This is a genomic window from Streptomyces sp. CA-179760, from assembly GCF_050937045.1.
In the GTDB taxonomy this organism is placed as follows: domain Bacteria; phylum Actinomycetota; class Actinomycetes; order Streptomycetales; family Streptomycetaceae; genus Streptomyces.
Genome location: NZ_JBNJLZ010000001.1, coordinates 8,992,495 through 9,049,167, shown reverse-complemented (window position 1 = coordinate 9,049,167; position 56,673 = coordinate 8,992,495). Strand labels below are relative to the sequence as shown.

The following is a 56,673-nucleotide window of genomic DNA, read 5'->3' as shown; positions in this document are numbered from 1 at the left end:
CCTGACGTACATGATGGGCGAGACCAGCGAGTACAACCCGGCGACCGTCCACGCCCGCAACCAGATCGCCGAGGGCGCCTTCGGGCGGCTCTTCTACGCCGAGGGCGACTACGTCCACGACATGGACCTGGGATTCTACGAGGCCTACCAGTACAGCGGCGGTGAGAACTGGAAGGCCACCGCCAGCTATCCCCGCTGCTGTACCCGACGCACGCGATCGGCGGGGTGCTGGGCGCCTGGCAGACGCACGCCGTGAGCGTGTCGGCGATCGGGGTCCTCGACGACCGGGGCGACGGCGTCTTCGACAAGGACGTCAGCCAGTTCGGCAACGACTTCTCCAACGCCACCGCGCTGTTCGAGGTCGCCGGCGGCGGCTCGTTCCGTACGAACGAGTTCCGGCGGGTCGGCTACCCCTCGCACATACGCGAGTCGCGCTTCCGCTTCTTCGGCACCGAGGCGAGCATGGAGCAGCTGGCCACGGTCGCCCTGTGGCAGGACAAGCAGGGAGTCACGGACATCAGCGAACTGCTGGAGCCCAAGCCCACCATGGCTCCCGACGACCCGTCGCTGCAGCACATCGCGCCGGAGCTGCGGGCCGCCTTCACCTCGGGGTCGGCGCCCGTGCACGACCGGGAGCGACTGCCGAGGGAGTTCGACAACCTGCACAACGGCCACGAGGGCAGCCACCACTTCCTGGTGGACGACTTCGTGACCGCGGTCAACGACCGCACGCTGCCGTCGGTGAACGCCTGGGTGGCGGCCCGCTACACCCTGCCGGGCATCGTCGCGCACGAGTCCGCGCGGCAGGGCGGGGCCAGGCTGGAGATCCCGGACTTCGGGGACGCGCCCCAGTAGGGGACGCCAGGGGCGAGCCGGGTGCCTGGGATCAGGTGCCCGGCTTGCGGCCGTAGACGAAGACGTCGTCGCCCTTCTTCAGCAGCGACCAGTACTTCTTGGCGTCGGTCTTCGTCATGTTGGTGCAGCCGTGCGAGCCCGGCGGGTTCCACATGCTGACGCCGACCGAGTGGAAGGCCTGGCCGCCGTCGAAGAACTGCGCGTAGGGCATCGGCACGTCGTAGATGGAGGAGACGTGGTCGATGTTGCGCCAGTAGATCTTCTTCAGGCCGGTGCGGGTCTCATACCCGTCGCGGCCGGTTCGGACCGGGACGGGGCCGTAGACGAGCTTCTTGCCGTCCTGGATCCAGCTCAGCTGGAGCGTCAGGTTCACACAGGCGATCCGGCCCTTGTTCACCGGGCACTTGCCGTCCTTGTTGGGGGTCTTCCCGACGGCCTTCTGCTTCTGCATCAGGTCCATCACGCCCCAGGTGACGGGTCCGGCGTAGCCGATGTTCGGGGAGATGCCGTGCTTGGTCTGGAAGGCGCGGATCGCCTTGCAGTCGGTGGCGGACTGTTTTCCGTCGACCGGGCGGCCGAGGAACTTCTCCACCTGCTTCTGGTTCGGGCCGGTCTGCGTGGTGCAGCTCGCGGCCTGCGCCGGGGTGGCGCCGAGCGCGAGTGTGAGCGGTGCCACCAGGCCGGTGATCCCGAGTGCGACGGCTCCCCGTCTGCGTACGTCCCCCATGGCTCGTCCTGCCCTTTCGCGGAGTTGTCTGCGGTGTTCTGCCAGCTAGACGGGCGAAGGGCGGCTTCGGTTGTGCGGGGGTTCAGCCTGCGACGAAACGGTGACATACCTCACCGCGCAGCCGGCCGGGCGCAAGGGCTGCCGCGAGAGGGCCGCTTTCAGGCCCGCTATGGGCGCAGGGCATCGTGAAAGGCCGTGTTGACGGCCGTGAGGCCGCCGTCGACGACCAGGGTGGTGCCGGTGATCCAGGAGGCGTCGGACGAGGCGAGGAAGGTGACGGCCGCCGCGATGTCCTCCGGTTCGCCGACCCGGCCCAGGGGTAGAGCCGGCGCAGCGCCTCCAGGTCCTCGTCGCGGCCCTCCCAGGCGGTGGTGCGGACGGTGCCCGGCACCACCAGGTTGACGCGGACACCGCGGGCGGCGGCGTGACCGGCGAGTGTGCGGGTCAGGGAGCCCAGGCCGGCCTTGGCGGCGCTGTAGGCGTGGTTGCCGAAGTCCTGCAGGCCGTTGACCGAGCCGATGGAGACGACGGCGCCGCGGCCCGAGGCGGCCAGGTGCGGCAGCGCGGCACGGCAGCAGCGGTACGCGCCGGACAGGGTGACGTCGAGGTCGCGCGCCCACGACTCGTCCGGTTCGTCCTCGAAGAGGGGCGCGTCGGGCGAGCAGTGGGCGGCGCTGTTGACCAGTACGTCGAGCGAGCCGAAGGTCTCGACGGCGTGGGCGACGGCGGCCTCGGCCGCCGCCCGGTCGGCCACGTCGCATCTGATCCCCTCGGCGGTGAGTCCCTCCTCCCGCAGGGCCCGCGCGGTCCGTGTGGCCGCGGCCGGGTCCTGGTCGGCCACCAGGACCCGTGCGCCCTCCCGCGCGATGCGGCGGGCGGTGGCGGCGCCGATGCCGCGTGCCCCGCCGGTGATGAGAACCCCGTACCCCTCGAAGCGCCTGGTGTCCGTCATGGGCAGACCGTACTGCCCCGGCCGGCCCTCGGGGCCGCGCGTGGCCGCGGTCCAGGTCTCCTGGGCTGGTGGCTCAGCGGTAGCCGCTCGTGTCGGCCGGCTTGCCCGCGTCCTGGACCTCGACGAGGTAGCGCCAGGCGTCCGGGCGGCTGCCGTCGAGGTCGGTGAAGCCGTACACCTGGGCGAGGCCGCCGCTGGAGAGGGACCGGCCGTTCCAGCGAGCCACGTCCGGGTCGGCGGCGAGCGCGGCCACGGCCCGGCCGACGTAGCGCGGGGTCTCCGAGATGGCGAAGTGGGGGACGCGCTCCAGGGCGTCGCGCCAGTTCTCCTCCTGTACGCCGAAGGTCTCCAGCATGAGCTCCGAGCGCAGCCAGCCGGGCGTGAGGGCGACGGCGGTGGCGCCGCGCGAACCGAGCTCGTGGCCGAGGGCGAAGGCCATGCGCAGGACGGACGTCTTGGCCAGGTCGTAGAAGAAGTTCACGCGGTAGTTGTCGCGGTTGTAGTCGGCGGTGCCGTCGGTGACCTCGACGACCAGGCCGCCGGGGTGGCGCAGCAGCAGGGGCAGGGCGTGGTGGCTGGTGATCGCGTGTGTCTCGACGGCGAGCCGGAGCAGGCGCAAACCGTTGTCCAGGTCGTGCTCCCAGACAGCGGCGTCCCAATCGAAGAGCTTCTCGCCGCCCCAGATGTCGTTGACGAGGATGTCGAGGCGGCCCTGCTCGCCGTCGATCCGCTCCACGAGGGTGCGGACCTGCGCCGGGTCGAGGTGGTCCGTGGGTACGGCGATGCCCTGTCCGCCCGCCTCGGTGACCAGATCGGCGGTGTCCTCGATGGTCTCCGGCCGGTCGTACTCCGAACGGCGGGTGCGCGTGCTGCGCCCGGTGACGTAGACGGTGGCGCCCGCCGCGCCGAGTTCCACCGCCATGCCCCGTCCGGCGCCCCGGGTCGCACCGGCGACCAGTGCGACCTTGCCCTTCAGCGGAGCTGACATGTCCGACCTCCCGTTGCCGTGAATGCGTGGTGCTTCGAGAGTGACGGGTAAGCCGGACATCTTCTGTCGTCTTTTCCTGCGGTGTGTCGTGGCGGCACGCGGTCAGTGGCCGCGGGTGATCCATTCCTCCAGGTTCGGGGCCTCCGCGCCGATGGTCGTGGAATCTCCGTGGCCGGTGAGGACCTTCGTCTCGGGCGGCAGTGTGAGCAGCCGGTCGCGGATCGAGTCGATGATCGTCGGGAAGTGCGAGAAGGACCGGCCGGTGGCGCCGGGGCCGCCCTGGAACAGCGTGTCGCCGGTGAAGACGGTGGCAAGGCCGGGGTCGTAGAGACACACCGCGCCGGGCGCGTGCCCCGGGGTGTGCAGGATCCGCAGGTCGGCGCCGCCTGCCTCGATCGTCTGGCCGTCGACCAGCCAGGCGTCGGGCTCCCGGTCCGGGTGGGTCTGCTTCCACAGCGGCAGATCGTCGTGGTGCAGCCAGATCGTGGCCCCGGTGCGCGCGGCGAGAGCGGGGGCGGCGTCGATGTGGTCGTTGTGGGCGTGCGTGCACACGATGGCCGTGAGCCTGCGGTCCCCGACGGCCCGGGCGATGGCGTCGGCGTCGTGGGCGGCGTCGATGACGATCGCCTCGTGGTCGTCGCCGACGATCCACACGTTGTTGTCGACGTCCCAGGTGCCGCCGTCGAGGCTGAACTGCCCGGAGGTGACGAGGTGTTCGACGCGCGTGGTCATCAGAGCACCACCACCGAGCGCAGCACGTCGCCGTGGTGCATCCGCTCGAACGCCTTCTCCACCTCGTCCAGCTGGATGGTCTCGGTGACGAACGCCCCGAGGTCCAGGCGCCCTTGCAGGTGCAGGTCGATCAGCATGGGGAAGTCGCGGGAGGGCAGGCAGTCGCCGTACCAGCTCGACTTGAGGGCTCCGCCGCGGCCGAAGACGTCGAGCAGCGGCAGTTCGAGCTTCATCTCCGGGGTGGGCACGCCGACGAGGACGACCGTGCCGGCGAGGTCGCGGGCGTAGAAGGCCTGCTGGTACGTCTCCGGGCGGCCGACCGCCTCGATGACGACATCGGCGCCGAATCCGCCGGTCAGCTCGCGGATGGCCTCGACCGGGTCGGTCTCGCGAGAGTTGACGGTGTGGGTGGCGCCCATCGCCTTGGCGGTCTCGAGCTTGCGGTCGTCGATGTCGACGGCGATGATCCGCGCCGCTCCGGCAAGCTGCGACCCGGCGACGGCCGCGTCACCGACGCCGCCGCAGCCGATGACGGCGACCGTGTCGCCCCGGCCCACGTTGCCGGTGTTGATCGCGGCACCGATGCCCGCCATGACGCCGCAGCCGAGCAGCCCGGCCACCTGCGGGGCGACCTCCGGGGCGACCTTGGTGCACTGCCCGGCCGCGACCAGCGTCTTCTCGGCGAAGGCGCCGATACCGAGGGCCGGGGAGAGCTCCTGGCCGGTCGAGGCGAGGGTCATCTTCTGCCCGGCGTTGTGGGTGTCGAAGCAGTACCAGGGCCGCCCGCGCAGACAGGCCCGGCACTTCCCGCACACCGCACGCCAGTTGAGGATCACGAAGTCGCCGGGCTGGACGTCGGTGACGCCGTCGCCGACCGCCTCGACCACGCCCGCGGCCTCATGGCCGAGCAGGAAGGGGAAGTCGTCGCTGATGCCGCCCTGCTTGTAATGCAGGTCGGTGTGGCACACCCCGCAGGCCTGGACGGCCACGACCGCCTCTCCGGGGCCGGGGTCGGGCACGACGATCGTCTCGATGCGCACCGGCTCGTCCTTGCCGGGTGCGATCACACCGCGTACTTCCTGCGCCATGGCGCTGACTCCTTCGTCGGCCGGGGTCGGTCTCTTCCGACCCTACGCGCGACTGATCGGTAAGGGGCGGGGATCGGCCACCTCAGACGCATGATCACGAGTTCTGCCCAGCGCGGAAAGGCGGGGCACTGTACGTGTTTCGCGCCGTAGCCTGAACGCTCCGCCCGACGCCGAAGGAGCGACGTGAGCCTCGCAGAGACCGACACCGCCGTGCCTCCCTGGCGGCTGCTCCTCGGATACGTTCGGCCGCATCGCTGGTCCCTGGCCGCCGGTGCCCTGCTCTCGCTGGTCACCGGGGCGACCGGACTCCTGCTTCCGCTGGTGGCCAAGGGCCTGATCGACGATCTGTCGCACGAGCGGGCCATCACCGGAGCGCTGCTGGCGATGTCGGCGCTGGTGATGACCAACGCGGTGGTGGGCGCGCTCGGTTCGTACGTGCTGCAGCGCACCGCCGAGTCGGTGGTCCTCGGCGCGCGGCGCGCCCTGTCGTCGTATCTGCTGCGGCTGCGGATCACTGCCGTGGACCGCAGCGAACCCGGGGACCTGATGGCCCGCATCACCTCCGACACCACGCTGCTGCGCCAGGTCACCACCAACTCGCTGGTCGGTCTGGGCACGGGCGGTCTCACCCTCGTCGCGACGATCGTGATGATGGGCCTGGTGGATGTCGTGCTGCTGGGCGTCACGCTGGCCGTGATCGCGGGGGCCGGGGTGATCCTCGGTGTGATCGTGCCGCGCATCAACAAGGCGAGCCGGCGGGCGCAGGACGCGGTGGGCGTCATGGGTGCCTCGCTGGAGCGGGTCCTCGGCGCCCTGCGCACCGTGAAGGCGTCCGGTGCCGAGCACCGGGAGGAGAGCACGCTGCACGAGGCGGCGCAGGAGTCGTGGCGGCAGAGCGTGCGCGCCGCCAAGTGGTCGGCGGCCGCGGGCAACACGGCGGGGCTTTCCATGCAGGTCGCCTTCATCACGGTGCTCGCGGTCGGCGGCGCGCGCGTCGCGACCGGCGCCGTCGACGTGGGCACGCTCGTCGCGTTCCTGCTGTACGTCTTCTATCTGATGTCGCCGATACAGCAGGTCGTCGGCGCCATCACGCAGTACCAGACGGGCGCCGCGGCCCTCACCCGCATGCAGGAGGCGCTGCGCCTGCCCGCCGAGCCCTCCGCCCGGTTCGCGCCGCTGCCCTCCCCCGGCGCCCAGCCCGCCGCCCTCGCCTTCGACGACGTCCGCTTCCGCTACGCCGACGACCTGCCGTACGTCCACCACGGCGTGACGTTCGCCGTGCCCGCGCAGGGCATGACGGCGTTCGTGGGCCCGTCCGGCGCCGGCAAGACCACCGTCTTCTCGCTGATCGAGCGGTTCTACGATCCCGGCTCCGGCACGATCACGCTGGACGGCCGGGACCTGGCCGACTGGGAGTTGCCCCAACTGCGCGCCTCGATCGGCTACGTGGAGCAGGACGCGCCGGTCCTGTCGGGCTCCCTGCGGGACAACCTGCTGCTGGGCAACCCGGAGGCGGACGAGGACGCGCTCAGGCGGGTGCTGAAGACGACCCGTCTCGACGGCCTGGTGTCCCGGCTGCCCGCTGGACTCGACACGCTCGTCGGCCACCGGGGCACCAAGCTGTCGGGCGGTGAGCGGCAGCGCGTCGCCATCGCCCGAGCCCTGCTGCGCCGCCCCCGGCTGCTGCTGCTCGACGAGGCCACCTCGCAGCTGGACGCGGTGAACGAGGCGGCGCTGCGCGACACCGTCGCGGACGTGGCCCGCACGACCACGGTCCTCGTCGTGGCGCACCGGCTGTCCACGGTGACGATGGCCGACCGGATCGTGGTGATGGACGCGGGCCGGGTCCGGGCCGTCGGCACCCACCGCGAACTCGTGACCTCCGACCCGCTCTACGCGGAGCTGGCGGCGACCCAGTTCCTGGCCGCGGCGGACTGAGTCACGGCGCGCGGACCCGCGTGAGGGCCAGTGTTGCGGCTGCGCTTGCCGAGCCCGTCGGGCGGGAGGACGCTCAGGAGAGAGGCTTCTCGCGGCCCGTTCCCCGTCGGGTCGCGGCCCCTCGAAGGAGGTCATCATGGGAACCGCGGCAGACTCCGCCTTCGACCGAGACACCCTGCGCCGGGGCGTGGAAGGACAGACCCCGGACATTCTGCTCTCCCTCTACGCCGACGACGCGGAGCTCCGCATCGTGGACCGCACGACCCAGCCCAGCCATCCCAAGGTCCTGCACGGCCGGGACGAGATCGGCCGGATGCTGGAGGACGTCTACAGCCGTGACATGACGCACAAGATGGAGCGGTGCGTCGTCCAGGGAGACGAGGCCGCCTACAGCGAGAGCTGCGAGTACGCGGACGGCGTGCGCGTCCTGTCCGAGTCCATGATCTCGCTGCGGGGCGGCAAGATCGCCGAACAGACCCTGATCCAGGCCTGGGACGAGTAGGAGAAGCAACACCGCTTAGGGTGGGGCCGGGCCGTGACTGGCGCTGAGGTGGAGCACCACCGGGGAGCGGCCCCGCGGAGTCGGATGCCGTGCGCCTGGGCGAAGCAGCATTCCAGCCCAGGAGTGGATCATGTCCCAGGCACGGCTCATCGACGGCACCTCGCTCGCCCGGCGGACAGTGGAACAGGCCGGCAAGCGCGCGGCCGATCTCACCGAGCGGACGGGCACTGCACCGTGTCTCGCCACAGTGCTCGTCGGCGAGGACCCCGCGTCCGTCACCTACGTCCGTATGAAGCAGAACCGTTGCCGCAAGGCCGGCATCACCTCGCGGCATGTGACGCTGCCCGCCGCCACGACCACCGGGGAGCTCGTCGGCACGCTCGAGGCGCTGTCCGCCGACCCCGGCGTGCACGGCATCCTCCTCCAGCACCCCGTCGGCGAGCACATCGACGAGCGGGCCGCGTTCGAGGCGATCGCGCCCGGGAAGGACGTCGACGGCGTCACCTTCGCCTCCTTCGCGACGATGAGCTTCGGCCTGCCGGGCTTCGTGTCCTGCACGCCCGGCGGGATCATGCGGCTGCTCGACAAGTACGGCATCGACCCGGCAGGCAAGCGGGCCGTGGTCGTGGGCCGCAGTGCGATCCTCGGCAAGCCGCTCGGCATGCTGCTGCTCGCCCGGGACGCGACGGTCACCTACTGCCACTCACGCACCCGGGACCTGTCCGCGGCCGTGCGCGAGGCGGACATCGTGGTGGCCGCGGTGGGACGGCCCCGGCTGATCCACGGCCAGGACATCAAGCGCGGAGCCGTCGTGATCGACGCCGGGTACAACGCCGGCAACGTCGGCGACGTCGACTTCGACTCCGCCGCGGAGCGGGCCTCGCTGATCACGCCGGTGCCGGGCGGGGTCGGCCCGATGACGATCGCCACGCTGCTGGAGCAGACGGTGGACGCCGCGGCCCGGCAGCTCGGTCTGCCCGGGGTGTGATCAGCGCATCCAGGCGCTGTACGACATGACGTCGCCCTTCTTGACGCCGTACTCCGGTTCGTCGGCGGTGAAGGTGCTCTCCAGGCCGAGGACGGCACCGGTGGCCGGGTCCGTGATCAGCATGTGGCGGACTCCGGAGCCGTCGTACACGTACGCCTGGCCCTGCCGGCCCAGCCGGTCGGTCACCCGGCCGACCGGCCGCAGGCCCTCGGCGTCGGCCAGGAGCCGGACGAGCGCCGCGGTCTCCCGGGCGCCGGGGGTCCAGTTGTCGAGCAGTACCTCGACGCCGTCCAGCAGTTGGGGCGTGGTCAACGGCCCGTCGTCGTACCGGGCCTCCGTCAGGTAGGCGCGCAGCCGTGCGGGGTCGCTCGGCGGAGGAGACTGGGGCGGTGCGTCACTCCAGCTCGGCGGGTAGGTCCGGTCGCTGATGACATGACCGTCGTCGACGAGGTGGGGCTCGCCGCCCGCGTCGGAGAGGACCGGGCGGCCCGGATGCCTCGGGTCGGTGGCCACGACGAGCTCGGTGTGACTGGCATCGGCCCGCCAGCGCACGATGCGTTCCTCGGGCAGGGTGATCGGGGGCTTGTCGTCCGACATGCCCAGGCTCCAGGACTGCACGTGCGTGCCCTTGCGCAGGCGGGGCGAGTCGTCTGCCGCGGCCTGCTGGGCACGTTCGGCCAGCCGGTCCAGGGGCACGGGGGTGGAGCCGGTCTGCACCACCAGCGGGCGGGGTGCGGCGACCGCCGGTGTGGTGTCCGGGCCGCTCAGCACGAGGGTGAGGGTCAGGGCGGCGACGACGGCCGTGGCCACGAGCCCCCAGGCCAGCCGGGGCCGGTCCGGGCCGGGCAGCAGCCGGTCCCGCAGACGGCGGGAGGGCCGCTCGCGCAGCAGACGTTCGAGCCGGCGCTCGGCGTCATGGTCCAGGGGGCCGTCGCCGAAGTGGGGGCCGTCGTGCGGCACCGGGTTGGCGCTGCGCAGCAGTTCGAGTTCGTCAGCCATGGCCGTGTTCCTTCGGGGCGGTCAAGCGGGCGGCGGTCAGGGGACACCGGGCACCGGCCTCGCCGGCCGGGGGAGCCTCGCTCACGGAAGACGCGTCAGTCATCGTCCCGCCCTCCCACGGCGTGCGCGTCGGCCTTGGTGCGCTCCGGGGCCATGCGGTCGATCTCGGTTCTCAGCCGGCGGCGGGCCCGGTGCAGCCGCATGGCGGCGGCCCGGCTGCCGCAGCCGAGGGCGACCGCGACCTCGTCGGTGCCGAGTTCCTCCCAGGCCGTCAGGCGCAGCACCTCCTGGTCGGCCGCGGAGAGGCGGGACAGCGCCTCGTGGACCCAGGCGCCGGGTGTGTCGGCGTCGGGGCCCACCGCGATGTGCCGCCCGTGCGCGGTGTCGTCGTTGCCGAGCCGGTCGACCAGCCGTCGGCGGCGTCCGTGGCCGCGTACCGCGTTGGCCAGGCAGTTGCGTGCCACGCCGTACAGCCAGGGCAGCGGGGAGGGCGGCAGGTCGGCCCTGCGCCGCCAGGCGACCGTGAACACCTCCGCCACCACTTCCTCCACGTCGCCGGTCCGCCCGTCCAGTCGCCGTGCGACATAGCGGCTGACCGCCCAGTAGTGCTCGCGGTAGGCAGCGCCGAAGATCTCGTCGTTGCTCATGTCCCGTTCGTGTCCGGCACTTTCTCGATCGTCACACCCGTTTTCGTGATGCTCGTCGCGTCAGTGCAGTGTGACGTCGGGGCGGGGCGCGGACACAGGCGGGGCATGAGGCACCTCAAGTGGCTGACGACCACAGATCACAAGACGATCGGCACGCTGTACCTGGCGACGTCGTTCGCGTTCTTCGTCATCGGTGGCGTGATGGCCCTGTTCATGCGCGCCGAGCTGGCCCGGCCGGGTCTGCAGATCATGTCGAACGAGCAGTTCAACCAGGCGTTCACGATGCACGGCACGATCATGCTGCTGATGTTCGCGACGCCGCTGTTCGCCGGCTTCGCGAACTGGATCATGCCGCTGCAGATCGGCGCGCCCGACGTGGCGTTCCCGCGGCTGAACATGTTCGCCTACTGGCTCTACCTGTTCGGCTCGCTCATCGCGGTCGGTGGCTTCCTCACCCCGCAGGGCGCGGCCGACTTCGGCTGGTTCGCCTACAGCCCGCTCTCGGACGCCGTCCGCAGCCCGGGCATCGGCGCCGACATGTGGATCATGGGCCTGGCCTTCTCCGGCTTCGGCACCATCCTCGGCTCGGTCAACTTCATCACCACGATCATCTGCATGCGCGCCCCGGGCATGACGATGTTCCGCATGCCGATCTTCGTGTGGAACGTGCTGCTGACCGGTGTGCTGGTCCTGCTCGCCTTCCCGGTCCTCGCGGCCGCGCTGTTCGCCCTGGAGGCGGACCGCAAGTTCGGTGCCCATGTCTTCGACGCTTCCAACGGCGGCGCGTTGCTGTGGCAACACCTCTTCTGGTTCTTCGGGCATCCAGAGGTGTACATCATCGCGTTGCCGTTCTTCGGCATCATCTCCGAGGTCATCCCGGTCTTCTCCCGTAAGCCGATGTTCGGTTACACGGGTCTGATCGGCGCGACCGTCGCGATCGCGGGTCTGTCCGTGACGGTGTGGGCGCACCACATGTACGTCACCGGCGGTGTGCTGCTGCCGTTCTTCTCCTTCATGACCTTCCTGATCGCGGTGCCGACCGGTGTGAAGTTCTTCAACTGGGTCGGCACCATGTGGCGCGGCAGTCTCTCGTTCGAGACGCCCATGCTGTGGGCGATGGGCTTCCTGATCACGTTCGTGTTCGGCGGGCTCACGGGTGTGCTGCTGGCCTCGCCGCCGATCGACTTCCACGTCTCCGACTCGTACTTCGTGGTGGCCCACTTCCACTACGTCATCTTCGGGACGGTCGTGTTCGCGATGTTCTCCGGCTTCCACTTCTGGTGGCCGAAGTTCACCGGCAAGATGCTGGACGAGCGCCTCGGCAAGATCACTTTCTGGACGCTGTTCATCGGCTTCCACGGCACGTTCCTGGTCCAGCACTGGCTGGGCGCCGAGGGCATGCAGCGGCGGATCCCCGACTATCTGGCGGTAGAGGGCCTGACGACGCTCAACACGGTGTCGAGCATCTCCTCGTTCCTGCTCGGCATGTCGATCCTGCCGTTCTTCTACAACGTGTGGAAGACGGCCAAGTACGGCGAGCGGGTCACGGCCGACGACCCGTGGGGCTACGGCCGCTCCCTGGAGTGGGCCACCTCCTGCCCGCCGCCCCGCCACAACTTCGCCGCCCTCCCCCGGATCCGCAGCGAGTCCCCTGCGTTCGACCTGCATCATGCGGACGTCGCCGCGGCGGAGAGGGAGCTGACGCTCCGATGACCGCGATGGAGGGCTTCCCCGCGGACATGCGGGCGTTCCATCACCAGGTCGAGGGCCATCTGCTCGCCGCCGCGGCGCAGGAGGAGGCCCGCACGGCCGCCGAGCGCTTCGCCGCCGGGCTGGACTGGCTGCCGGAGGCCCGACGTCGGGAGGTGGAGCGGCTGTTCGCACGGGAGCACCTGGCCCTCACCCGGGCCTCGTGGCAGCGGACGGCACACCGCGGGGAGGAACTGCGTGGCGAGTACGAGGCGGTGTACCGCGGGCTCCGCGCGCGGCTGCTGGCCGCCCTCCTGCTGGGAGTCGCGCTGGTGGTGGCCGTGAACCTCGTGGTGCTGGGATCGTCGGGGTAGCCCGCTCAGTCCCTCGCCGGAGGTCGCAGTACCTCGATGAGGCTGGCGTAGCTGTCCTGTCCATGGCCCGATACGGCGGCTTTCTCCATGGCGGTCTTCAGCAGTTCGGGCAGCGCGTTGTCGATGCCCCGGGCCGCCGCCGCGTGGATGAGATGGTCGATGGCCGCGATCTGTACGTCGACGGTGGCGTCGTCGCCCGGGTAGCGGCCCTCGTCCACCTGGGGCGCGTAGGTGGTGAGGAAGCCGGCCACGGCGGTCAGCCAACGGGTCGCGACGGGGGTGAAGTCGGCGGCGGGCGTCCCTTCGGCGCCGACCAGCGCGGTGCCGTGCAGCCAGCCGGTCATGGTGGACCACATCAGGCCGAGGAGCGCGGCGTCGTAGAGGGAGGCGAGGCCGGGGTCCGTGCCGAGGTACAGGGGGTCGCCGAGGGCCGCCAGCGTGGAGCGGTGGGTTTCGAAGACCTGTCGGGAGCCGCTGTACAGGAACATCATGGCGGGGTCGCCGACGCCGGGCGGGGTGGTCATGATGGCGCCGTCGAGGTAGTCGGCCCCATGGGTCCGGGCCCACTTGACGGCCTCGTGAGCCTGCTCGGGAGAGCCGGAGGTGAGGTTGACCAGGGTTCTGCCCGCGAGGCCGGCGGCGGCCGGGTCGAGGACCGTGTACATGGCCTCGTAGTCCAGCACGCAGGCGATGGTCAGCGAGGAGGAGGCGGCGACCGCCTCCTGGGGCGTGGCGGCCAGGCGGGCGCCACGCTCGACCAGGGGCCGGGCCTTGTCCGGGGTCCGGTTCCAGACAGTGGTCGGGTGGCCCCGGTCCAGCAGCGCGGCGGCCAGGGCCGAGCCCATCGAGCCCAGTCCGAGAACGGTGACGGCCTGCTGTTCTGCGTTCATGCCCAACTCCTTGTGCAGCGTGTGTAGGTGATGCGTGATCACGTACGGCAACGCTCGCAGGGCGCGAAGATCGGGAACAGTGACAGTGGTGACGGCGTCCACCAAATTCCTGCCATACGCTTCGGGGTATGAGTGCTGGTTCCGTCGCCGTGGTCGTGACCGAGGAGATCGGGGTCCCCTCGTGGGATCTGTACGAACTGAGCATCCCCTGCACCGTGTTCGGCAAGCCGCAGCCGGATCTGGCAGATCCCTGGTACGACCTGCGGCTCTGCGGGACGGGAACGGGGCTCGGGAGGATGCGGAGGACCACGGGCTGACCCTGCGGACCCGGTACGGACTCGACGACCTGGCCGACGCGGACACGGTCATCGTGCCCTCGGTGCCCGACCCCTGTGTCGACGAGGGCAGGCCGCTTCCGGAGGGGTTGGTCGCAGCCCTGCGGCGCGCCCATGAGGCGGGCGCCCGCATGGTGTCCCTCTGCACCGGCGCGTTCGCGCTCGCCGAGGCGGGGCTGCTCGACGGCCGCCGCGCGACGGCCCACTGGATGCACACCGACCTGCTGGCCGAGCGGTACCCGAAGGTGCAGGTCGACGAGTCGGTGCTGTATGTGGACGACGGTGATGTACTCACCAGCGCCGGGCTCACCGCCGGCCTCGACCTGTGTCTGCATCTGGTGCGGCGCGATCTCGGGGCGCACGTCGCCAACCAGTTGGCGCGCCGCATGGTGGTGCCCGCCCACCGGCCGGGCGGGCAGGCGCAGTTCATCGAGCTGTCGGTGCCGCCCAGTGACGACGAGGGGCTGGCTCCCGTCCTTCAGTGGGCGCGGGCGAACCTCGACCGGCCGCTGACGGTCGCCGATCTGGCGCGGCGGGCCTCGATGAGTCCGCGTACGTTCTACCGGCGCCTCCAGGCGGCCACCGGTACGACTCCTCTTCAGTGGCTCCTCGACCAGCGGCTCGGGCGCGCCCGGTCACTGCTGGAGTCGACTGATCTGCCGGTCGAGAAGGTCGGGGAGCTCAGCGGCCTCGGCACGGCCAACAACCTCCGTCACCACTTCCTCAAGCACCTCGGGGTGTCGCCGGGCGACTACCGGCGGGCTTTCCCCGGCGCGACCACCGGCGGACGCGGCCGGACACGGGCCCGACTCACGTCCGGGGAGTCCACCCCGGCGGCCGCAGGATCGCCAGCAACTGCCGGACCAGTTCCTCGACCACCTCGTCCAGGGTCGCGTCGACCCACCCCGCGCTCCAGTCGTGCAGCAGGCCGTTGACGCTGCCGATGAAGCCCGTCGCCGCGAGGCGGTAGTCGCGGGGTGCGGCCTCCCCGCGCGCGGCGGCCGCGTCGGCCTCGGCGCAGATGAGGCCGACCCAGCCGGCCCGGCGGGCGAGCCGCTGTTCCTCCAGGCGCGGGCTGACCCCGATGATCTCGACGAAGGTGATGCGGATCCGGCGCGGATCGGCCGCGAGGTTCCCGGCGTAGGCGCGGAAGATCGCGGTGGCGCGCTCGGCGAGCGGCAGGTCGGCGGAGTCGGCCGCGGCCTCCAGGACCGCCGTCTCGGCCCAGCCGTTGACCTGGAGATGCAGCGCGGCGAGCACGTCCTCCAGGGTGCGGAACTCCTCGTAGAACTGACGGGTGGACAGTCCGGCCGCCTCGCTGAGCGCCGCGACCGTGGTGGAGCGGAAGCCGGGGGTGTCGCCGAACAGCTGGAGCGCGGCGTCGAGGAACCGCCGGCGCCGCTCGGCCTGTCGTTCCTTTGCCGTCTTGCCGCCGTAGCGGCCGGTCGGCGCTCTGAGTCTCCCCGGCACCGGATCTCCCTTCGTGGTTCGAACACCGATTTTGTCGTGCACGCGGTCTTGTGGAGAAGGCCGCCCCTTCCTTACTTTTCAGTAAGTTCATTCTGAAACCAAGTGTGTTCAGATTCCAAGGAGCAGTCATGCCTGCTTTCCGACGACGGCACCTGTGCTCCGTAGCCGCCGCCCTCGCCCTGACCTCCACCGTCCCCGCGACCGCCGCCCACGCCGCCCACGCCGACGCGGCGGACGCCTCCGCCGCGCTGCGCGAGGTGCTGTTCGTGGGCAACAACTGGGAAGGCACCGCCGATGTCATCAGGTCCACCGGCGACTTCGCGAAGATAGGCCGGATCGACGTCGTCCCCGACAAGGACGAGCGGATGGCGGAGATCAACGCCGATCCGATCCGGTGGATCGCCTTCATGACGATCCGCAACAGCGTCGGTGAGGGCCACGACCAGTTCGTCGACGACATGTACTCCACGCCGGACGGGAGGTCGGTGGTGGTCTCCCGTCCGAGCTTCGCCGACGTCGTCTCGATCGACCTCGCCTCCGGACGGATCAACTGGCGCTTCCCGGTGTCCGGTTTCCGCGCCGACCACATGGCGGTCTCCCCCGACGGAAAGCGGGTCGCGGTGTCGGCGTCGACCGGCAACTCCGTGCACGTGCTGGACATCGAGACCGGCAAGCAGCTCGGCAAGGCGGCCACCGGGGACAAGCCGCACGAGAACATCTTCACCAAGGACGGCAAGTACATCTACAACATGTCGATCGGCGAGGTGAACACGCAGACCGACGCTCCGTGGCTGGACTGGACGAAGGGCGACCGGCGCATCACCGTCATCGACGCGACGACGTACCAGCAGGTCAAGGTGATCGACATGCGCCAGCGCCTGGACGCGATCGGGCTCAAGGACTACTCCGACGCGGTCCGGCCGGCCGTGTTCTCGCCGGACGAGTCGAAGCTGTACTTCCAGGTGTCGTTCTTCAACGGCTTCTTCGAGTACGACCTGGCCACCGACAAGATCACCCGCACGAAGACCCTGCCGAAGAACCCGGCGACCAGCGACGACCGCACCACGTTCGTCAACGACTCCCGCCACCACGGTCTCTCGATGAGCCCGGACGGACGCAAGCTCTGCGTGGCGGGCACGATGGACGACTACGCCACGGTCGTCGACCGCGCCACCCTCCAGGAGGGCCCGCTCGTCACCGCCGCCAAGCCCTATTGGGCCACGGTCAGCGGTGACGGCAGGAGTTGTGTCGTCTCCGAGAGCGGCTCCGACCAGGTCACGGCCATCGACTTCGCCACCGGAAAGAAGGTCGTGTCCGTGCCGGTCGGAGACCACCCGCAGCGCGTCCGGCTCGGCCATGTGGAGGCCGGCTGGACGAGCCCGTCCGCTAGCTGACCTCCTTCGCCGCCCATGCCGCAAGCTCGGTGCGGGCCGCGTCGAGCAGTTGCGCCGAGGGAGCCGTCGCCCCGTTGGTCACCAGCGCGTAGTGCAGGACGCCCTTGTCCGGCGCGGTGAGCAGCAGGCGGCGGCTTCCCGTGCCGCCCGGCTCCCGCGCCACGCCGACCGGGGTCGTCGAGCTGTACGCCGGCGGGGCGTGGGCCGCGCCCAGGTCGGAGACCACCGTGGTGGACGCGGTCGGGAAGCTCGCCGGCAGATGCAGTTCGGTGGGCGCCGAGCCGCCGTCCGAGCGCCACAGCAGCAGCCCGTACTGCCCGGATCCCACCAGCCGCTGCACGTTCGGCAGCGTACTGGGCACCGGGTTCCAGGTCAGCGTCGTCGAGCCGTCCCGGGAGCGGTCCTCGTAGGTGAAGCCGACGGTCGTTCCCGCCGTGGCACTCGGGTAGAGACGGTCCAGGAGCCGGGCGTCCTGGCGCAGCACCGGCTTGCCCGAGTCGTCGAGACGTACGGCGGACAGGTCCTCGTCGTTCCAGGCGTCACCGGTGGTGAGGACCTTGTCCGGGTTGCCGTTCATCAGTTCCTGGTGCCGGCCGTTGTAGATGTCCCACTGCCACTGCGAACCGGAGAGCACGGGCCCCGAGGCGGCCGGGTCGGACCACCAGTCGGCGCCCTTCAGCCTTGAGTCGAGGGCCTGGTACATCCCCTTGAGGACGGTCGGCGCCTTGTCGGAGACGTTGCCCGCCAACGGGTGCCCGAACTCGCTGACCACGGCGGCGGTCCGCGCGGCGGCCGCCCGGTCTCGGACGGTGCGGAAGTCGTTGACGTACTGACCGTCGGCCGCCTTGCCCCACATGAAGACGCCGGAGATGGCCTTCTGGTCGTAGAAGTGGGTGTTGAACACATAGCGCGGTCCGAGCGTGCCGGCGTCCAGCAGGCCGCCCTCCTGCTTCTGGAAGTCGAGGTTGGCGTTCCAGAAGAGGTTCGGCTCCACGAAGGCGGGCTTGTCCCGCCAGCCGGCCGTGTCCATGCGGGTCCGGAACTTCTCGTAGAACGGCCACAGCACGTCCTTCTCCCAGGCGCGGCTGGTCTGCCCGGAGTCGTAGACGCCCGCGTGCGGCTCGTTGTAGGGGTCGAAGCCGACGACCCCCTTGAACGGGTCGGCGCCCAGGTGCTGCCGGAGGTACGTCATGGTCTTCTCGGCGGTGGCGAGGAAGGCGTCCTGCACGCCGTGCGCGTTGTGCCAGAAGTCGTACGAGGCTCGCTTCACGGCCTCGTTCTGGGTGATGTTCTGCCCCCAGAAGAGGCAGATCCCGCAGGACTCGTCGGGGTAGTTCCCGGCGTCCACCGCCCACTTGGGCGCGCCGTCGCCGGTGTACCAGCTGTCGGCGTCGAAGAGGTGCCGGGAGTAGAGGTCCTGGTGGAAGTCGGGGTAGACGCGGATGCCGGCGTCGAGGAAGGCCCGCATCTGGTCGGTGGCGGCGGCGAGGTAGGCCGTGTCGACCTTGCCGCGCTCGGGCTCGGTGTAGGCCCAGGAGAGCAGGAAGCGGACGGTGTTGCCGCCGCCGAGGGCACGCAGGGCGGTCGCCGACTTCTTCGCGTCGGCGACCGAGGCGAAGGGCAGGCCGCCGTTCTCCGCCAGTTTGGTCTCGCCGGAGACGTTGTAGCCGCGGAGCACGATCTCACGGCCGGAGGCGTCGGTGAAGCGGCCGTCCCGCACGGTGACGGCAGGGTCGTCGAACCAGAGGGAGTCGGGAGGGGGCGCGGCGGTGGCGGGCGGGACTCCCGCCGTAACGGAGCCGAAGAGGACAGCCAGGACAACCAGGAGACGTGCCCGAATAGTTGGCATGTCCACTACAGTCCGGCGATATCAGGACACCGTCAACACCCCTGACTCTGGAGTAAGTTCCCGCTCGGCCGGTTCGCACACGTCATCCGGCCATTCTTCGTGTCACATTCAACAAGTACTCCTTCCTGTTCAGCGGGTTGTGGTCGGTGCGCGGGCGTCGCGGAACCGTGCCGTGCGTGACGGGCGCGTAATGGTCGAAGACGCTCTCCAGCTCACCCTCGCCGCGGGTGAGCCCGGGCAGCCGCTGCTCCAGTTCGTGCACCCGCGCCGCGGGCACCGTGCCCGCCAGGACGCATCCGGCGCCCCGGGTCTCGGTCGTCCGCGGTACGGCGGTGAGCGCGGCCAGCACCGGCAGCAGCGCGCCCAGGGTGTCCGCCGGGGCTTCGACACGGAAGCGGTGCATCGGCTCGTGGACCCGGGTCCCGGCCCGCCGCAGCGCTTCGACGAGCACCAGCGGGGTCAGGCCGCGGAAGTCGGCGCCGGTGCTCGACATGCTCTTGTCGAAGCCCTGGTGGGCGTGGCTCTGCCGGGGCGAGTAGCCGCTGTGGGTCATGGTGACCGCGCAGTCGGGGATCTGCCAGCCGTGCGGGCCCTGGTCGAGCGTCTCGCGCACGGTGTCCTCGACGGCCTTGAAGAAGGCGTACGGCATGGAGCCGAGCTCCACCTCCAGCCGGAAGCGGACGCCGGAGCCGACCGGCGCGGGGTCGACGCGCAGGCCGACCGTCGCGAGGAACGGGTTGGCGTCCTTCTTGTTGAACTCCACGGCCTGCCCCGTGCCGACGAGCCGCTCGACGCACAGGGGCGTGGTCTCGCGGAAGGTGACGCCGAGCCCGTACTCCTCGGCGAGGGTGGCCTGGATGACCTCCTTCTGCACCTCGCCGTAGAGGGACACGGAGGTCTCCTGCCGCCGTTCGTCGTGGCGCAGGCCGATCAGTGGGTCCTGTTCGGCGAGCTGGGTGAGCGCGAGGTGCAGTGCGCCGCTGTTCACGTCCGGGCCCGGGACGACGACGGTCTCCAGGGTGGGCGGGGCGAAGAACTGCTCGTAAGCCTTGCGGGGTTCGCCGATCGCGTCACCGATCCTGATGTCGCCGAGTCCCCAGAGCCGGGCGATCTGTCCGGCGACGACGGCGTCGCTTCGCGTGTCCGTGCCCTGGCCGAAGACACTGATCGCGGTGATCCGGCCTTCGGCGCCGTCCGTTCCGAACGGGATCCGGTCGCGGGTGCGCAGGGTGCCGGAGAACAGCCGGGCGCAGGCGGCCTTCTCCCCCGCCGGGCCCCGCTCGACTTTGAACACGGTCCCGGAGACCGGCCCGTCCGCGTCCCCGCCGGCCGGGGGCAGCAGCTCTTCGATGCCCGCCAGGAGCGCGTCCACGCCGACGCCCGTGACAGCGGAGCCGAAGAAGACGGGGTGGACCAGGGCCTCCCGTGTCTGAGCGACGAGGGAGGTGCGCAGGAGGGCGTCCGTGACGGTGTCCTCGACGTACGCGGACAGCAGGGTGTCGTCGTGGCCGGCGAGGACATCGAGCGCTGCGGGGCCGAGACCGGGCGTGAAGCGAGCCCGTCGTGTCCCGAGGCCGGTGGTGGTTCCCATCGGCACGATCGCGGGTGTCAGCCGGGCCGAGATCGCCCGCAGCACCTCCTCGTACCGCGCCCCGCTCCGGTCGATCTTGTTGACGAAGAGCAGGGTCGGGATACGCAGCCGCTGGAGCGTGCGCATCAGCACCCGTGTCTGCGCCTGGACGCCTTCGACGGCGGAGACGACGAGCACGACGCCGTCCAGCACGCCGAGCACGCGCTCCACCTCGGCGATGAAGTCCGGGTGGCCGGGGGTGTCGATCAGGTTGACCGTCACGCCGTCGAGAGGGAACGAGACGACGGCGGACTTGATGGTGATACCGCGTTGCCGCTCCAGCGCGAGGGTGTCGGTACGGGTGTTCCCGTCGTCGACGCTGCCGATCTCGTCGATCACCCCGGCCGAATGGAGCAGCCGCTCGGTCAGGCTGGTCTTACCGGCGTCGACATGGGCGAGGATTCCAAGATTGAGCACGTGCACGAAGCGTCATGTCCTTCGGAGAGAGGTCCGTTCCTGGCTGGGGGGACATGAACGCAGTTCGCATCTGCTGCTCCTCGGGACTCGGTGACGTCGCTGTCCCGTTCAGTGCAGCAGACCGGCCCGAGGGGCCACAACGGAATTAACCCCGGCCGGGGTACCCGGTGGGGTGCGTGGAAGGAGCGGATCGTGCGTGACATCCTCCCGGCGCTGGGCCGCTGGTACGCGGCCCGGCTCCCGTTCGGCCTCGCGACGGTCGTCGAGGTCAGCCGCAGCGCGCCGCGCGACCCGGGCGCCGCCATGGCGGTGGGCCCGGGCGAGGAGGTCGTGGGCAGTGTGTCCGGGGGCTGTGTCGAGGGTGCGGTGTTCGAGCTGGCGCGGGACGTCGTGGCGAGCGGCGAGGCGCGTCTGGAGACCTTCGGCTACAGCGACGAGGACGCCTTCGCCGTCGGCCTGACCTGCGGCGGCGAGATCACGCTGCTGGTGCGTCCCGTGACGCCCGAGCGGGATCCCGCCTTCGGAGCGGTCGTCGACTCGGTCGCCGCGGGTGAGCCGGTCAGCCTGGCCATGGTGACCGGCGGCCCGGCGCCGCGCGGGGCCACGCTCGCCGTCCGGCCGGACCGGGTCTCGGGCACGCTCGGCGCGAGCGGGCTGGACGCGGCCGTCACCGCCGACGCCCGGGGCGAGCTGGCCCTGGGTGCGACCGGCCTACGGCACTACGGGCCGCGGGGGCAGCGCCGTGAGGACTCCGTCAGCGTGTTTCTGGAGTCCTTCGCGCCGCCGCCGCGGATGCTGGTCTTCGGCGCGATCGACTACGCCGCGGCCGTGGCCCGCATCGGTGACTTCCTCGGCTATCGGGTCACCGTCTGCGACGCCCGTCCCGTCTTCGCCACGCCCCGGCGCTTCCCCGAGGGCGTCGAGGTGGTCGCCCAGTGGCCGCACCGCTATCTGCGCGACACGGACACCGACGCACGCACGGTGATCTGCGTCCTCACCCACGACCCCAAGTTCGACGTGCCGCTGCTCCAGGAGGCACTGCGCCGGCCCGCCGCGTACATCGGGGCGATGGGCAGCCGCCGCACCCACGCCGACCGCGCCGAGCGCCTGGCCGAGGCCGGGCTCACGGAACACGAGCTGTCCCGGCTGCGCTCACCGGTCGGCCTCGATCTCGGGGCCCGTACCCCCGAGGAGGTGGCGGTGTCCGTCGCCGCCGAGATCGTCGCACTGCGCTGGGGTGGCAGCGGTGCTCCGCTGACCGTGACGGAGGGAGCGGTGCATCCTTCCCGCTCCAGCCGATGAGCCGCGCCGCTCCCGGTCAGGTCGCCGACCGGCCGGGTTCGTACGATCGTGTCGCCGTCAGCACATCAGCGAAGGGAACCCCATGATCTTCATCACCGCCAAGTTCCGAGTCCGTTCCGAGCACGCCGACCGCTGGCCCGAGATCACCGCCGATTTCACCCGGGCGACGCGTGCCGAGCCCGGCTGCCTGTGGTTCGACTGGTCGCGCAGCGTGGACGAGCCGACGGAGTACGTCCTGGTCGAGGCCTTCCGCGACGACGAGGCCGGGGCCGCGCATGTGCAGTCCGCGCACTTCAAGGCCGCGCGGCAGACGCTGCCGCCCCATCTGGCCGAGACGCCGCGCATCGTGAACGCGACGATCCCGCAGGACGACTGGGCGCTCCTCGGGGAGATGGCGGTCCCAGGACAGGAGTAGCGCGGCGGACCCACCGGACGTCAGGCGAACCGCCCGCGCGCCACCGCCTCTTCGAGCGTCGCGGGGTCCAGCCCGGCGACGTCACCGAGCTCCTTGGTACGGGCCAGGTACGCACGCTGGGTTGCCAGCGACTCCGTCGTCGTGGTGGCCGCCGGCCATTCGGCGCCCTCGAACCGCAGTCCTTCCCGGAGCGGCAGGGATCCTCCCTCCCGGACGGCCCGCTTCACGGCCCCGATCGCCGCTTTCGGCCGTCGGCCCAAGCGGCCCGCGAGCTCGACGGCCTCCTGGAGCAGCGCTTCGAGTGGTACGACTCGGTCCACCAGGCCCATCTCCCGGGCTCCGGCCGGGCTGACGGGCGTGCCCTCCAGGGAGATCTGCAGTGCCCGGCGTCCGCCCAGCAGGCGGGCCAGCCGCTGGGTGCCGCCGGAACCGGGCGGGAACCCGAGGAGGATCTCCGGCTGGGAGATGCCGAAGTGCCCGTCAGCCATGAAGCGGTAGTCGCAGGCCAGGGCCAGCTCGCCCCCCCGCCTGCGGACCGTCGAGCTGCCGCATCATGCCGTGGCCGCACGCGCCCGCTACGAGGAACTGTTCGGCTCCCAGGTGAACTTCGCCCAGCCGCAAGCGCTCCTCCGTGTCACGAGTGATCTTCCCGGACGCCCCGTCCAGGGCGGCGACCAGCTGACCCGCCGGGTGGCGCTCGCCTACCTCGAGGCCCAGCCCTCCGCCACGGGCAGCGCGATGACGAGGCGTGTCAGAACACCTCTGAAGCAGTCACTGGGCACCGGCCCCGGCACCCTGTCCTTCGCCGCACGCACACTCGGCATGTCGCCGAGGAGCCTGCAGCGTCATCTGTCCGCAGCGGGAACGACCTTCGCGGCGGTCCTCGACGACGTCCGGCGCGAACGGGCCGCGGAGCTGCTCATCGAGTCCGATCTGCCGCCGGCCCAGGTCGCTCGCAACATCGGGCTCAGCGAGGCAGCCGTCCTGAGCCGCTACGCACGGCGCTGGTGGAGCACGACCGCGCGTGCTGTCCGCGACCACGGACTGCCCGGCGAGTAGGTCGCCCCGGCACGAGCCGTACATCGCACCGGGCCCCCTCTTGTCCCGGACGGCACGGCACCCGTACGCTCCCGTCCATACCGACTAGCCGGTATGACACTTGAAGGAGCCGCCGGAAATGAGCACGATCAACCGCCAGGTGCGCCTGGCCGCACGTCCCGTGGGAGAGCCGCGGCCCACCGACTGGGAGCACGTCGAGGAGCCGGCCGGGCAGCCCGGCGACGGCGAGTTCCTGGTGCAGGTGCTCTGTCTGTCGATCGACCCCGCGATGCGCGGCTGGATGAACGCCGGCCGGTCCTACATCCGCCCGGTGGAGATCGGCCAGGTCATGCGCGCCGGCGCGGTCGGAAGGGTGATCGCCTCCCGGCACTCCGGATTCGCGGTCGGCGACCACGTGTCGGGCTCGTTCGGCGTGCAGGAGTACTGCGTGTCGGACGGACGCGACGTGACCAAGGTCGACCCGGCGGCGGCCCCCTTGCCGACCTATCTCGGCACGCTCGGCATGTCGGGCCTGACGGCCTACTTCGGCCTGATCGAGGCCGGGCGTCCCGAGCCCGGGCAGACCGTCGTGGTCTCCGGAGCGGCCGGGGCCGTCGGCAGCGTCGTCGGGCAGATCGCCAAGATCCTGGGCTGCCGGGTCATCGGTATCGCCGGCGGCGAGGCCAAGTGCCGGATGGTGGTCGACGAGTTCGGGTTCGACGCCGCGATCGACTACCAGAACGAGGACATCCGCAAGGCGCTGCGCGAGCACGCCCCCGACGGTGTCGACGTGTACTTCGACAACGTCGGCGGAGACGTCCTGGACGCCGTGCTGCTACGGCTGGGGCGCGGTGCCCGCGTCGTCGTCTGCGGCGCCATCTCCCAGTACAACAGCACCAAGCCGCAGGGCCCCGCCAACTACCTGTCGCTGCTGGTGAACCGCGCCTCGATGACGGGCATCGTGGTGTTCGACTACGCAGAACGGTACGCCGAGGGCATCGCGCAGATGGCCACCTGGCGGGCGGAGGGCCGGCTGAAGTCCCTGGAGGACGTGGTGTCCGGCTCGGTCGCGGAGTTCCCCGAAACCCTGATGCGCCTGTTCCGTGGTGACAACCGCGGCAAGCTGGTGCTGAAGATCGCGGACTGACCGGGCCGGTGGGAGGAGGAGAAGGAGAGGGAGAGATCCGATGAAGGCACTGACCTACCACGGCCGTCACGACATCCGCTACGGGGAGGTCCCCGACCCGGCCGTCACCAGCCCCACGGACGCGGTGGTGCGGGTGACCGCGGCCGGCATCTGCGGCAGCGACCTGCACATCTACGGCGGCAACGGGTTCAGTCCGGACCTGGGCTACACACCGGGACACGAGTGCGTCGGCGTGGTGGTCGACACCGGCGGCCAGGTCAGCCGATTCAAGCCGGGCGACCGGGTCCTGGTGCCCGCCTCGGCCGGCTGTACGCACTGCCGGTCGTGCGCGGCCGGGTTCACCGCCCGGTGCGAGCGCGCCAAGTCGAGCACGGAGCTCTGCTACGGAGTGAGCCCGCAGCTCCAGGGCAGCCAGGCCCAGGCCCTGGCCGTGCCCTACGCCGACGTCAACCTGGTGCGCCTGCCCGAGGACATCTCCGACGAGGCCGCCGTCGTCCTCACGGACAACGCCCCCACCGCCTGGTACGGCTGCCGCCGGGCCCGCATCCAGCCCGGCGAGACCGTCCTGGTCATCGGCCTCGGCCCGGTCGGCCTCATGGCCGCCCAGTCAGCCTTCGCGATGGGCGCGGCGCGGGTACTCGGCGCGGACCTGGTCGCGGAGCGCCGCGCCTTCGCCGCCGGTCTGGGTGTCGAGCCGGTCGAGGGCGATGACGCGCGGTCGGCCATCCGGGACATGACCGCCGGCCGCGGGCCGGACGCCGTGGTGGAGGCCGTGGGCTCCGACGCCACCCTTCAGCTCGCCCTCAAGGCCGTCCGGCAGGCCGGCCGGGTCAGCGTCATCGGGGTCAGCCAGAACAAGGCATTCCCCTTCCACATGTACCTGGCGCAGATCAAGGAACTGGAGTTCGCCATCGGGCTGTGCTCCGTGCACTACGAACTCCCTCCTCTGATCGCCCTCACCCGCGCCGGCCGGCTCCAGCCCGAGGCCGTGGTCTCCCACCGCTTCGGCCTCTCCGAAGGCCCCGCGGCGTACGAACTGTTCGCAAACCGCTCCGACGGCGTCCGCAAGATCCTCCTCGACCCGGCCCTCTGACACTCCCGACCATTCGCCTGCCGGGCGTTCGGCCGGCCTCCTAGGGTGAACCCCTCGGACACTGGAGGTCGCCATGTCACAGCGCAACGAAGTCACCGGGCAGCCCCGTCCGCGGCTGATCCCGCTCCCCGAGGAACAGTGGGACGCCCGGACCCGGGAACTGCTGGCCGTCACACCCCACGACGCCGGGAACCGGATCCCGAACATCTTCACCACCCTGGTGCGCCATCCCGATCTCTACGAGCGGTTCTTGCCGTTCGGCGGCCAGTTGCTCCTGAGGGGCCGACTACCCGAAGAGCTGCGCGAGTTACTGATCCTGCGCACCGCGTGGAACACCGGCGCACGGTACGAGTGGGGACGGCACCTTCCCCTGGCCAGGGCCGCGGGCCTCACGGACGCCGACATCGACCGCATCACCGAGGACCCGGAAACGCCCGGCTGGACCGGCCTCCAGAGGCACCTGATCCGGGCGGCGGACGAGCTGAACCGCGAGGCGACCATGTCCGACGCGACCTGGGAGGCCCTGGCCGATCACTTCGGCGACGCCGAACTGATCGAGATCACCATGCTGGTGGGGCAGTACCACATGGTGGCCTTCTTCCTGAACGCCACCGGCGTGGAACTGGACCCCGGTTTCGACATTCCCCGGTCGTGAAGAAGCAGCCCCGCATCAGGGCTGCGAGCCGTCGCCCACCGGCCGGCGGCCCCACGCCGAGATCATCGGTGACGTGGCGAGGTCGAGGCGCCCGGCCGCGATGTTGGCGAGGTGACGCTCGATCTCCTCGTCCGTGGCCAGACCCTCGGCGACGAGTTTGTCGCGTACCTGCTGGACAGTGGCCGTCTCCAGGACGTCGCACGCGGGCGAGGTGACCGGGAAGTAGGCGTCGGCCTCGACGTCGGTGAGGCCGGCCTGGCGCAGCAGGCGCGGCAGCCTGCGTCCGTAGGAGAGGTCGGCGCCGCGCTGGCGCAGCAGGTGACGGAAGCCGGCGCGAAGCCGATTGGCCAGCTCCTGTTCGGGGCCGTGCTCGTCAGGGCAGATCAGCGGTTGCAGGGCGGGGTCGGCGTCCTCGATCAGAAGCCGGCCGCCGGGGCGCAGTGCCTGGACCATGGTGCGCAGCGCGGCGTCGCGCTCGGCCACGTGGACCAGGACGAGACGGGCGTGGACCAGGTCGAAGGGCCCGGCCGGGGGCGCGTCGCGGCCCACGTCGTGGCGGAGTACTTCCACTCCCCCGGTGGCGGCGGTCTCCGCCCAGGACACATCGATGTCGGTGGCGAGCACGCGCCCGCGCGGCCCGACGCGTTCACGGAGCCACGCGGCGACACTCGGCCCGCCGGCCCCGACCTCCCAGCACCGCCATCCCTCGTCGATCCCGACCGTCTCGAAGTGCCGGAACGTCGAGTCGTCGAAGAGGGCCGACAGCGCGTCGAAGCGGGTAACGGCCTCGGCCTGCTGGTTGTCCAGGAGATATCCCTTGTCCTGACCCATGCGCCGATCATGTCACGGCGCCTTTGGCCGTGGTCAGGCCCGCGGCGGCAGCCGGTGCAGTTCCACATCGGCGAGCCGGCCGTCGGCTGCCGTGGCGGTCAGGTAGGTGCAGTGGGGCTGGCGGCGTCGGTCCGTCGGGGAGCCCGGGTTGAGCAGGCGCAGGCCGGTGGGGGCCGTGGTGTCCCAGGGGATGTGGCTGTGCCCGAAGACCAGCACGTCGAGGCCGGGGAAACGGGCGGCGCAGCGCTTCTCCCGGCCCTGGGCGGGGCCCGTCTCGTGAATCGCCCCGAAGCGCAGCCCGCCCAGTTCCGCGTACGCCACCTCGGGCAGCCGGGCCCGCAGGTCCGGCCCGTCGTTGTTGCCGTACACGGCGACGAGCCTGCGGCAGCGGCTCTCCAGCAGGTCGAGGGTGGCCGTGTCGACCCAGTCCCCGGCGTGGAACACGACGTCGGCGTGCGGGAGTTCGGCCAGCAGCGGCGCGGGCAGTTCCCTGGCCCGCTTCGGCAGGTGGGTGTCGGACATGAGGAGCAGACGCACGCCCTCAGCCTAGAGGCAGCGGCCCGCTCCACCCCGGAACCGACTTGACCGCGAACAGACAGACATTGCAGCTCAGTTGTCCTGTTGACCGAGATGATCACGGCCAGGTATCGAAAGGTGAGGCAGCTTTGTCTACCGGGTTAGCATCGGGCAACACGCAGTAAGACAGGACGTCTACGGCAAGCGACCCGAAGGGGCCCGGAAACCCGATGCCGGTCAAGGTCAGCGTCATCATCCCCGTCTACAACCCGGGGATCTACATCGAGGACTGCATCACCTCGCTGCAGAGGCAGTCCCTGCCTTCCGAAGAGTACGAGGTGATCTTCGTCGACGACGGCTCCACCGACGCCACCCCGGCCCGGCTCGACGCGCTCGCCGCCGAGGACCCCCGGGTGAAGGTCATCCACCAGGAGAACTCCGGCTGGTCGGGCAAGCCCCGCAACGTGGGCATCGCCGCCTCCACGGGCGAGTTCGTCATGTTCGTCGACAACGACGACTACCTGGGCGACGAGGCCCTGGAGCGGATGTACGAGTACGGCGTGGCCAACGGCGCCGATGTCGTCGTGGGCAAGATGGCCGGCAAGGGCCGCAGCGTGCCGGTGGAACTGTTCCGCCGCAACCACCCGCGCGCCACCGTCGAGAACGCCCCGCTCATCGACAGCCTCACCCCGCACAAGATGATCCGCCGTGCCTTCCTCGACCGCACCGGCCTGCGCTTTCCCGAGGGCAGACGACGCCTGGAGGACCACGTCTTCATCGCCGAGGCGTATCTGCGCGCGGAGAACGTCTCCGTGGTCAGCGACTACGTCTGCTACTACCACATCCGGCGGGACGACAGCTCCAACGCGGGCTTCGAACGCTTCGACCCCGCCGGATACTTCCAGAACCTCCGTGAGGCCCTCGACGTCGTCGAGCGGTACACCGAGCCCGGCCCCGTTCGTGACAAGCTCTTCCGCCGCTGGCTGCGCGTGGAGATGGTCGAGCGGCTGCGGGCCCGGCGCTTCCTGAACCTGCCGGACGACTACCGCAGGGAGCTGTTCGGGGCGATCCACGAGGTCGTCGTCGAGCGGTTCGGTCCCGGTGTCGCGCAGGGGCTGCAGCCGACGCAGCAGGTCGTCGCCGCGCTGACCGCGGCCGACCGGTACGACGATGTCGTGTCCTTCGCGGAATGGGAGGCCGGCATCGCGCCCCAGGCGGCCCCCGCGCACATCGAGTGGCGGGACGGCTCCCTCAGCGTCGGCTTCACGGCCGAATACACCTCCGGCGGCAAGCCGATGGCCTTCCCCTCCGACGCCGAGGCGACCCCGCTGAACGACACGCCCAAGGGCGTGACCGAGGGCGTGGAGTGGGTGGCCTCGGAGACCGCCGCGCGCTTCGGGCAGGCCACGGCCGATCTGCTGCTGCGGGAGCGCTCGAGCGCCGCACAGTACTTCCAGCCGGTGAAGTTCACCCGCGAGACCGTGCCGGTCGGGGACGGCGAGGAGGTCCGGCTGGTACTGCGGGCGACCGCCACCGTCGACCCGGCCGGCCTGCCGGGTGACGGCGTCTGGGACGCGGTCGTACGGGTCAAGCTGGGCGGCTGGACCAAGGAGTGCCGGCTGGGCCCGGCCCCGCGGGCGAACCGGCCCACGCCGGACGTGGGAATCGTCGGCGGCCGGACGGTTCTGCCGTACTGGACGGAGCCGCACGGCAACCTCTCGCTTCAACTCGGGGAGCGGGGCAAGCGGCTGGGTCTGGGCAGCGTGCAGCCGATGGACGTCACCGTCTCCGGGGACCGCTTCCGTGCTCCGCTTCCCCTGCACGTCGACGCCGACCGGGAGGTGCCGCTGAGGTTCGTCTCCTCGAGCAGGATCCTCGAAGCGTCCGGCACGCTGTCCCCCGCTCCGGACGGGCGCGGTGCCGTGCTGGAGGCGGCGATGCCCGCCAAGGACCTCTCGCGTGACAGCTGGCGAGTGGCTGTCTGTCTGGCCCCGGGCGCCGACCGGCCCCGCTTCACCGGGCTGCCGTTCGCGCTGCGCGCCGCCGACGGCCAGGTGCTGGTCGTGCCGGCGCCGGGGGCCGGTGCCGCCCTGCGGGTGGCACGGCGGGCGCGGCGGGTACTCGGTGCCGCGCGGCGGAAAGTGGTCACCCGTTTCAGGATCGGAGGGCAGTGACAGCATGCGACCACTGGGGATAGAGGGCGCCTGGGTTCTGGAGCCCAAGATCTTTCCGGACGACCGGGGCAGCTTCCACGAGTGGTACCGCGGCGAGGAGTTCCGTGAGGCCACGGGCCATGATCTGGCCCTGGCCCAGGCCAACTGCTCGGTCTCCCGGCGAGGCGTGCTGCGGGGTGTGCACTTCGCCGATGTGCCGCCCAGTCAGGCCAAGTACGTCACGTGTGTGCGCGGTGCCGTCCTGGACGTGGTGATCGACATCCGGGTGGGTTCCCCCACCTACGGCCAGTGGGAGGCCGAACGGCTCGACGACGACACCCGGCACGCGGTGTTCCTCGCCGAGGGGCTGGGCCACGCCTTCATGGCACTCACCGACGACGCCACGGTGGTCTATCTGTGCTCCACCGGCTACGCCCCGGAGCGCGAACACGGCATCCACCCCCTCGACCCGGCTCTCGGTATCGCCTGGCCCGAGGGCATCACCCCGCTCCTCTCCCCCAAGGACGAACAGGCCCCGACCCTGGCCGAGGCGGAACGCCAGGGGCTGCTTCCGTCGTACGAGAGCTGCCGTGCGTACTACGAGGAGTTGCGGGCCGGCCGGGGAGACGGCTGACGCCCGCGGCACGCCGAGAGGCTGTGCCACAGGCCCGGGCGCTGTGCGCCCGGGCCTGTCTCTGTCCCACGGTGTCCCGAGAAGGGGTCAGCGGCTGACGCCCACCTGTTCCAGGGACTTGCGCAGCGGCTCCCAGCCGATGCGCCGGGGCAGGCCGCGGTTGCGGGCCTGGGTGAGGGGCCCCCAGAAGCCCGCTTCCAGGAGGGTCTCGGGGCGTACCGCGCCGGCCCGTTCGAGGATCGCCTCGGGGACCTTCTGCGGGTCGGGCACCTTGTACTCGGCCATGATCTCGTCGTACTTGTCGTGCAGGACCCGGTTGTTCGGGTCGGCGCCGAAGACGACGAGCTGGCCGGTGGGCGCGGTGTCCACCTGGACCGTGACCAGGTCGGGGCGGTAGCGCGCCAGCACCTCGGTGATCTTGTAGACGTCGCCGGTCCAGGCGTTGGTGTGCCGGTCGCGGGCCGCCTCGTCGACGCTGCGCGGCAGCATGTCGTCGAGGACGATCACGCTGGACCAGTCGGAGTGCTTCTCGACGTTCATGAAGTCGCGCAGGGCGTACTCGAAGATGTGCAGGCCGTCGATGAACGACAGGTCCAGCGTGGTGCGGCGCCAGTAGCCGATGGGGCTGCGGCCGCGGCGCAGGTTGCGCAGCGGGTGACGGCCGCCCTTGAGGTGCTGGAGGGGGTTGTCGCGCGCGAAGAAGTCGTCGCTGGTGGCCTTCACCAGATGGACGTCGCACCGCAGCTCCGAGACCACCTTGAAGGCGGGGTCGATCGCGATGCTGGGGACGCGGGACAGCGTCAGGCTGCGCCCGTCGTTGACGCCGATCTCCAAGTAGTTGCGATTGGCGCTGGCCTTGTGCAGTCCCCGGAGGAACTCATGGCGTTTCACGGAGTGGGACCTTCCTTGCGGATGCGGGGCAGTGCTTCGTGCAGGGTGGCGCGCCACGCGCGCGGCGGGGGCAGGCCGATCTCCTGCCACCGGCCGTGTGCGAGGGCGCTGTACGCCGGGCGGGGCGCGGGCCGAGGGAAGGCCGCGCTGCTGGTGGGGCGCACCCGGTCAGGGTCGGCGCCGAGCAGGGAGAACACCTCGCGGGCCAGCTCGTACCAGGAGGCCTCGCCGGAGGCGGTGGCGTGGAAGACGCCGTGCGCGTCGGGGCCGAGGCGGGGCCCGAGGTCGGCGATCCGCTCGGCGACGTCCGCGCTCCAGGTGGGCTGCCCGCGCTGGTCGTCGACGACGTCGACGGTGTCGCGGCGGGCTTCGAGACCGATCATGGTCCGCACGAAGTTACTGCCGTGCACCCCGTAGAGCCAAGCCGTGCGCACGACCGCGCTCGCCCCGGGCAGTTCCTCCAGCACGGCCCGCTCCCCGGCCAGCTTGGTGCGGCCGTAGGCGGTGCGCGGGGCCGGCGGATGGTCCTCCGGGTAGGGGGCGGTACCGGCTTCGCCGGAGAAGACATAGTCCGTGGAGAGATGGATCAGCCGGGCGTCGTGCGCCGCGCAGGCCCGGGCCAGCAGCCGCGGTCCGTCGCCGTTGATCTCCAGGGCGCGGGCCTCGTCGGTCTCGGCGTCGTCGACGGCCGTGTAGGCGGCGCAGTTCACGACGAGGTCGGGGTGGTGCTCCCGCACCGCCGTGTCGACGGACTCGGGGCTCGTGATGTCCAGGGCGGAGCGGTCCAGGCCCACCACGTCCTCGCCGCGCCGGGTGAGCTCCTCGACGACGTCGTGGCCGAGCATTCCGCCCGCACCGGTGATCAGCCACCTCATGCGCGCTCCTGGGCGACGCGCCGCTTCAGGGGCTCCCACCAGGCACGGTGGTCGCGGTACCAGGCGACGGTCTCGGCGAGGCCGGTGGTGAAGTCGTGGGCGGGGCGGTAGCCGAGTTCGTCGCGGGCCTTGCTCCAGTCGACGGAGTAGCGCAGGTCGTGGCCCTTGCGGTCCTCGACGTACTCCACCCGGTCCCAGTCCGCGCCGCAGGCGTCGAGGAGCAGGCCGGTGAGGTCCTTGTTGGTGAGTTCGGTGCCGCCGCCGATGTTGTAGACCTCGCCGGGCCGGCCCTTGGTGCGGACGAGGTCGACGCCCTGGCAGTGGTCGTCGACGTGCAGCCAGTCGCGGATGTTGCGGCCCTCGCCGTACAGGGGCACCTTGTGGCCGTCGAGGAGGTTGGTGACGAACAGCGGGATGACCTTCTCGGGGAACTGGTGCGGGCCGTAGTTGTTGGAGCAGCGGGTGACGCGCACGTCCAGGCCGTGGGTGCGCTGGTAGGCGAGGGCGAGCAGGTCGGAGGAGGCCTTGGAGGCCGAGTACGGCGAGTTCGGCTGCAGCGGGTGGTCCTCCGGCCATGAGCCGGACTCGATGGAGCCGTAGACCTCGTCGGTGGAGACGTGCACGAACGGGCCCACGTCGTAGCGCAGGGCGGCGTCCAGCAGGGTCTGGGTGCCGAGCACGTTGGTGCGGACGAAGTCGGCGGCGCCGGTGATGGAGCGGTCCACATGCGACTCGGCGGCGAAGTGCACGACCTGGTCGGCGCCGGCCATCAGCTTGTCGACGAGTTCGGCGTCGCAGATGTCGCCCTGGACGAACTCCAGCTGGGGGTGGGTCAGTTCGAGGTTGTCGAGGGTGCCGGCGTAGGTGAGCTTGTCCAGCACGGTGATGCGCGGCGCGTCGGGCGCGTCCGAGGCGAGCAGCGCACGGACGTAGCGGGAGCCGATGAACCCGGCGGCACCGGTGACGAGGAGGTTCATGAAGTGATCTGCACCTTGCTGTGGTCTCCGAGGACGAATCGGTGGGCGCTGGGGACGCTGGGGGCCGGGGTCACCTGGACGTGCCGGCCGATCAGCGAGGACTCGATCCGGCCGACGCCCTGGATCGAGGAGTCCCGCAGCACGATCGAGAACTCCACCTCGCTGTCGGTGATCCGGCAGTTCTCCGCGATCGAGGTGAAGGGACCGACGTAGGAGTCGCTGACAAGGGTGCCCCTGCCGATGACGGCGGGCCCTACGATGCGGGAGTTGACGATCCGGGCGCCCTCTTCCACGACCACCCGCCCGATGGTCTGCGAGGCGTCGTCCACGGTGCCGTCGATGCGGCGCTCCATGGCTTCGAGGACCATGCGGTTCACCTCGAGCATGTCGGCGACGTTGCCGGTGTCCTTCCAGTAGCCCTTGATGACCGTGCTGCGCACGTCGGCGCGGGAGTCGATCAGGCGCTGGATGGCGTGGGTGATCTCCAGTTCGCCGCGCCACGAGGGTTCGATGGCGCGCACGGCTTCGTGGATCACGGGCGTGAACAGATAGACGCCGACCAGGGCGAGATCGCTCTTGGGCCGCTCGGGTTTCTCCTCCAGGCCGATCACCTGGCCGGACGGGTCGAGTTCGGCGACACCGAAGGCGCGTGGGTCGGCCACACGCGTGAGCAGGATCTGGGCGTCGGGCCGGTTGCCGCGGAACTCGTCGACGAGGTCGGTGATGCCGCCGACGATGAAGTTGTCGCCGAGGTACATCACGAAATCGTCGTCGCCTAGGTAGTCCTGGGCGATCAGTACCGCGTGGGCCAGCCCGAGGGGCCGCTCCTGGGGGATGTAGGTGACGTTCAGGCCGAACTTCGACCCGTCACCCACCGCTTCCTCGATCTCGGCGGCCGTGTCCCCGACGATCATGCCCACGTCGGTGATGCCGGCCTCGGCGATCGACTCCAGCCCGTAGAAGAGCACAGCCTTGTTGGCCACTGGCACCAGTTGTTTGGCCGACGTGTGTGTGATCGGCCTCAGTCTTGTTCCTGCGCCGCCGGACAGCACGAGAGCCTTCATTCGGTTCACCTTAGTGCCGATCCGGCGGATGTGAACATCACTTCTTTTGGTTGTCGATGCGCGGAGTTACTCGGATCGTCACCGCGCGGTCTCTCGCGGAGCGGTCAGTCCTCGCCCCTGACGATGTTCCACTCCGGCCCGGAGCGTGTGCTTGCGGGAGTGGCCCGGTTCTCCACGGCGGGGAGGCAGGTCCGCAGCGCGGCCTTGCCGCTCAGACGGCGTGCCTTCGACCAGCCGGTCTCGGGCCGGCGGACGGCGGGCTTGTCACTCAGGTCCATGGACGTCACGACTCATCATCTTCCTTCAGGATCCGATGGTGTTCGGGTATCCCGAGAAGAACCGAACAAACGCGCGTCGTGACGCCTGGACCGAGGCTGTCAACGTGTCTGCGGGGCTGAGCCGTTCACACCCGTCACGCGTTGGGACGCGCCGCGCTGATGTCACCCAGCGCGGACTCCGGGTCGCGCTCCACGGCCATGTCGCCCAGGGAGACGATGCCCACGGGGTGTCCGTGCTCGACGACCGGGATACGGCGCACGGAGTGCTCGCGCATCAGCTCCACCGCGTGGACCAGATCCTCGTCGGGGCCGATGGTGACCAGGTCGTCGCTGCACGCGCCGGCCACGGTGGTCCGCTCCGGATCGGTGCCCTCGCTCACCGACCGGATCACCAGGTCACGGTCGGTGACCAACCCGCGCAGATCGTCGCCTTCCGTCACCAGGACGACGCCGAGATCCTCGTCGCGCATGATGCGGGCCACCTGGGCGACGGAGGTCTGCGGTTCGACCGTCGCCGGGTCGCTGGTCATGATGTCGCGGACATGCTGAGCCATGACGTGCCTCTCTTCTCGTCTCCTCGCTGTTTCCCCCGTCCGACGTCGTTCCGGGTACCCGGAGCACCCGCCCGGTCACCAGGAACTCGCGGGGCGTTCAGCGTCCCAGTGCCAGCTCCGCCCACACCTGCTTGCCGCCGCTGACCGGCAGTGTGCCCCAAGTCGCCGAGAGTGCCTCGACGAGGAGGACGCCCCGGCCTCCGGTGGCCTCCCAGCCGATGCTGGTCGGTCTGACCGGGGAGCGGGGTGAGGCGTCGGCGACGGCGACGCGCAGGCGGTCGTTGACGAGGGTGAGGTCCATGCGGACCTGGCCGTCGGTGTGGACGAGGGCGTTGGTGACGAGTTCGGAGACGACGAGGAGGGCGGCGTCGAAGTCCTCGGTCACGCCCCAGGAGCGCAGGGTGCGCCGGGCGAAGCGGCGGGCGTGCCCGACCGCCTGCGGCACGCGCCACACCGTCCAGCTCTCCCGCAGCGGGCGCAGGTCCATGCCGTCGTAGCGCAGCAGGAGCACGGCGACGTCGTCGCTGCGCGGGGCGCTGCCGAGGAGGCCGTCGGCGACGAGCCCCAGGTCGACGGGGGCTGAGGCGGCCAGCTGGTCGGCGAGGCGTTCCATGCCCTCGTCGATGTCGGAGTCGGGCGTCTCGACGAGCCCGTCCGTGACCAGGGCGATCATGGTGCCGGCGGGGAGCCGGAGCGGGCTCATGGGGAAGTCGGCCTGGGTGATCACCCCGAGGGGCGGGCCGCCCTCGGCCTCCGCGATCTCGGTCGTGCCGTCCGGGTAGCGCAGCACCGGCGGCAGGTGCCCGGCGCGCACGCACCAGGCGGAGCCCTCCTCCAGGTCGATGTCGACGTAGGCGCAGGTGGCGAAGAGGTCGCTCTCCATGTCCATGAGGAGCCGGTTGGCGTGGGAGACCACCACGTCCGGCGGGTGCCCTTCGACGGCGTAGGCGCGCAGGGCCGTGCGCATCTGGCCCATGAGGGTGGCGGCGCCGGCGCTGTGGCCCTGGACGTCGCCGATGACGAGGGCCACGTGGTGGTCGGGCAGCGGGATGACGTCGTACCAGTCGCCGCCGAGCTCCAGCCCCGCCGTGCTGGGCAGATAGCGGGTGACGGCCTCGGCGCCCGGCAGCCGGGGCAGGCGGCGGGGCAGCAGCTGGCGCTGGAGCATGCCGACGAGTTCGTGTTCGGCGTCGAAGGCGCGGGCCCGCGTCAGGGCCTGTCCGGCCAGGCCGGCACAGGCGGTGAGCAGGGCGCGTTCGTCGGTACCGAAGTCGTGCGGCGTGTCCCAGCCGATCAGGCAGGCCCCGGCCATGCGGTTCCCGGCGGGCAGCGGCAGGACGGCGAGGCCGCCGGGGCCGACCTCGGACAGGGCGCGTTCCAGCGGGCTGCCGGCGGGCCAGATCCGGGCGCGGCCCTCGCGCAGGGCGGCGGCGAGGGTCGGCATGGCGCGCACGGGCGCGTCGGGCCACTCGGTGCGCCATTCCCTGCGCCACAGCTCGGGCCAGGCCTCGGGTTCGGGCGGGTCGAGGACGGTGACGACGAACCTGTCGCTCTCCAGTTCGGCGAGCGCGATGCGGTCGGCTCGCAGCGGCCTGCGCAGGGCGGCGACCACGGCCTTGCCCACGTCGCGGACGGTGACGGCGGTGGCCAGCTCGGTGGCCAGACGCTGGACGCGGGCCACGTCGGTGACGTCGGAGCGCAGCGTGGAGGCGTCGTCGACGGTGCCCACCAGCCGGGCGGAGTGGCTCACGCCGCCGGGCAGGAGGCGCCCCCGCAGCCGGAGCCACTTCGGCGGTCCGGTGGGCTGGAGCACCCGGAACTCCAGCTCCCTCTCGCCGATGGACATGTGGTCGGCCTCCACCACCGACATCAGCGAGGGCAGATCCTCCGGCACGGTCAGGCCGAGCAGGGTCTCGACCCGGCCGTCGAACTCCTCGGGGTCCAGGCCGAACAGGTCCAGCAGGTCGTCGCCGGCCCGGACGCGGCCGGTGTCCATGGCGAGGCTGAACGCGCCGGGCGGCAGTTCACCGCCCTCGGCGGGCGCGGCCGGGGCAGGGAAGGCGACCGCCTCGGAGATGAGCTGGAGGCACTCGCGGTCGTCGGAGTCGAATCCGCCGGGGCGCTCGCACACCGCGAGGAGACAGCCACCGCCGTCCCCGTGGACGGGCAGAACCGTCAGGAAGAAGTCCCGGGAGGGCACGCGCCGGGCCTGGACGTGCTCGGCGAGTTCCGCGGGGCCCAGCGAGACGGGGCGTCCGCCGCGGTGGGCCTCGGCGACCGGGGACCGCCCGGTGCGCGGATAGCTGTCGCGCAGCCCGTACAGCGTCCTCGGCACCCCGGCCGACTCCACCAGGCGCAGCAGCTCACCGTCCGGGCCGGGGGTGTACAGGGCGGCGAACGCGGCGCCGGCGAAGACGAGGGCCTGTTCGAGGACCCGGTGCACGCGTTCCGGCGATTCCTGATCGACCGCGATCGCCTTGAGGGCACCTTCGGCACGCAGCGTTCGCGTTCTGCGTTCTTGGGGTTCTCTGGCGCCCTCTCTGACCACGTTGGCCATTACAGCGCTTATGCGACACCCGCGCAGCCCCTGTGGGCGTTCCGTGGGCCAGTGCCGACGCGGCCGGTCGAACGGAACCGAACATGTCTTTACCCATGCGTTCCGCACGCTGTTCTCGTGACAGCCGTGACTGTCCGGGCCCGGCGCGTGGCTGGAAAGCTCGGTGCTGATCACGGAGGGGGACGCATGGACAAGCGGTACGAGGTGTACGCGCTGGCCGACCGGCACTTCTACGAGACACCGGACCGGCTGGCGCGAGGCGGGCAGGAGGCCTCACAGGGGGCGGCCCCGCACCTCTACGAGACGGCCCGCCGGCCCGTGCCCGAGGGGTGGGGGACGGCGCGGATCGGGGACTGGCTGACGATGACGCCGCCCGGTCCGGACGGCGAACCGCTGCAGGGCCCGGCGCAGGGCTGGAAGATCCATGCCTCGGCGACCCGGGCGAACGCGGAGAAGATCGCCGGGATCGTCTGGGACTACTGCGTCGAGCGGCGCGTCCCCTTCAAGTTCGTGCCCGGCCCGCACCTGCTGCACCTGCGCAACACCAAGTACGCGCCCCGCGACGGCAGCGGCAAGTTCGTCACGGTCTATCCGGCCGACGAGGAGCAGCTGCACGAGGTGCTGCGCGAGCTGGGCGCGCTGCTGGAAGGTTTTGAAGGGCCGTACATCCTCACCGATCTGCGCTGGGGCGAGGGTCCGCTGTACGTCCGCTACGGCGCCTTCGCGCGCTCGTTCGTGGTGGACGAGCGGGGCTCGCTGGTGCCGGCGGTGCGCGACGGCGCGGGGCAGCTGGTGCCGGACCGGCGGTCGCCGTCCTTCCAGGTGCCGGAATGGGTGACGCTGCCGGCGTTCCTGCAGCCGCATCTCGACGCGCGGAACAACACGACGACGGGCGAGCTGCCGTACCGCATCGAGAAGGCGCTGCACTTCTCCAACGGCGGCGGCGTGTACGTGGGCACCGACACCCGTGACGGCCGCAAGGTCGTCCTCAAGGAGGGCCGGCCGCACGCGGGGCTCGCCTCGGACGGGGCCGACGCCCTCGCCCGGCTGGAGCGGGAGAAGCGGGCGCTGGAGCAGGTGGCGGGCACGGGCGTGGTCCCGGAGGTGCGCGACTGGTTCGAGCTCGGCGGCCACCGGTTCCTGGTGATGGACTTCCTGGAGGGCCGTCCCCTCAACTCGTTCTTCGCCGAGCGGCATCCGCTGCTGGCCCAGGATCCCGACGCGGGGGCCGTCGCCGCCTATACGGCGTGGGCGCTGCGCATCCACCGAGAGGTGGAGGAGGCCGTGGCGGCGGTGCACGCGCGCGGCATCGTCTTCAACGACCTGCACGTCTTCAACATCATGGTCGCGCCGGACGAGGAGTCGGTCTTCCTCCTCGACTTCGAGGCGGCGGCCCCGGCCGAGGAGAACGGCCGCCAGGTCGTCGCCCACCCGGGCTTCTTCGCGCCGCCGGACCGCCGGGGCGCCGATGTCGACCGCTATGCGCTGGCCTGTCTGCGGCTGGCCCTGTTCCTGCCCGTGACCACGCTGTTCGTGGTCGACCGCGGCAAGGCGGCGCATCTGGCAGAGGTGATCTCGCAGGAGTTCCCTGACGTGCCGCGGGAGTTCCTCGACGAGGCGGTCGCGGAGATCACACGGGAGGTGTCCGGCCGTACGGTGGCCGCTCCCTCCGCACCGGTGGATCCCGGCGACTGGCCCTTCAGCCGCGACTCGATGGTCAAGGCGATCCTCGCCTCGGCCACCCCGGAGCGCGACGACCGGCTCTTCCCCGGCGATGTCGCCCAGTTCTCCGACGGCGGCGGGCTAGGGCTCGCCCACGGCGCCGCCGGGGTGCTGTACGCGCTGGACGCGGCCGGCGCCGAGCGGTACGAGGAGGGCGAGCGCTGGCTGCTCACCCGGACGGCACCGACCCCGGTCGGTACACCGCTCGGCCTGTACGACGGGCTCGCGGGCGTCGCCCTGGTCCTGGACCGGCTCGGGCACCGGCAGCGGGCGCTGGACCTGGTCGAGGGCATCCTCGCCGAGCGGTGGCAGAACCTCTCCTCCGACCTGCACGGCGGACTGGCCGGACTCGGTCTGGTCCTCGGCCGGCTGGCCGAGACGACCGGCGAGACGGAGCTGCGCGAGCGGGCCGACGAGGCCGCGCGGATCCTCGTACAGCGGCTCACCGAGCCGCCCCCGGCCACGCCGAAACGGCGCGCCGGACTGCTGCGGGGCGCGAGCGGTCCCGCGCTGCTCATGCTGCGGCAGTACGAGTGGACCGGCAAGGCGGGTTGGCTGGACGCCGCGGCCATCGCCCTGCGCCGGGACTTGGAGTCCTGCGTGACCCGCGAGAGCGGGTCGCTGGAGGTCGACGAGGGCTGGCGGACCCTGCCCTACCTCGGCGACGGCAGCGCGGGACTCGGCATGGTCCTCGACGACCTCGTGGCCCACGCCCCGGACCTCGCCGGGGAGTTCGAACCGGCCCGCTCCGGTGTGCTGACCGCCGCCACCTCACGCTTCTACGCGCAGCCCGGGCTCTTCCAGGGCCGCGCCGGAATGATCCTGCACCTCAGCCGCACGACCACGCCGGACGCGACCGCGGACCGGCTGGCCGGGCAGATCGCCGGGCTCGGCTGGTTCGCGATGGCGTACCAGGGCCAACTGGCCTTCCCGGCCACCAGATGATGCGGCTGTCCATGGATCTCGCCACCGGAACGGCGGGGTGCCTGCTGGCGCTCGGCGCGGCCCTCGACCCGGCCAGCGACGCCCACCTGCCGTTCCTCCCGCCGCCGAACCGGCGGCCCCACTGACGCGGTTCCGCGATCCCGCGGAGCCGTGACACCACCCCGTCCCCACGGATGACCACGGACGGACACCCAATGGAAGGACACACCATGGCACTTCTCGACCTGCAGACGATCGAGTCCGAGGAGCGGACCGACGGCGGCGGCAACAGCACGGTGAGCCTGCTGTCCTGCATCAGCGCGGCGAGCGTCCTGCTCTGTCTCTGACCGCGTCTGCGGTACGGCTCCGGGCGGCCTTCTCCCTGCGGGGACAGGGCCGCCCGGGGCCCCACCCGTCCCGCGAAAGGCCCCTATGACCCCGCGTGGTGACGACGATCCGGCGGCCGGACAGGCCCGCGCGCTGCTGCGTACGGCCACCCGGTACAGCGGGGCCCGCTGTGCGGCCCTGTGCCTGGTGAGCATCGCCGCGACCGGTGCCGGGCTGCTGCTGCCGGCCGCACTCGGCCGGGCCCTCGATCTTCTGCTGGCGCAGGATCCGGCGACCCGCTGGGTGCTGTACTGCGCCGGCCTCGTGCTGCTGCTCGCCCTGTTCGACGCGGCGCAGACCGTCCTCACCGGCACCGTCGACGCCCGTAGCACCGCGTGGCTGCGCCGCACTCTGACCGGGCACGTCCTGGGCGTCGGCCCGCGGGCCGCCGACCGCTTCGGCTCCGGTGACCTCGTCGCCCGTCTGGTCGGCAACGCGGCCGAGGCGGGGACCACGCCCTCGGCCCGGGCTGCGCTCCTGGCGGCGCTCGCCGGCCCGGTCGGCGGTGTGGTCGCGCTCGGTCTGATCCACTGGTGGCTCGCGGCCGTCTTCCTCGCCGGAGCCCCCGTCCTCACTCTTCTGCTGCGCGCCGTCTCCCGTGACACCTCCGAGAGCGCGGCTCGATATCAGCGGGCCCAGGGCCGGATCGCGGCCGCGCTGGCGGAGGCCGTCGGGGGCGTCCGTACCGTCCGGGCGGCGGGTACGGAGGACAAGGAGACCGCCCGTGTGCTGCGGCCGCTGCCCGAGCTGTCCCGGGCCGGACACCGCATGTGGCGCGTGCAGGGGCGAGCCGCCGCGCGGGCGGTCGCCGTGGCGCCGCTGCTGCACCTCGGGGTCGTCGCCGTTGCCGGTGTGCTGCTCACCCGGGACCGGCTGTCGGTCGGGGACGTCCTCGCGGCCTCGCGGTACGCGGTGCTCGCGACGGGCGTCGGCGTCCTGGTCGGCCGGCTCGCGGGCCTGGCCCGGGCACGGGCGGCGGCCCGGCGCCTCGGGGAGGTCCGGGCCGAGCCCGCGACCGGGTTCGGTGTCCGCCGGCTGCCCGACGGGCCCGGCCGGCTGGAGCTGCGCGGTGTGACGGCCCGGCGCGGCGGACGCACCGTGCTCGACGGGGTGGACCTCGCCGTGCCGGGCGGAACGACCCTGGCCGTGGTCGGCCCCTCCGGCGCGGGCAAGTCGCTGCTGGCCGCGCTCGCCGGACGGCTGGCAGACCCGGACGAGGGCGAGGTGCTCCTCGACGGGGTGCCGCTGCGCGACCTGCCGCACGCCGACCTGCGCAGTGCCGTCGGCTACGCCTTCGCCCGCCCGGCTCTCCTGGGCGGCACGGTCGGGCAGGCGATCGGGCTCGGCCTGCCGGACCCCTCCCCCGCCCGCGTCCGGGAGGCGGCTCGCACGGCCCTCGCCGACGACTTCGTCCGCCGCCTCCCCGACGGATACGACACGGCCGTCGCCGACGCCCCGCGCTCCGGCGGCGAGTCCCAACGACTGGGCCTCGCCCGGGCGTTCGCCCACGGCGGCCGCTTGCTGATCCTCGACGACGCCCTCTCCAGCCTGGACACGGTGACGGAACGCCACATCACCGACGCCCTCCTCGGCGACGGCCCGGGAAGCACCCGGCTGCTGGTCGCCCACCGCAGCGCGACGGCCGCGTGCGCCGACGCGGTGGCCTGGCTGGACGAGGGGCGGGTGCGAGCGGTGGGGCGGCACGAGGAGCTGTGGCGGCTCTCGGAGTACCGGGCGGCGTTCGGGGAGGGGACGGAATCGGCCGGGACGGGTGCGAGCGCGGAGGGGGGTGTACCGGCATGACGGGCAGGATCCGTACGCGCGCGGCTTCCCAGGACGGCGGGTCACCCGCCGGAACCGGCCTCCCGGCCCGGGGTCTGCGCTTCCTGCTGGCCCGCCGCATGGTCCTGTTCCGCCTGGTCGTCTGGTCCGTGCTCGAGACCGGGCAGACCTTCCTCATCGGCTACGGTCCCGCCCGCGCCCTGGACGAGGGGTTCCTGCGCGGGCGGGCGGACGTCGGGCTGATCTGGCTGGCGGTGACCGGGCTCGCTGTGCTCGTCGGCGCGTACGGGACCGCGCGGGTGTACGCCGCCGTCGCCGCGCTGGTCGAACCCCTCCGGGACCGGCTCGTGGAACGGGTCGTCTCCCGCGGGGTGCGGACCGGTGATCCCAGCTCGTTGTCGGGGCTCACGCAGCAGGTGGAGATCGCCCGGGACACCTTCGCCGGACTGGTGATGGTCTCCCGCTCCTTCGTGTTCACCGCCGCCGGTGCCCTGGCCGGCCTCTTCGCCCTCGCCCCGCCGCTCCTGCTCGTCGTCGGGCCGCCCCTCGTCGCCGGAGTGGCCCTGTTCGCGGCGACCCTGCGGCCGCTCGCCCGGCGGCAGGAGACGTTCCTCGTCGCCGACGAGGCGCTGGCCGGTGAGCTGGGCGCCGTCTGCCCGGGCCTGCGGGACATCACGGCGACCGGCGCGGAGGCACAGATCGCCGCCGGTACCGGCGAACGGGTGGAGGCGGAACTGCGCGCGGCGCGTGCCCTGGCGCACTGGGGCGTGCTGCGCGTGGCGTCCCTGGCGGTCGGCGGCCAGCTGCCGATCGTGCTGCTGCTCGCCGCCGCCCCGTGGCTCCTGGCCCAAGGCGTCACCACCGGCGCCCTGGTCGGTGCCCTCGCCTACGTCACCCAGTCCCTGCTGCCCGCCCTGCGCAACCTGGTCCACGGTCTGGGCACCAGCGGCTCCCGTCTGACCGTGGTGCTGCGCAGGCTGGCCCGGACGGACACCGGCACGCCCGCGAAGCAGCCGGACCCCAAACTCCCCGCGCCGGAACCCACCGACGGCACGCCCCCGGCCTTCTCCCTCACCTCGGCCACCTTCGCCTACGGCCCCGCCGGCGCGCCCGTGATCCAGGACCTCGACCTCACCCTCCCGGCCGGCTCGCACCTGGCCGTCGTCGGCCCGAGCGGCACCGGCAAGTCCACCCTCACCGCCCTCGTCGCCGGGCTCCTCACACCGGACCGGGGGACGATCACGGTGGGCGGACACACCGTGCCCGGGCCTGAGGCGGCCGCCTCGCGTGTACTCATCCCGCAGGAGGCGTACGTCTTCGACGCCAGCCTGGCCGAGAACCTCGCGTATCTGCGGCCGGATCCGGTACCCGAGGAGGAACTGCTCGCCGCGGCGGAGACGGTCGGGCTCGCCCCGCTGGCCGGCCGGCTCGGCGGTCTCGACGCACGGGTCGCCCCGGCGGCCCTGTCGGCCGGCGAACGGCAGCTGATCGCACTGACCAGGGCCTATCTGTCGTACGCCCCGCTGGCCCTGCTCGACGAGGCGACCTGTCACCTGGATCCGGAGACGGAGGAGCGCGCGGAGCGGGCCTTCGCCGCGCGGCCGGGCGGGACCCTGGTGGTCGTCGCCCACCGCATCAGCTCGGCCCGCCGCGCCGGCCGGGTACTGGTCATGGACGGCAGGAGCACGGCGTACGGCGGTCACGAGGAACTGCTGCGGACCTCGGAGCTCTACCGGGACCTCGTCGGCAGCTGGGCGCCCGGCCCGCCCCGGCGGCGGTCAGAGCCAGCCCTGCCCCTGCGAGATGCGGATCGCGTCGATGCGGTTGCGGGCCCCGGTCTTGCGGGTGATGGCGGCCATGTAGTTGCGCACGGTCCCATGGGACAGGTGCAGGCTGCCGGCTATCTCAGCGATGGAGGCTCCCTCGGCCGCGAGGGTTAGCACGCTCAGTTCTCTGCGGGTCAGCGGCATCTCGGCGGCCTTGAGGAAACCGAAGCCCAGCGAGTCGTTGATGAAACGTTCCCCCTTAGCGACGCTGCGGATTCCGCGCAGCAGGTTCTGGGGCGAGCTCTCCTTGTCGACGTAGCCGAGCGCCCCGGCCTCGACCGCCCGCTTCAGCAGTCCGGGCCTGTTCGCGGTGGCGAGCACGAGTAATCGCGGGCGCGCCCCGTCCGGGCCGGGCCGGTACAGCTCGCCGAGCGGAGGGATGCCGTAGGAGTCCGCGCATTCCAGGTCCGCCGCACAGACGTCCGGGTGCACGGACCGCATCAGGCCCGGGGCACCGCGCCACGGCGTGTCGTACACCGCCAGATCGGGCTCTCCCCGCAGCCACTCCGCCAGTACCGATCTCACCAGACACTCGTCATGCACCAACAGCACCCGGATCACTGCCACCCCCTCGGTTTCGCCGTACGCCCCCCTCATCGTGTTGAGCGTCTGCTCCATTGTTCGCGACGGTGACCCTGCGTGGGCGCGAAGATCCGGCCATCAAGGTGCGAGGGGGCGCACGCGCGGCGCCCGTACGCCCGGCCGCGCTTCGACTTCGGCGGCATGGGAATCGGCGGTCGGGGTACGCGAGCGCCCTCGACGGGGCCCGAAGTCTGTAACCGACGGTAACCGCGAATCGTCCCGGTGCCGCTCGTCGTGCGCGACGGGCCGCCAGGGTGGAGATTTGTTCCTGAGCCCGGTCGCGCGGCCGTGCGAGGAGGTGGTCGGCGTGTCCGACGGGCAGTCGTCCGTACAGGCGCCGGCAGCCGCCGGGACGCCGGTCGGCCGTCCGCTGCTGTCCCTGGCGCTGGCCTCGATGATGGACGAGGTGCACGCCCACTCCGGCGCGGTGTACCTGATGGCGCCGGATCAGCCGGTGCTGGAGATGGCGGTGATGGCCGGGCTGCCCCGGGCGTTCGCGGCGCCCTGGGAGCGGGTGGGGCTGAGCGCGCCGATCCCGGTCGCCGACGCCGCGCGCGAGCGGCGGCTGGTCTGGGTCGGCGGCGAGGAGGCGATGGCCCGCCACTATCCGCGGATCGCCGTGGTGCTCCCCTACCCGTTCGCGCTGGCCGCGGTGCCCGTGGCCACCGAGACCACCGTCTACGGCGCGGTCTTCGTCACCTGGCCCGGCGCGCATCCGGAGGAGCTGTCCGACCATGAGCGCGAGCATCTGACCGCGGCCTGCGACAGGCTGGCGGTGCGGCTGGAGCGGGCGGCCGAGCTCAGCATCCCGCCGCACCCCGAGACCGACATGCTGGCCTCGCCCCTGGTGGGCGGGATCGCCGGCACGCTCGGCACGGTCGAGGCGGCCCGGATGGTGAGCCGGCTGCCGTACGGACTGGTCTCGCTGGATCTGCACGGGCGGGTCGGCTTCGTCAACGCGGCGGCGGCAGAACTGCTGAACGTCCCGGTCAGCCGGCTGCTCGGCACCCAGCTGTGGGCGTCGGTGCCGTGGCTCAACGACCCGGTGTACGAGGACCGGTACCGGGCCGCGCTGATGAGCCAGCACACCACGTCGTTCGTGGCGCTGCGCCCGCCGGGCGAGTGGCTGTCGTTCCGGCTGTATCCGAGCACGACCGGCCTCAGCGTCCGGATCACCAGGTCGCGGGCCGTCTCGGAGATGAACCGGGCCGCGCCCTCGCCCGACGGGACGCCGTCCCGGCTGGTCACCATCTCCCAGGTGCTGAATCTGGCCGGGGCGCTCACGGAGGCGGTCGGGGTGCAGGACGTGGTGCAGCTCGTCGCGGACGAGATCGCCCCGACCGTGGGCAGCCAGGCCCTGGTCGTGCTGGGCTCGCGGGCGAACCGGCTGCGCGTGCTCGGGCATCGCGGGTACCGGGACGCGCTCACGGTGGAACAGTTCGACGGGATGCCGCTCACCGAGCCGATGCCCGGCACGAAGGTGCTGCGGACGGGCGTGCCCGCGTTCTTCGAGTCGCGGGAACAGCTGGAGCGCCTCTACCCTGCGCGGCTCGCCACCCCCGACGGATTCGCGGCCTGGGCCTATCTGCCGCTGATCGCCCAGGGACGGCCGGTGGGGACGTGCGTGCTCTCCTTCACCGAGCCGCACCCCTTCCCGACGGAGGAACGGGCGGTGCTGACGAGCCTGGCCGGGCTGATCGCCCAGGCGCTGGAGCGGGCCCTGCTCTACGACGCCAAGCACCGGCTCGCGCACGGCCTCCAGGAGGCCCTGCTGCCGCACTCGCTGCCCTCGCTGCCCGGCATCGAGGCGGCCGGCCGCTATGTCCCGGCCACTCAGGGCATGGACATCGGCGGCGACTTCTACGACCTGGTGGGCACCCAGGGGACGGCCGCGGCGGTGATCGGGGACGTGCAGGGGCACAACGTCACGGCGGCCGGGCTGATGGGGCAGGTCCGCACCGCGGTACGCGCGTACACGGCAGTGGGCCAGGCGCCCGAGGAGGTCATGCGCAGCACCAACCGACTGCTCCTCGACCTGGGGGCCGAACTGTTCGCCAGCTGCCTCTACCTGCGGCTCGACCCGGCGCACGGCCGGGCCGTGATGTCCCGGGCTGGGCATCCGCCGCCGCTGCTGAGACGGCCGGACGGGCGGGTGCGCGTCCTGGATCTGGCCGGGGGGCCGCTGCTGGGCATCGACGCGTCGGCCGTGTACCCGACGACGGAGGTCGCCCTCGCCCCCGGTTCACTGCTCGTCCTCTACACCGACGGGCTGGTCGAGTCCCCCGGCACGGACTTCGAGGAGGCCCTCGCGGACCTCGGCCGGCGCTTGGCCGACGCCGGGGACCAGCCGCTGGACGAGCTGGCCGACAGTCTCGTTCATCAGGAGCGGCACCACCGGGACGGGGAGGAACGGCTCGACGACATCGCGCTGTTGCTGCTCAGGGCCGTCGGGTAGTGCGGGCCGGGCACGGTACGCGGACGGGCCGGTCCCCCGCAGGAGGGACCGGCCCGGTGCACCGCCGGACGGCGGTCGACAACGCCGGTGGGCCGGCCCGGTCCCGCCAGGAAGGGGGCGGTACCGGGCCGGCATCGTCGGACCGGCTCCGACGGTCTCAGGTCAGCGGGACTCGGTCAGACCCGAGTTGTCCTGGTCCTGGACACCCTGCCCGGCGTCCTGACCGGCACCGGCACCAGCACCGGCTCCCGCTTCCTCGCCTCCGGCCTGCTCGCCGGCACCAGCGCCGGCCTCCTCACCAGCGCCGGCTTCCTCACCGGCACCCGCACCGGCGCCGGCCTCGTCGCCCGCACCGGCCTCTTCACCAGCGCCGGCCTCTTCACCCGCGCCCGCACCGGCGCCGGCTTCCTCGCCCGCACCGGCCTCCTCGCCCGCACCGGCCTCTTCACCGGCACCGGCACCCGCGCCGCCCGCGCCGAGGGTCGCGCCGACCGCCTCAAGGGCGGTGGTCACCGGCTGGAAGAAGGTCTCGCCGCCGGCCGTGCAGTCGCCGCTGCCGCCCGAGGTCAGGCCGATCGCGAGACCGTCCTGGGTGAACAGCGAGCCGCCGCTGTCGCCGGGCTCGGCACAGACGTCGGTCTGGATGAGGCCCGTGACGGTGCCCTCCGGGTAGTTCACCGTGGCCTCGAGTCCGAGGACCTGGCCGTCGTTGAGCCCGGTGGTGCTGCCCATCCGGAAGACCTCCTGGCCGACGGTCGCCTCCGCGGCCTCGGTGATCGGGACGGTCTGGTCGCCGGTGTTGACCTCGCTGGGCGCCTCGGTCGCGGCGTCGTCGTACTTCACGAGCGCGAAGTCGCCGTCGCCCGGGAAGGTGGACTGGTCGACCGTGGCGATCGGCTGGCCGCCCTCCGCGTCCGACCACTCGTTGCCGCCGAGAGTGCAGTGACCGGCCGTCAGGAAGGCGGGCGAGCCGTCGCCCGCGGTGACGTTGAAGCCGAGGGAGCAGCGCGAGCCGCCCGCGAAGATGGCGTCGCCGCCGGAGACGAACGGCTTGAAGGTGCCCGCGGACTTCGAGAGGGTCGCCATGCCGGTACCGAGGCTCTTGACCGTCGATTCCAGTCTGTCCCACTTGGCACCGGTCACGGTGCTGTCGGCGGTGACACGCAGCTTGTTCGTCTGCGGGTCGATCGACCACGAGGTGCCCGCGATGGTCGCGTCGGACTTCAGGGTCGACGCACCGCTCTGCAGCTCCGACCAGCTGTTGTCGACCTCGCGGACCTGCGCGCCGGCCGCCTTCGCCTGCACGATCACGTTGTTGTTGTCGCCCGGTACGACGTTGACGACGAGCTGCTGGCTGTCGCCGTCGTAGTAGGAGCCGCCGAACGCCTCACCGAGGAGCCCGGAGAGCTGCGAGGCGAGATCCGAGGCGTCGCCCGCCTTCAGTGTCTTCGGCGCGGCGGCCGCGTCGTCGGACGAACCGTCCTGTGACGCGTTGGCGTTGGGGAGCAGGATCGCGGCCGCGCCGAGCGCCACCACGCCGCCCACCGCTATCGCGGCCTTGCGCTTCGGAATTCGCTTGTGACTCAAACTTCTCTCCTCCTGGGGGGGACGGAGCCTTGCCGCCGTCCGGCAGCTTCTGGGGGGCGCCTGGATGGCTGTAGGTACGCACGGGTCGCATGGGGCGTTCAATCGCGTTTGCAAGTGATCCCTTCGCATCGCGGAATCAGCCAACTCCCGCCGCCCGCGCACCGACCGCCCGGTCTGCGACTGCCCTGGTCACAGGGAGGGGGCCGGGCGGACGCACGCTGTCGGTCCAGGAGGGCGCCTGGCTTGATGACGGTCTTTCGGCTGCGGCCCTCATCGCGACCCTGCCGAACAGACACGATCCGTATCCGACCGGAAACGATCTGTTGCGAATGCCGAGTCGAATCCCGACTTCAGCGAATCTGCACATCGAATGCTCAACCCGGTCACCAAGCGGAGGGTTATCCACAAGCGGGAGGGTGCCTGTCACGCCTTTGGGGCGGGAGTGCCGGATTCGCCGCCTCCGGATACAGGACGCCGGACGGGCCGATGCTGTGGCGCATGTGAAGGACTCGCCACGGAGACGTGCACACTCCTGCACCAATAGGTACCGCTGGGGCGCAAGTTGCCTGGTGGGACGCCTGGTTGATTGGAAGCACGGACCCGCAGCGTGCTTTGATCCATCGCATCGCGGGAGCCGCAGAGGGCACTCCGGAAACGGGTGCCCGGCGCTCGCGGTCGCGGCCGTCATCTGTCCCCAGAGGGGGCCGCTCCCCCCTTGTGAGATATCCATATGAAGGGAAGTTCCATCATGAACTCCACCCCCCAGGTTGAGACCGTCGAGATCGCCGACGCCCAGCTCGACGCCATCTCCGGCGGCCTGTCCGTGAACGCCGTGAACACCGTCACCGACACGGTCGACGGCATCGCCCCGGTCTCCGGCGTCGTCGACACCGCCGTCGGCACCGTCGAGGGTGTCACCGGCCTGAACACGGCCCCGGTCACCGGCCTGGTCTCCGGCCTCTGATCGAGCCTTTGTGCCGTTGATTCCCGGAACCGCAGCCGGCGGTTCCGGGTTCTTCGGGTGCCGTGACCGCCTCGGTCACGACAGTAGGTACCTCTTCTACGGGTGAGGGAAGTTCCTTGCAGTTCCGCCAACAGGCCCTCGCCAAGCTCCAGTCACCGGAGGAACTCGACCTCCCGGTGCGTTTCGCCCGCCCGCAGGGCTGGCTGGTGCTCTCCGTGACGGTGGTCGCGATGGCGGCCGCCTCGGTGTGGGCGGTGACCGGCTCGGTGGCCTCCACCGTCAGCGCACCCGCCATCCTCACGCACGGGCAGGGCAGTTACCTCCTCCAGAGCCCCGTCGCGGGCCAGGTCACCGCGGTACTCGCGAAGCAGGGCGAGCAGGTGACCGCGAACTCCCCCGTGCTCAAGGTCCGTACGGCCAAGGGCGAGGTCGTCGTCCGCGCGCTCGACGCGGGCCGGGTCTCCGGGCTCGCCGCGACCGTCGGGCAGATCATCCAGACCGGCGCGAACGTGGCCGCCGTCGAGAAGGTCGCCCACAGCAAGGACGCGTTGTACGCGACCGTCTACGTCCCCGCCGAGAACGCCGCCTCGATCCCCGACGACGCCGCGGTGGACCTGACCGTGCAGTCCGTGCCGACCCAGGAGTACGGCGTGCTGCGCGGCCATGTGAAGTCGGTGGACCGCGCGGCCCAGTCCCCGCAGCAGATCTCCGCCTTCCTCGGGGACAGTCAGCTGGGCGAGCAGTTCACCAAGAAGGGCAGGCCCGTGGCCGTGACGGTCCGGCTGGACAAGTCGTCCGGCACGAAGAGCGGATACAAGTGGTCGTCCGCGGACGGGCCGCCGTACAAGCTGTCCTCGATGACGATGGCCTCGGGTTCGATCCGGCTCACCGACCAGCGTCCCGTCGACTGGCTGCTGCCGTGAGCGCCACCGCACAGGAGCCGCGGAGCAGGCGCCGCGCGGCCCCGCCGAAGCGCAAGGTGCCCAAGGCCGCCGCGAAGACGGTCCGTACGCCCACCGTGCTCCAGATGGAAGCCGTCGAGTGCGGTGCCGCCTCCCTGGCGATGGTGCTCGGCCACTACGGCAAGCACGTCCCGCTGGAGGAGCTGCGCATCGCCTGCGGTGTCTCCCGCGACGGCTCGCGCGCCAGCAACCTCCTCAAGGCGGCCCGCAGCTACGGCCTGACTGCCAAGGGCATGCAGATGGACCTGGCCGCCCTCGCCGAGGTGAAGTCGCCGGCAGTCCTGTTCTGGGAGTTCAACCACTACGTCGTCTACGACGGCATGGGCCGCCGCTTCGGACGCCGTGGCGTCTACATCAACGACCCCGGCAAGGGCCGCCGTTTCGTCCCGATGGAGGACTTCGACGGCAGCTTCACCGGTGTCGTGCTGGTCATGGAGCCCGGCGAGGACTTCACCCGGGGCGGCCGTAAGCCCGGCGTCCTGGGAGCGATGCCCGCCCGGCTGCGCGGCACCGCGGGCACGATGCCCGCCGCTGTGCTCTCCAGCCTGCTGCTGGTGGCGGTCGGCGCGGCGGTGCCCGCGCTCAGCCGCACGTACATCGACGAGTTCCTGATCGGCAACCAGACCTCGCTGCTCGGCGTGCTGTTCGCGTCGATGGGCGCGTGCGTCCTGCTCACCGTCGTGCTGACCTGGCTCCAGCAGGCCAATCTGCTGCACGGCCGCATCATCTCCTCCACCCTGTCCAGCGCCCGCTTCCTGCGGCATCTGCTGCGGCTGCCGGTGACGTTCTTCTCCCAGCGCAGCCCGGCCGACCTCGTGCAGCGGCTGCAGTCCAACGACGCGGTCGCCGAGACCCTGTCCCGCGACCTCGCTGCGGCGGGCGTGGACGCGATCGTGGTCGTCCTGTACGCGGTGCTGCTGTACACCTACGACCCGCAGCTGACATTCGTCGGCATCAGTGTGGCGCTGCTGAACATCGTGGCCATGCGCGTGGTCGTACGGCTGCGTGCCACGCGTACGGCGAAGCTGCGCGCCGACACGGCCCGGCTCACCAACACCGCCTACACCGGTCTTCAGCTGATCGAGACGATGAAGGCGACCGGCGGCGAGGACGGCTACTTCCGCAAGTGGGCCGGGCAGCACGCCACCACGCTGGAGGAGCAGCAGCGGCTCGGCGTGCCGAGCGCCTGGCTGGGCGTGGTGGCGCCGACCCTGGCCACCCTCAACAGCGGGCTCCTCCTCTGGATCGGCGGTATGCGCGCGGTCGAGGGCCATATCTCGGTCGGCCTGCTGGTCGCCTTCCAGGCTCTGGTCGCCCGGTTCACCGCGCCGCTGACCCGGCTCAACGGCGTCGCGGGCCGCATCCAGGACTTCGCGGCCGACGTGGCCCGGCTGAAGGACGTGGAGAACTTCAAGGCCGACCCGCTCTACGGCCGTCCCGACTCCGGCGAGTCGACGCGCCGCCTCCAGGGGCACGTCGAGCTGGAGAACATCACCTTCGGCTACAGCCCGCTCGACAAGCCCCTGCTCACCGGTTTCGACCTGACGGTCGGTCCCGGGCAGCAGGTCGCGCTGGTCGGCGGCTCGGGCAGCGGCAAGTCCACCGTGTCCCGGATGATCTCCGGTCTGTACGCGCCCTGGGAGGGCGTGATCCGCATCGACGGGCAGCGCATCGACGACATTGCGCGCGGGGCGCTGGCCGCCTCCGTCTCCTTCGTCGACCAGGACGTGTTCCTCTTCGAGGGCACCGTCCGCGACAACGTGGCGCTGTGGGACCCGTCGATCCCGGACGACGCGGTGGAGGACGCGTTGCGGGACGCCGCCCTGTACGACGTGATCACGCGCCGCCCCGGCGGCATCCACAGCAAGGTCGAGCAGGACGGCCGCAACTTCTCCGGCGGGCAGCGCCAGCGGCTGGAGATCGCGCGGGCGCTGGTGCGCCGGCCGAGCATCCTGGTGCTGGACGAGGTGACGAGCGCACTGGACGCGGAGACCGAGCTGGTCGTGATGGACAACCTGCGCCGGCGCGGCTGTGCCTGCGTGGTGATCGCGCACCGGCTCAGCACCGTGCGCGACAGCGACGAGATCGTCGTCCTGGAGCACGGCACGGTCGTGGAGCGGGGACGGCACGAGGAGCTGGTGGCGCGCGGCGGCGCGTACGCCACGCTGGTCAGGGAGCGGTGAGATGACGACCGTTCAGGGACATGAGGGCGACCTCGTCCTGGGCGCCTTCGGGCAGATGGGCTCGCGCATCGACTGCGCCGGGTTCAACCGTCTCGACCTGGAGGGCCCGCAAGTACTGTGGCTGGTCGTCTCCGGCGCCGTGGACCTCTTCGCGGTGGACGCCGGCCAGCAGGGCCACTGGCATCACCTCGGCCGTCTCGAGCCGGGCTCACTGGTGCTCGGCCCGGTGCCCGGCCCCCAGCACACGCTGGTCGCCCGCCCGCTGCGGGACTGCGTGGTGCACCGCATCGGCCTGCGCGAGCTGTACCAGCCCGCCGACACCGCGACCTGGTCGTACGACGAGTACGGCAATCCGCAGTACGTGCCGCCGACGACGTCTCCGCTGGAGTACGCGCTCGCCCTCGGTGTCGGCCGCAGTCTGTCCATCCTGTTCCAGGCTCCGATGGCGACCGAGCGGGCCGCGGCGCCCACGGACGACGACGTGTTCTGGATGCAGGTGCCGCCGGGCAGCGTGCAGTACGGCTCGCTGTACGGCGCGGAGGCCGCGGCCGACCTGCTGATGGACCCGGGCCTGTGGCAGAGCATGGTCGACCAGCAGTACCGGCTGCTGACCACGCTGGACCGCTGGATCGAGCAGCTGGAGCGCACCCACGAGACGCGGACGGCCGAGGGCATCAAGGCCGGTGAGGCGGTCCGCGCCCAGGCCGATCAGACGCTGCTCGCCTCCATCGGCAAGCGGTCCTCGAAGCGGACCACCGCGGCTGACGCCGACGCCTCCTACGCGGCCTGCAAGCTGGTCGGCCAGGCGGCCGGGATCCGTCTCACCGAGCCCACCCAGAAGGGCACCGGGGGCGACCGTCTCGATCCGGTCGAGCAGGTCGCTCTGGCCTCCCGCGTCCGTACCCGGGCCGTGCGCCTGGACGGTCGCTGGTGGCGGGACAACGTCGGTCCGCTGGTCGGCCAGCGGGCCCTCTCGGGCGCGCCGGTGGCGCTGCTGTGGCGGCGCGGCGGATATGTCGCCGTTCATCCGTCGACCGGCCGTGAGACGCCGATCGAGAAGGCCAACGCCGACGAGTTCGAGCCCCGTGCGGTGATGTTCTACCGCCCGCTGCCCGAGCGGAGTCTCAGCCCGCTCGGACTGCTGCGGTTCTGTATGCAGGGCATGCGCGGCGACCTGACCGGTCTGCTGCTCAGCGGCCTGGTCACGGTGGCGATCGGCGCGTTGGTGCCCGTCGCGACCGGCAAGGTGCTCGGCGAGTTCGTGCCGAAGGCCCAGACGAACCTGATCGTGCAGGTGTGCCTGGCGGTGATGCTCAGCAGCGTGGTGGCGGCGGCCTTCATGCTGTTGCAGAACCTCACCATCCTGCGGATCGAGGGGCGGATCGAGGCCACGCTCCAGCCGGCCGTGTGGGACCGGCTTCTCAGACTGCCGACGAGGTTCTTCACCGAGCGCTCCACCGGCGAACTGGCCAGCGCGGCCATGGGCATCAGCTCGATCCGCCGGCTGCTGGCGGGAGTCGGGCCCACGGTCGCCCAGTCGGTGACCATCGGGGCGATGAACCTGGGGCTGCTGCTGTGGTTCAGCGTGCCGATGGCGATGGCCGCGATCGGCATGCTCGTCGTCATCGCGGCCGTGTTCCTGGGGCTCGGGCTGTGGCAGGTGCGCTGGCAGCGGCGGCTGGTGGTGCTCTCCAACAAGCTGAACAACCAGGCCTTCCAGACCCTGCGCGGTCTGCCCAAGCTGCGGGTGGCCGCCGCCGAGAACTACGCGTACGCCGCGTGGGCGTCGGAGTTCGCGCGCAGCCGTGAGCTCCAGCAGAGGGTCGGCCGCATCAAGAACCTCTCGACGGTGCTGGGCGCGGTGTATCTGCCGCTGTGCACGCTGCTGATGTTCATGCTGCTGGCCGGCCCGGCCCGGGGTCGATGTCGGCGGCCGCGTTCCTCACCTTCAACACCTCGGTGACGATGGTGCTGACCGCCGTCACGCAGCTGACCGGCTCGTTCGTCTCCGCGGTGGCCGCGCTGCCGTTGTTCGAGGAGATCAGGCCGGTGCTGGACGCGGCGCCGGAGGTGCGGACGGCGAGCACGCGGCCGGGGCCGCTGTCCGGCGCGATCGAGGCCCGGCGGGTGTCCTTCCGGTACTCGGACGACGGTCCGCTGATCCTGGACGAGGTGTCGTTCGAGGTGAAGCCGGGCGAGTTCGTCGCGGTCGTCGGCCCCAGCGGCTGCGGCAAGTCGACGCTGCTGCGCCTGCTGATCGGCTTCGACCGGCCGCTGTCGGGCAGCGTGCTGTACGACGGGCAGGACCTGGGGGCCCTCGACCAGTCGGCGGTGCGCCGGCAGTGCGGGGTGGTGCTCCAGCACGCGCAGCCGTTCACCGGCTCGATCCTGGACGTCATCTGCGGCACCGAGCCGTACACGCCGGAGGAGGCGATGGCGGCGGCCGAGATGGCGGGCCTCGCCGAGGACATCAAGCGGATGCCGATGGGCCTGCACACCATCGTCGCGGGCAGTGGTGCCGTCTCCGGCGGTCAGCGCCAGCGGCTGATGATCGCGCAGGCGCTGATCCGCCGGCCGCGCATCCTCTTCTTCGACGAGGCGACCAGCGCCCTCGACAACGAGACCCAGCGCACGGTCATCGAGAGCACCAAGGCGCTCAACGCGAGCCGGGTCGTCATCGCTCACCGGCTGTCCACCGTGATGGACGCCGACCGGGTCGTGGTGATGGAGGAGGGCAAGGTCATCCAGCAGGGCCCGCCCGACCAGTTGCTCGCCGACACGAACGGCCGGCTGCACGAGCTGGTGCGGCGGCAGATGGCGTGAGAGGTCACTCCGCCCCGGGTACCGGGGCGCCGGAGGGCACTCCGGCCGCGACGTAGGCCGCGTACAGCTCCCGCCAGGGCGCGTCGGCCCCGGCGTGCGGACCGGCGGCCTGCTCGCCACGGGCCCTGGTGTCCAGCGCGGTCAGACACACCTCCCAGCCGGCGCCGTTGCGGGCGGCGGAGTCCTCGGCCTGGAGGACGTTGGTGAGCGTGAGGCGGGTGCGCTTGTCCTCGGTCTCCTCCAGGTCGAAGCGCATTTCGTCCCCGTCCCACTCGAAGGACAGGTGCCGGGGCGCGTCGACGGCGATGACCCGGCCCGTCGAGTCCGCCATGTGCGGGTCGCCGCTGAACCTGACCGTGCCGCCGGGGCACAGCTCGATCTCGGCACGGCAGGGGAACCAGCGCTCCAGTTCGTCCGGGTCGGTCACGAACTGCCAGACGCGGTCGACGGGATGGTCGTAGGTGCGGCTGAAGCGGACGGCGGGGCGGCCGTCGTCCAGGGTGAGATACGTGCCGGTGAGTTCGGCTGCCATGGCGGATCAGTCCTTCGGTGTGGGTGCTTCCGTGGTGTCCGGCGTCTCGTCGAGGCGGCGGCCCAGCACGTCGAGGCGCTCGTTCCAGAGTTCGCGGTACGGAGCGAGCCAGGCGTCGAGTGCGGCGATCGGGCCGGGGTCCAGGGCGTAGACACGTCGCTGCGCGTCCTGCCGCACCCGGACCAGACCCGCCTCGCGCAGCACTCTCAGGTGCTTGGAGGTGCTCGGCTGGCTCAGTCCGCACGCCTCGACGATCTCACCGACGGCCCGGGGCCGCTCCAGGAGCAGCGCGACGATGGCCCGCCGGTGGGGGTCGGCGAGGGCGGTCCAGAGGGCGGCGTCGGACATGAGCTTCAATATGCCCCTGCGGTTATATACCTGTCAAGGAATATACCGGTTCAAGGCCACGGAGTGCCCGGGTCCGGTGGCGTGACTTCGCCGTACTCCGCGCACACTTTCGTTGCTCCGCCGCGTAATTGGGTACCCCCGCCCCATGCGAA

General features: G+C 71.5%; 45 protein-coding genes, 6 pseudogenes and 1 riboswitch (2 of these 52 cut by a window edge). Of the genes and pseudogenes, 26 read left to right on the top strand and 25 right to left on the bottom strand.

What is annotated here, in order from left to right; translation table 11 throughout:
• Positions 1 to 855 (top strand): annotated as a pseudogene (locus ACQEV8_RS40950) (Gfo/Idh/MocA family protein); it begins 344 nt to the left of the window's first position.
• Positions 856 to 886: 31 nt separating this feature from the next.
• Here ACQEV8_RS40950 and ACQEV8_RS40945 read toward each other — a convergent pair.
• The 5 genes and pseudogenes from ACQEV8_RS40945 to ACQEV8_RS40925 form a co-directional block, all read right to left on the bottom strand.
• Positions 887 to 1,582 carry a L,D-transpeptidase family protein gene (locus ACQEV8_RS40945; RefSeq protein WP_432971556.1) on the bottom strand — a complete coding sequence of 232 codons (696 nt, stop codon included), beginning with the start codon at positions 1,580 to 1,582 and terminating at the stop codon, positions 887 to 889.
• Between the two features lie 167 nt (positions 1,583 to 1,749).
• Positions 1,750 to 2,534 (bottom strand): annotated as a pseudogene (locus tag ACQEV8_RS40940) (SDR family NAD(P)-dependent oxidoreductase).
• 73 nt (positions 2,535 to 2,607) lie between these two features.
• A complete protein-coding gene (locus tag ACQEV8_RS40935; protein WP_432971553.1) occupies positions 2,608 to 3,522 on the bottom strand; it encodes an SDR family oxidoreductase in 915 nt (304 codons plus the stop codon).
• A 102-nt stretch (positions 3,523 to 3,624) separates the two neighbouring features.
• The gene (locus ACQEV8_RS40930) at positions 3,625 to 4,254 is read right to left on the bottom strand and encodes an MBL fold metallo-hydrolase (protein ID WP_432971550.1); all 630 of its coding nucleotides are present in this window, start codon (positions 4,252 to 4,254) and stop codon (positions 3,625 to 3,627) included.
• Entirely contained in the window at positions 4,254 to 5,342 is a 1,089-nt protein-coding gene (locus ACQEV8_RS40925; RefSeq protein WP_432971547.1) for an S-(hydroxymethyl)mycothiol dehydrogenase, read from the bottom strand. The genes ACQEV8_RS40930 and ACQEV8_RS40925 overlap by 1 nt, the downstream gene beginning before the upstream one ends.
• 183 nt (positions 5,343 to 5,525) lie before the next feature.
• On the opposite strand from ACQEV8_RS40925, the gene ACQEV8_RS40920 reads away from it, so the two are divergent.
• The 3 genes from ACQEV8_RS40920 (at position 5,526) to ACQEV8_RS40910 (ending at position 8,770) form a co-directional block, all read left to right on the top strand.
• Complete coding sequence (locus ACQEV8_RS40920) at positions 5,526 to 7,280, top strand: ABC transporter ATP-binding protein (protein WP_432971544.1); 1,755 nt, start codon at positions 5,526 to 5,528, stop codon at positions 7,278 to 7,280.
• 136 nt (positions 7,281 to 7,416) lie between these two features.
• Positions 7,417 to 7,782, top strand: coding sequence for a nuclear transport factor 2 family protein (locus tag ACQEV8_RS40915; protein ID WP_432971541.1), 366 nt, complete (start codon positions 7,417 to 7,419; stop codon positions 7,780 to 7,782).
• A 23-nt stretch (positions 7,783 to 7,805) separates the two neighbouring features.
• Positions 7,806 to 7,890: riboswitch (ZMP/ZTP riboswitch) on the top strand.
• 22 nt (positions 7,891 to 7,912) lie between these two features.
• Positions 7,913 to 8,770 carry a bifunctional 5,10-methylenetetrahydrofolate dehydrogenase/5,10-methenyltetrahydrofolate cyclohydrolase gene (locus ACQEV8_RS40910; protein WP_432971538.1) on the top strand — a complete coding sequence of 286 codons (858 nt, stop codon included), beginning with the start codon at positions 7,913 to 7,915 and terminating at the stop codon, positions 8,768 to 8,770.
• On the opposite strand, the gene ACQEV8_RS40905 is transcribed toward ACQEV8_RS40910, so the two are convergent.
• Both ACQEV8_RS40905 and ACQEV8_RS40900 read right to left on the bottom strand, forming a co-directional pair.
• The gene (locus ACQEV8_RS40905; RefSeq protein ID WP_432971535.1) at positions 8,771 to 9,769 is read right to left on the bottom strand and encodes a CU044_5270 family protein; all 999 of its coding nucleotides are present in this window, start codon (positions 9,767 to 9,769) and stop codon (positions 8,771 to 8,773) included.
• A 95-nt stretch (positions 9,770 to 9,864) separates the two neighbouring features.
• The gene (locus ACQEV8_RS40900) at positions 9,865 to 10,416 is read right to left on the bottom strand and encodes an RNA polymerase sigma factor (RefSeq protein WP_432971532.1); all 552 of its coding nucleotides are present in this window, start codon (positions 10,414 to 10,416) and stop codon (positions 9,865 to 9,867) included.
• 105 nt (positions 10,417 to 10,521) lie between these two features.
• Here ACQEV8_RS40900 and ctaD point away from each other — a divergent pair, with 105 nt between their 5' ends.
• Entirely contained in the window at positions 10,522 to 12,129 is a 1,608-nt protein-coding gene (gene ctaD, locus ACQEV8_RS40895) for an aa3-type cytochrome oxidase subunit I (RefSeq protein ID WP_432971529.1), read from the top strand.
• On the top strand, positions 12,126 to 12,479 hold the full coding sequence (locus tag ACQEV8_RS40890) for a hypothetical protein (RefSeq protein WP_432971526.1): 354 nt from the start codon (positions 12,126 to 12,128) through the stop codon (positions 12,477 to 12,479). Before ctaD ends, ACQEV8_RS40890 begins: the two co-directional genes overlap by 4 nt.
• A gap of 5 nt (positions 12,480 to 12,484) precedes the next feature.
• Here the strand turns inward: ACQEV8_RS40890 and ACQEV8_RS40885 are convergent, their stop codons facing one another.
• On the bottom strand, positions 12,485 to 13,369 hold the full coding sequence (locus tag ACQEV8_RS40885) for an NAD(P)-dependent oxidoreductase (protein ID WP_432971523.1): 885 nt from the start codon (positions 13,367 to 13,369) through the stop codon (positions 12,485 to 12,487).
• Between the two features lie 149 nt (positions 13,370 to 13,518).
• Here ACQEV8_RS40885 and ACQEV8_RS40880 point away from each other — a divergent pair.
• A pseudogene (locus tag ACQEV8_RS40880) lies at positions 13,519 to 14,474 on the top strand (GlxA family transcriptional regulator); the annotation flags it as partial.
• Between the two features lie 40 nt (positions 14,475 to 14,514).
• On the opposite strand, the gene ACQEV8_RS40875 reads toward ACQEV8_RS40880, so the two are convergent.
• The gene (locus ACQEV8_RS40875) at positions 14,515 to 15,174 is read right to left on the bottom strand and encodes a TetR/AcrR family transcriptional regulator (RefSeq protein ID WP_432971520.1); all 660 of its coding nucleotides are present in this window, start codon (positions 15,172 to 15,174) and stop codon (positions 14,515 to 14,517) included.
• 128 nt (positions 15,175 to 15,302) lie between these two features.
• On the opposite strand from ACQEV8_RS40875, the gene ACQEV8_RS40870 reads away from it, so the two are divergent.
• Positions 15,303 to 16,568, top strand: a complete 1,266-nt coding sequence (locus tag ACQEV8_RS40870) for a YncE family protein (RefSeq protein WP_432971517.1) — start codon at positions 15,303 to 15,305, stop codon at positions 16,566 to 16,568.
• Here the strand turns inward: ACQEV8_RS40870 and ACQEV8_RS40865 are convergent.
• A complete protein-coding gene (locus ACQEV8_RS40865) occupies positions 16,561 to 18,417 on the bottom strand; it encodes a cellulase family glycosylhydrolase (protein ID WP_432971514.1) in 1,857 nt (618 codons plus the stop codon). The two genes, ACQEV8_RS40870 and ACQEV8_RS40865, sit on opposite strands and share 8 nt — an antisense overlap.
• An 82-nt stretch (positions 18,418 to 18,499) precedes the next feature.
• Complete coding sequence (locus ACQEV8_RS40860; RefSeq protein WP_432971511.1) at positions 18,500 to 20,470, bottom strand: GTP-binding protein; 1,971 nt, start codon at positions 20,468 to 20,470, stop codon at positions 18,500 to 18,502.
• 186 nt (positions 20,471 to 20,656) lie between these two features.
• Here ACQEV8_RS40860 and ACQEV8_RS40855 point away from each other — a divergent pair, with 186 nt between their 5' ends.
• Together ACQEV8_RS40855 and ACQEV8_RS40850 are read left to right on the top strand one after the other, a co-directional pair.
• Positions 20,657 to 21,766 carry an XdhC family protein gene (locus ACQEV8_RS40855; RefSeq protein WP_432971508.1) on the top strand — a complete coding sequence of 370 codons (1,110 nt, stop codon included), beginning with the start codon at positions 20,657 to 20,659 and terminating at the stop codon, positions 21,764 to 21,766.
• An 82-nt stretch (positions 21,767 to 21,848) separates the two neighbouring features.
• Positions 21,849 to 22,181 (top strand): putative quinol monooxygenase, encoded by a 333-nt coding sequence (locus tag ACQEV8_RS40850; protein ID WP_432971505.1) that lies wholly within the window; start codon positions 21,849 to 21,851, stop codon positions 22,179 to 22,181.
• A gap of 20 nt (positions 22,182 to 22,201) precedes the next feature.
• Here the strand turns inward: ACQEV8_RS40850 and ACQEV8_RS40845 are convergent, their stop codons facing one another.
• The gene (locus tag ACQEV8_RS40845; protein WP_432971502.1) at positions 22,202 to 22,669 is read right to left on the bottom strand and encodes an enoyl-CoA hydratase/isomerase family protein; all 468 of its coding nucleotides are present in this window, start codon (positions 22,667 to 22,669) and stop codon (positions 22,202 to 22,204) included.
• Positions 22,670 to 22,739: 70 nt separating this feature from the next.
• Here ACQEV8_RS40845 and ACQEV8_RS40840 point away from each other — a divergent pair, with 70 nt between their 5' ends.
• The 4 genes from ACQEV8_RS40840 to ACQEV8_RS40825 all read left to right on the top strand — a co-directional run bounded on the left by ACQEV8_RS40840 (position 22,740) and on the right by ACQEV8_RS40825 (position 26,114).
• Positions 22,740 to 23,240, top strand: a complete 501-nt coding sequence (locus tag ACQEV8_RS40840; protein ID WP_432971499.1) for a helix-turn-helix domain-containing protein — start codon at positions 22,740 to 22,742, stop codon at positions 23,238 to 23,240.
• Positions 23,241 to 23,358: 118 nt separating this feature from the next.
• On the top strand, positions 23,359 to 24,366 hold the full coding sequence (locus tag ACQEV8_RS40835; protein ID WP_432971496.1) for an NADP-dependent oxidoreductase: 1,008 nt from the start codon (positions 23,359 to 23,361) through the stop codon (positions 24,364 to 24,366).
• A 40-nt stretch (positions 24,367 to 24,406) separates the two neighbouring features.
• Positions 24,407 to 25,459 carry an alcohol dehydrogenase catalytic domain-containing protein gene (locus tag ACQEV8_RS40830; protein ID WP_432971493.1) on the top strand — a complete coding sequence of 351 codons (1,053 nt, stop codon included), beginning with the start codon at positions 24,407 to 24,409 and terminating at the stop codon, positions 25,457 to 25,459.
• Between the two features lie 73 nt (positions 25,460 to 25,532).
• Complete coding sequence (locus tag ACQEV8_RS40825; RefSeq protein ID WP_432971490.1) at positions 25,533 to 26,114, top strand: carboxymuconolactone decarboxylase family protein; 582 nt, start codon at positions 25,533 to 25,535, stop codon at positions 26,112 to 26,114.
• 15 nt (positions 26,115 to 26,129) lie between these two features.
• On the opposite strand, the gene ACQEV8_RS40820 is transcribed toward ACQEV8_RS40825, so the two are convergent.
• A complete protein-coding gene (locus tag ACQEV8_RS40820) occupies positions 26,130 to 26,945 on the bottom strand; it encodes a methyltransferase domain-containing protein (protein ID WP_432971487.1) in 816 nt (271 codons plus the stop codon).
• Positions 26,946 to 26,978: 33 nt separating this feature from the next.
• Entirely contained in the window at positions 26,979 to 27,482 is a 504-nt protein-coding gene (locus ACQEV8_RS40815; protein ID WP_432971484.1) for a metallophosphoesterase family protein, read from the bottom strand.
• Positions 27,483 to 27,691: 209 nt separating this feature from the next.
• Between ACQEV8_RS40815 and ACQEV8_RS40810 the strand changes: the two genes are divergently transcribed.
• Positions 27,692 to 29,635 carry a glycosyltransferase family 2 protein gene (locus ACQEV8_RS40810; RefSeq protein ID WP_432971481.1) on the top strand — a complete coding sequence of 648 codons (1,944 nt, stop codon included), beginning with the start codon at positions 27,692 to 27,694 and terminating at the stop codon, positions 29,633 to 29,635.
• Between the two features lie 4 nt (positions 29,636 to 29,639).
• Positions 29,640 to 30,248, top strand: a complete 609-nt coding sequence (gene rfbC / locus ACQEV8_RS40805) for a dTDP-4-dehydrorhamnose 3,5-epimerase (RefSeq protein ID WP_432971478.1) — start codon at positions 29,640 to 29,642, stop codon at positions 30,246 to 30,248.
• 87 nt (positions 30,249 to 30,335) lie between these two features.
• Here rfbC and ACQEV8_RS40800 read toward each other — a convergent pair whose 3' ends face one another.
• From ACQEV8_RS40800 to ACQEV8_RS40770, 7 genes are all read right to left on the bottom strand, one after another.
• Positions 30,336 to 31,139: a class I SAM-dependent methyltransferase gene (locus tag ACQEV8_RS40800; protein ID WP_432971475.1), complete on the bottom strand. Its 804-nt coding sequence runs from the start codon at positions 31,137 to 31,139 to the stop codon at positions 30,336 to 30,338.
• Entirely contained in the window at positions 31,136 to 32,014 is an 879-nt protein-coding gene (rfbD, locus tag ACQEV8_RS40795) for a dTDP-4-dehydrorhamnose reductase (RefSeq protein ID WP_432971472.1), read from the bottom strand. Before rfbD ends, ACQEV8_RS40800 begins: the two co-directional genes overlap by 4 nt.
• Positions 32,011 to 32,991, bottom strand: a complete 981-nt coding sequence (gene rfbB, locus ACQEV8_RS40790) for a dTDP-glucose 4,6-dehydratase (protein ID WP_432971469.1) — start codon at positions 32,989 to 32,991, stop codon at positions 32,011 to 32,013. The genes rfbD and rfbB overlap by 4 nt, the downstream gene beginning before the upstream one ends.
• Positions 32,988 to 34,055, bottom strand: a complete 1,068-nt coding sequence (locus ACQEV8_RS40785; RefSeq protein ID WP_432971466.1) for a glucose-1-phosphate thymidylyltransferase — start codon at positions 34,053 to 34,055, stop codon at positions 32,988 to 32,990. Before ACQEV8_RS40785 ends, rfbB begins: the two co-directional genes overlap by 4 nt.
• 104 nt (positions 34,056 to 34,159) lie before the next feature.
• Complete coding sequence (locus ACQEV8_RS40780) at positions 34,160 to 34,342, bottom strand: hypothetical protein (RefSeq protein ID WP_432973456.1); 183 nt, start codon at positions 34,340 to 34,342, stop codon at positions 34,160 to 34,162.
• A 125-nt stretch (positions 34,343 to 34,467) separates the two neighbouring features.
• A complete protein-coding gene (locus ACQEV8_RS40775) occupies positions 34,468 to 34,887 on the bottom strand; it encodes a CBS domain-containing protein (RefSeq protein WP_432971463.1) in 420 nt (139 codons plus the stop codon).
• A gap of 97 nt (positions 34,888 to 34,984) precedes the next feature.
• Complete coding sequence (locus ACQEV8_RS40770) at positions 34,985 to 37,444, bottom strand: SpoIIE family protein phosphatase (RefSeq protein WP_432971460.1); 2,460 nt, start codon at positions 37,442 to 37,444, stop codon at positions 34,985 to 34,987.
• Positions 37,445 to 37,630: 186 nt separating this feature from the next.
• On the opposite strand from ACQEV8_RS40770, the pseudogene lanKC reads away from it, so the two are divergent.
• From lanKC to ACQEV8_RS40750, 4 genes and pseudogenes are all read left to right on the top strand, one after another.
• Positions 37,631 to 40,236, top strand: a pseudogene (lanKC, locus tag ACQEV8_RS40765) (class III lanthionine synthetase LanKC).
• An 84-nt stretch (positions 40,237 to 40,320) separates the two neighbouring features.
• Complete coding sequence (locus tag ACQEV8_RS40760) at positions 40,321 to 40,437, top strand: SapB/AmfS family lanthipeptide (RefSeq protein ID WP_184587041.1); 117 nt, start codon at positions 40,321 to 40,323, stop codon at positions 40,435 to 40,437.
• 85 nt (positions 40,438 to 40,522) lie between these two features.
• Positions 40,523 to 42,280, top strand: a complete 1,758-nt coding sequence (locus tag ACQEV8_RS40755) for an ABC transporter ATP-binding protein (RefSeq protein WP_432971456.1) — start codon at positions 40,523 to 40,525, stop codon at positions 42,278 to 42,280.
• Positions 42,277 to 43,746: pseudogene (locus ACQEV8_RS40750) on the top strand (ATP-binding cassette domain-containing protein); the annotation flags it as partial. The gene ACQEV8_RS40755 and the pseudogene ACQEV8_RS40750, both read left to right, overlap by 4 nt.
• A gap of 291 nt (positions 43,747 to 44,037) precedes the next feature.
• Here the strand turns inward: ACQEV8_RS40750 and ACQEV8_RS40745 are convergent.
• On the bottom strand, positions 44,038 to 44,703 hold the full coding sequence (locus tag ACQEV8_RS40745) for a LuxR C-terminal-related transcriptional regulator (protein WP_432971453.1): 666 nt from the start codon (positions 44,701 to 44,703) through the stop codon (positions 44,038 to 44,040).
• A gap of 262 nt (positions 44,704 to 44,965) precedes the next feature.
• Here ACQEV8_RS40745 and ACQEV8_RS40740 point away from each other — a divergent pair, with 262 nt between their 5' ends.
• Positions 44,966 to 47,122: a SpoIIE family protein phosphatase gene (locus ACQEV8_RS40740; protein ID WP_432973355.1), complete on the top strand. Its 2,157-nt coding sequence runs from the start codon at positions 44,966 to 44,968 to the stop codon at positions 47,120 to 47,122.
• 162 nt (positions 47,123 to 47,284) lie between these two features.
• Here the strand turns inward: ACQEV8_RS40740 and ACQEV8_RS40735 are convergent, their stop codons facing one another.
• Positions 47,285 to 48,709, bottom strand: a complete 1,425-nt coding sequence (locus ACQEV8_RS40735) for a S1 family peptidase (RefSeq protein ID WP_432971450.1) — start codon at positions 48,707 to 48,709, stop codon at positions 47,285 to 47,287.
• Positions 48,710 to 49,457: 748 nt separating this feature from the next.
• Between ACQEV8_RS40735 and ACQEV8_RS40730 the strand changes: the two genes are divergently transcribed.
• From ACQEV8_RS40730 to ACQEV8_RS40715, 4 genes and pseudogenes are all read left to right on the top strand, one after another.
• Entirely contained in the window at positions 49,458 to 49,673 is a 216-nt protein-coding gene (locus ACQEV8_RS40730; RefSeq protein ID WP_184587045.1) for a type A2 lantipeptide, read from the top strand.
• A 116-nt stretch (positions 49,674 to 49,789) separates the two neighbouring features.
• Entirely contained in the window at positions 49,790 to 50,596 is an 807-nt protein-coding gene (locus ACQEV8_RS40725; protein ID WP_432971447.1) for an HlyD family efflux transporter periplasmic adaptor subunit, read from the top strand.
• Entirely contained in the window at positions 50,593 to 52,818 is a 2,226-nt protein-coding gene (locus ACQEV8_RS40720) for an NHLP family bacteriocin export ABC transporter peptidase/permease/ATPase subunit (RefSeq protein ID WP_432971444.1), read from the top strand. The genes ACQEV8_RS40725 and ACQEV8_RS40720 overlap by 4 nt, the downstream gene beginning before the upstream one ends.
• Position 52,819: 1 nt before the next feature.
• Positions 52,820 to 55,641: pseudogene (locus ACQEV8_RS40715) on the top strand (NHLP bacteriocin export ABC transporter permease/ATPase subunit).
• Positions 55,642 to 55,645: 4 nt separating this feature from the next.
• Here ACQEV8_RS40715 and ACQEV8_RS40710 read toward each other — a convergent pair.
• Both ACQEV8_RS40710 and ACQEV8_RS40705 read right to left on the bottom strand, forming a co-directional pair.
• Positions 55,646 to 56,173 carry an SRPBCC family protein gene (locus ACQEV8_RS40710; protein ID WP_432971441.1) on the bottom strand — a complete coding sequence of 176 codons (528 nt, stop codon included), beginning with the start codon at positions 56,171 to 56,173 and terminating at the stop codon, positions 55,646 to 55,648.
• 6 nt (positions 56,174 to 56,179) lie between these two features.
• Positions 56,180 to 56,521 carry an ArsR/SmtB family transcription factor gene (locus tag ACQEV8_RS40705; protein WP_432971438.1) on the bottom strand — a complete coding sequence of 114 codons (342 nt, stop codon included), beginning with the start codon at positions 56,519 to 56,521 and terminating at the stop codon, positions 56,180 to 56,182.
• 145 nt (positions 56,522 to 56,666) lie between these two features.
• Between ACQEV8_RS40705 and ACQEV8_RS40700 the strand changes: the two genes are divergently transcribed.
• Positions 56,667 to 56,673: the start of a Ppx/GppA family phosphatase gene (locus ACQEV8_RS40700; protein ID WP_432971435.1), read on the top strand. The gene runs 1,004 nt beyond the window's last position; only the first 7 of its 1,011 coding nucleotides appear in the window; the start codon lies at positions 56,667 to 56,669; its stop codon lies off the right edge, out of view.

Coding starts and splice junctions, on each gene's coding strand:
- ACQEV8_RS40945 (WP_432971556.1), bottom strand. CDS start 1,582: ATGGGGGACGTACGCAGACGGGGAGCCGTCGCACTCGGGATCACCGGC.
- ACQEV8_RS40935 (WP_432971553.1), bottom strand. CDS start 3,522: ATGTCAGCTCCGCTGAAGGGCAAGGTCGCACTGGTCGCCGGTGCGACC.
- ACQEV8_RS40930 (WP_432971550.1), bottom strand. CDS start 4,254: ATGACCACGCGCGTCGAACACCTCGTCACCTCCGGGCAGTTCAGCCTC.
- ACQEV8_RS40925 (WP_432971547.1), bottom strand. CDS start 5,342: ATGGCGCAGGAAGTACGCGGTGTGATCGCACCCGGCAAGGACGAGCCG.
- ACQEV8_RS40915 (WP_432971541.1), top strand. CDS start 7,417: ATGGGAACCGCGGCAGACTCCGCCTTCGACCGAGACACCCTGCGCCGG.
- ACQEV8_RS40910 (WP_432971538.1), top strand. CDS start 7,913: ATGTCCCAGGCACGGCTCATCGACGGCACCTCGCTCGCCCGGCGGACA.
- ACQEV8_RS40905 (WP_432971535.1), bottom strand. CDS start 9,769: ATGGCTGACGAACTCGAACTGCTGCGCAGCGCCAACCCGGTGCCGCAC.
- ACQEV8_RS40900 (WP_432971532.1), bottom strand. CDS start 10,416: ATGAGCAACGACGAGATCTTCGGCGCTGCCTACCGCGAGCACTACTGG.
- ctaD (WP_432971529.1), top strand. CDS start 10,522: ATGAGGCACCTCAAGTGGCTGACGACCACAGATCACAAGACGATCGGC.
- ACQEV8_RS40890 (WP_432971526.1), top strand. CDS start 12,126: ATGACCGCGATGGAGGGCTTCCCCGCGGACATGCGGGCGTTCCATCAC.
- ACQEV8_RS40885 (WP_432971523.1), bottom strand. CDS start 13,369: ATGAACGCAGAACAGCAGGCCGTCACCGTTCTCGGACTGGGCTCGATG.
- ACQEV8_RS40870 (WP_432971517.1), top strand. CDS start 15,303: ATGCCTGCTTTCCGACGACGGCACCTGTGCTCCGTAGCCGCCGCCCTC.
- ACQEV8_RS40865 (WP_432971514.1), bottom strand. CDS start 18,417: ATGCCAACTATTCGGGCACGTCTCCTGGTTGTCCTGGCTGTCCTCTTC.
- ACQEV8_RS40850 (WP_432971505.1), top strand. CDS start 21,849: ATGATCTTCATCACCGCCAAGTTCCGAGTCCGTTCCGAGCACGCCGAC.
- ACQEV8_RS40845 (WP_432971502.1), bottom strand. CDS start 22,669: ATGGCTGACGGGCACTTCGGCATCTCCCAGCCGGAGATCCTCCTCGGG.
- ACQEV8_RS40835 (WP_432971496.1), top strand. CDS start 23,359: ATGAGCACGATCAACCGCCAGGTGCGCCTGGCCGCACGTCCCGTGGGA.
- ACQEV8_RS40830 (WP_432971493.1), top strand. CDS start 24,407: ATGAAGGCACTGACCTACCACGGCCGTCACGACATCCGCTACGGGGAG.
- ACQEV8_RS40825 (WP_432971490.1), top strand. CDS start 25,533: ATGTCACAGCGCAACGAAGTCACCGGGCAGCCCCGTCCGCGGCTGATC.
- ACQEV8_RS40820 (WP_432971487.1), bottom strand. CDS start 26,945: ATGGGTCAGGACAAGGGATATCTCCTGGACAACCAGCAGGCCGAGGCC.
- ACQEV8_RS40810 (WP_432971481.1), top strand. CDS start 27,692: ATGCCGGTCAAGGTCAGCGTCATCATCCCCGTCTACAACCCGGGGATC.
- rfbC (WP_432971478.1), top strand. CDS start 29,640: ATGCGACCACTGGGGATAGAGGGCGCCTGGGTTCTGGAGCCCAAGATC.
- rfbD (WP_432971472.1), bottom strand. CDS start 32,014: ATGAGGTGGCTGATCACCGGTGCGGGCGGAATGCTCGGCCACGACGTC.
- rfbB (WP_432971469.1), bottom strand. CDS start 32,991: ATGAACCTCCTCGTCACCGGTGCCGCCGGGTTCATCGGCTCCCGCTAC.
- ACQEV8_RS40785 (WP_432971466.1), bottom strand. CDS start 34,055: ATGAAGGCTCTCGTGCTGTCCGGCGGCGCAGGAACAAGACTGAGGCCG.
- ACQEV8_RS40775 (WP_432971463.1), bottom strand. CDS start 34,887: ATGGCTCAGCATGTCCGCGACATCATGACCAGCGACCCGGCGACGGTC.
- ACQEV8_RS40770 (WP_432971460.1), bottom strand. CDS start 37,444: ATGGCCAACGTGGTCAGAGAGGGCGCCAGAGAACCCCAAGAACGCAGA.
- ACQEV8_RS40760 (WP_184587041.1), top strand. CDS start 40,321: ATGGCACTTCTCGACCTGCAGACGATCGAGTCCGAGGAGCGGACCGAC.
- ACQEV8_RS40755 (WP_432971456.1), top strand. CDS start 40,523: ATGACCCCGCGTGGTGACGACGATCCGGCGGCCGGACAGGCCCGCGCG.
- ACQEV8_RS40745 (WP_432971453.1), bottom strand. CDS start 44,703: ATGGAGCAGACGCTCAACACGATGAGGGGGGCGTACGGCGAAACCGAG.
- ACQEV8_RS40730 (WP_184587045.1), top strand. CDS start 49,458: ATGAACTCCACCCCCCAGGTTGAGACCGTCGAGATCGCCGACGCCCAG.
- ACQEV8_RS40710 (WP_432971441.1), bottom strand. CDS start 56,173: ATGGCAGCCGAACTCACCGGCACGTATCTCACCCTGGACGACGGCCGC.
- ACQEV8_RS40705 (WP_432971438.1), bottom strand. CDS start 56,521: ATGTCCGACGCCGCCCTCTGGACCGCCCTCGCCGACCCCCACCGGCGG.